This is a genomic window from Dongia sp. (genome assembly GCF_041918875.1).
Lineage (GTDB): Bacteria > Pseudomonadota > Alphaproteobacteria > Dongiales > Dongiaceae > Dongia.
In genome coordinates this window covers 343,009-400,679 of sequence record NZ_JAYRUV010000001.1, presented here as the reverse complement: position 1 = coordinate 400,679, position 57,671 = coordinate 343,009, and the positions used below count along the sequence as shown (strand labels likewise).

The window sequence follows — 57,671 nt, the reverse complement described above, 5'->3', positions numbered from 1 at the left end:
CCAAGCGGTGCGCCAGGGCCGCCACGTGATCAATATCTGCCCAATTCGGATAGCTGATCGGCAAGAGTTCCAGATACTCAACCCAGCTCAGTGCCAATTGACCATCCCATTCATGGTGATGGAATTTGGGAAAATGCGGACTCCGCGCCTCTACCGCCAGCGCCACGAACTGGCTGTAAGGTCCGGCATTCTGCGCTAGGCGCAGGGCCTGGCCCCGGTCCGCATCGGCAAACACCACCGCATCATCACCAAGGGCAATCGCCTCCCATCCCGCCGCCTCCAGCAAAGCGAGAATGGCATTGCCGCGACTGTCGTCGAGCAAACGCTCGGGATAGCGACGACTCTCCGGGCGTCGCAAGCCGAGGAACCGCTGCCGCATAGATGGATCCGCGCCGATACAGTCTTCATGCCCGACCATGCGCCGCATATCCCCGAGCAATGGGGGCGCCTTACTGGAACTCGGTAGCGGCTGCTGTAGCGGGCGACGCTCCTCAAGCAATGTCTTGGTGCCACCTATCATTCTTTAGCACCCTCCACTCCAGTACGACTCTTCGTGCCGGAGATCGCCTGGACCGTCCTCTCCAATCGCAAAGGCCGTGGTAGCGACTTGTCAACCGCCACCCCGTAGCGTGCCCCGGACAAGGTCTTGCACTCATCGCAGGTGCCGCAGGTCTGCCAGGTCAAGAGACCTGTGGACGATTCCTTGACAGCCTTAGGATCGCGACAACTGGCCGTCATGGCGACCAAGTCAGGCGGGAGAAAGTCGATTTCCTCCTGCTTGCTGGGCGGCGGTGCCCAGAGGAAGGCATCCGGCACCTCCTCCGATTGCCAGACGAGCTTCAGAGTCTGCAACGTGATCATGCGTAAGAACCAATACTTCTCCGAATCCGGGTTCCATTCCCTGTCTTCGTCCCGGTTCATCGACAGCAGAATCCTGTCCTGCGGTCCGAAGCCGTAGCGCCGCGTCACCAACCCCGCAAAAAACATGGAGGTCGCCGTGTCGCGCGCGAACTTGGGAAAAGCGGTGATATCGACATTGCTTTCCGAATATGTGAACCCACGATATCGCGCCCTGATCCAGGGGGTCATGCGCCCGATCGCCTCGGCCTCGTAGGGCAAGGTCAACGCGGCCTTCCTCCCGGAATCATGACGTGCCTGACGGTGGATATGATGTGCATAGACATCGTCATCCGTGGTTGTCAGCAGGCGCATCAGACCATAGGTCGAATCAAGACCACCCGACCACATCACCAAGGACTTACGGCGCTCAAGTGCAACTTGTTCCACCTTCTTGGTGGACCCCGGAGCCGTTTTGTTGGAGGAGCGCATCTTTTTGCGGCGCTGCGGCGCCGTTTCCGGTCGTTCATTCATTTACTTACTGGCTCGCATATCCATCTTATTCTCTGGCGGCTAGGCTGTTTCAGATCATGTCTCCAAGACGGGCCAGTCTCCGATTGGCCCGTGTCCGTGATATCGCCTGGGGCCAAACACCTGGCACGACGCGGAAGATATCGTGGCGTGCCGTGCCTCAACGGCGTTCAGAAAACCATTTGCACCAGCCTGCCTTAAGCCGCTTGACCGGAATGCCAGCTAGCGGCCAGCACGGGCGCCAAGGCTTGCTTCACGGTCGGATCGAGGTTGATCTGTCCTGCGGTCGGCGCAGTGAAGGTCGCCATCGCCTGCCGGAGTTGCTCAACATCACTGTCGTCGAGGTAAGAGCCATCCCCAAGCTCGATCCGGTCAACCTGGTTGGCCGTGCTGGCATACCAGCCCTGCACCGTCACCCGGTCGCCGTTCCCGAGGATGTCGATGAGAAGATCGTTGCCAGACTTGGACAACCAGAGCTGATCGGTAGCGATATCCGCTCCGAGCACCAGTTTGTCGGCACTGCCATCGGTGTCCGCGGCATCGACGATGTCTTGGCCGGAACCACGCCCGAAGCGGAAGGTGTCGACACCCTCGCCGCCTACAAGCAGATCCGAGCCAGCACCGCCGTCGAGATCATCATTGCCAGTATCGCCCGTAAGTGTGTTGTTGCCGACGTTGCCGATCAATTTGTTGTCGACGCTATTGCCCGTGCCGTTGATGTTGGCGGTCCCCGTCAATGTCAGGTTTTCGAGGTTGGTACCAAGGGTGTAGGTGAGGCTGGCCTCTACCGTATCGATCCCTTCATTGACAACCTCTGTCACAATGTCTCCGGCACTATTGACCCCATAGACATCATTGCCCTTGCCGCCAACCAGCGTGTCGTTGCCAAGACCGCCATCAAGACGGTTGGCCAAGTCGTTGCCCGTCAAGGCATCATTGCCCGCCCCGCCCGTCAAGTTCTCGATGCCGATCAACGTATCGATATCGGCGGCACCTGCATTGCCTAGATTGGTGAGAAGGCTCGCTGTCACGGTAACGCTGAGGTAGCCATAAGATGCCGTATCAACTCCCAGACCGCCGTTCAGCGTGTCATTGCCTAAATCACCGGACAGGATGTTATTGGCATCGTTGCCCGTGATGATGTTGATGAGCGCATTGCCCGTACCATTGATGACTGTGGTTCCTGTCAGAGTCAGATTTTCGAGATTGCTGCCGAGCTGATAGCTGATCGAGGAATTGACGCTGTCCGTGCCTTCGCTGGCGTTCTCCTGCACGACATCGGCGATATCGTCGACACCATAGATATCGTCACCGACGCCGCCCGTCATGGTATCGGCACCTATTCCGCCGATGAGGGTATCGTTCCCAGCAGCACCGCTGAGCGTATTGGCAAGAGCATTGCCCGTGATGACGTTGTCGAGGCCGTTGCCCGTACCGATATTGGCAGCGCCAACAAGAATGAGATTCTCCAGATTGGCACCAAGCGTATAGCCGCCGACCAGGGTGGTTTCGACGGTGTCGACACCTTCCGACGCGTTCTCGGTGATGCTATCGCCGATCTCACCTACGACATAAGTATCGTCACCCTTGCCGCCGACCAGCGTATCGGTCCCCGACCCACCGTCGAGGCGGTTATCCGCATCGTTTCCGGTCAGAATATTGTTGAGGCCGTTGCCGATGACGAAGCTGGCGTCCGTTCCAGTCAGGGTCAAATTCTCCACATTGTCGGCGTTTCCAGCCATGACATAGGAGGCGGAACTCAAGATTGAGTCGGTGCCTTCACTCGCCAGCTCGACAATCTTGTCGCTGATATGATCGACGATATAGGTATCGTTGCCAGCGCCGCCCGTCATACGATCAGCCCCGGCCCCGCCATCGATCCAGTTATCAGCGCTATTCCCCGTGAGGACATCGTTGAAGCTGGAGCCGATCAGGTTTTCGATCTGATCGTAGGTATCACCTAAGGCTTCGCCCGCATTGTTCGCCGCATTGGCGAGGTCCGCGGTTACTGCTTCTTTTGCATTAATGTAGGACGCAGCATCGATCCCGGAATTACCCTTGAGCAGATCCGCTCCCAATCCACCGATCAGGATGTCATTGCCAGTACCGCCATCCAACGTGTTGGCGCCATCATTGCCCGTGATCGTGTTGTCGAGCGCATTGCCTGTCCCAGCAATGTTGGCCGTCCCGGTCAGGGTCAGATTTTCGACATCGGCATAGAGCGTATGCGCAACGGACGCTTCAACCGTATCGATGCCGTTGCCGCCATAGGTAAGATCGGCCGCGTTGTCGACCACCATCGTGTCATTGCCATCGCCACCGGAGAGCGTGTCAGCGCCCACCCCACCGTCGAGGCGATTGTCGTAAGCATCGCCAGTCAAGGTATCGTTGTAGTTCGACCCCTCCAGACGGTCCATAAACTTCAGAATATCGCCCGCCGCATCGCCGCCGGAAACAGCCCCCGTGGCGAGGTTGACGTTCACCGCGGCACCGGAGTTCTTATAGCTCGCCGTGTCATCGCCGTAGCCGCCATCCAGCGTATCCGCCCCGGCACCGCCCTCCAGGATATCGTCGCCGATATCTCCCTTGAGGATATTGGCCGCGGAATTACCGATGATGATGTTATCGAGGCTGTTCCCCGTGCCATTGAGGGCGGTGGCGCCCGCTAAGGTAAGATTCTCGACATTGTCGCCCAGGGCATAGGTGACAGAGCTCTGCACGGTGTCGGCGCCGGAATCCCACTCTTCGACCAGCACATCGCCGACATTGTCGACGACATAGGTGTCATTTCCAATGCCGCCGATCAGAATATCCGCACCAGCGCCACCATCGAGTTTGTTGTTGCCCGCATTGCCGACCAGCGTGTTGGCAATGGCGTTCCCGCTGCCGTCGATATTGCCGGACCCGGTCAGTATCAGTTCTTCGACGTTGGCGCCGATGGTGTGGCTGACGTTGGCATAGGCCACGTCATAGCCTTCACTCAGCGCTTCCGTCTCGATGTCGCCCGCATTATCGATCCAATAGATATCGGAACCTTGGCCACCCACCAGCGTGTCGGCACCTTGGCCACCATCCAGCGTGTCGTCGCCAAGGCCGCCGTTTAAGGTGTTGGCCGCAACATTGCCGACGATTCTGTTGTTCCCGCTGTTACCCGTGCCATTGATGGCGTTGGTTCCGCTGAGAGTCAGATCCTCGACATTGGCGCCGATGGTGTAAGTGACATTGGCCTCAACCTTGTCATATCCCTCACCTGCGTTCTCGACGATGGTCTCGGTACCGCTGGAGATGACATAGACATCGTCGCCGATGCCACCCTTCAACGTATCGGCACCACCACCGCCAATGAGGCGATCGTTGCCTGCCTGGCCATCGAGGGTGTTGACGGCCGAGTTACCCACGATCTCGTTGGCCGCCACGTTGCCCGTACCATTGACCGTGTTGCTACCTGTCAGCGTAAGATTTTCGAGATTGTCACCGAGGGTGTAGGTCAGGGCGGATTCCACCCGATCGGTACCTTCATCGGCAAGCTCTGTCACCTGATCCCCAACGTTGTCGACGACATAGGTGTCGTTGCCCACACCGCCTTTCAGTATGTCGGCGCCCAGGCCGCCATCCAGGCGATTGTTGCCGCTATTGCCGATGAGCTCGTTGCCAAGTGCGTTGCCCGTACCGTCGAGATTGTCGCCCCCGGTGAGGGTTAGATTCTCGATTTCGGCTGCCAAGGTGAGCGAGACCGATGCCAGAACCCGGTCAGTCCCTTCATTTGCGGCTTCGCTGGTCGCGTCGGCAGCATTGTCGACGATATAAGTGTCGTCACCGCTGCCACCCTGCAGGATGTCAGCCCCTACGCCGCCATCGAGGTAATCGTTACCCGCAGCACCAGAGAGCGTATTGACGCTCGCATTGCCGACGATGCGGTTATCGAGCCCGTTGCCCGTGCCCGTCGCAGCCGTCCCGGTGAGGGTCAGGTTTTCAAGGTTGGCGCCCAGAGTCCAGTTGAGCGCCGCTTCGACCGTATCGACGCCCTCATTGGCCAGCTCCGTCACGACATCGTCGGTGCTGTCAACCACGGCTGTATCATTGCCCGTGCCGCCGACCAGCGTATCTGTTCCACCTTTGCCGTCCAGGCGGTCATTGCCATCGAGGCCAGAGAGAACATTGCTGCCAATCGTGCCGAGGATGACGTTATCCAAGGCATTGCCCGTCCCGTTCGCGGCCGATCCAGACAGTGTCAGATTTTCGACGAAAGTGCTCAGGGTATAGCTTACCGACGCCACCACCGTGTCGATGCCACCCGCGTCGATATGCTGTCCCCCCTCATCGACGCCTGCTGTTGCCGGATCGTCCAGGGTGAGCGTCTCCGCGCCACTCGCATCGTAGGTGTACTCACTGACCTGATCGCCCGATTGATCGACCAAGTAGGTGTCATGGCCCTTGCCACCATGGAGGATGTCGGCGCCCGTGCCGCCATCCAAGATGTTATTGCCGTCATTGCCGACAAGCAAATTGGCCGAGGCATTGCCTGTGGCATTGATATTGAACTTGCCCGTGAGAGTTATGTTTTCGAGATTGGCCTGAGCGGCAATCGAATAGGTCAGGGACGTTTCGACGGTGTCATTGCCAGCGCTGGCGTTTTCCGTGATCGCGTCGCTCGCCTGATCGACGACATAAATGTCGTCGCCAAGGCCGCCCGTCATCTGGTCGGCGCCAATGCCACCGTCGAGGCGGTTGGCGTTACCATCGCCCGTCAGCGTGTCGTTGAACTTGGTTCCGGTCAGGCCTTCGATCGAGTTGTAGCTATCACCCGCTGCTTCGCCCGTATTGGCTGCCGCATTGGCAAGATTGGCTACAACGGCAGCATCCGCGTTGACATAGGATGCCATATCGGCCCCCGTGCCACCCAGCAACGTATCGCCGCCTTTCCCGCCGATCAGTGTGTCATCACCATCCAAGCCGGAAAGGGTATTCGCTGCGTCGTTGCCCGTGACGATATTGCCAAGAGCGTTGCCTGTGCCATTCAGGGCCGCAACGCCTGTCAGCGTAAGGTTCTCGGTGTTCGCACCTAGTGTGTAGGTCATCGACGCCTTGACGAGATCGGCCCCCTCATCGGCGCCTTCGACCACTTGGTCGCCCGCATCGTCGACGATGTAGGTATCGTCACCCTTGCCGCCCTGTAGGGTATCGGCACCAGCCTTGCCATCCAGGGTATTGGCGGCTTCATTGCCGATGAGGATATTGACGCCCGCATTGCCGGAGCCATCGATCTTGGCCGTTCCGGTCAGCGTCAGATTTTCAACCTGATCGCTCAAAGTGTAACTGATACTGGCCTCAACCGTATCCGTGCCTGCGCCAGCTGCTTCCAGGACACTGTCACCGACATTGTCGACCACGTAGACGTCATTGCCCAGGCCACCTGCCAGAATGTCGTTCCCGCGACCGCCATCGAGACGATTGGCGGTATCATCACCTGTGAGGTTATCTGCAAAGACCGTGCCTGTCAGATTCTCAACACCGGAGAAGCTGTCACCTGCGGCATCACCGTCAGCAGCCACACCGGATTTTAGGCTCACGGCGACCCCGGCAGACGAAGTCGCATAGGACGCGGTATCAGTACCACTGCCACCGATGAGCTGATCGGCACCAGCACCGCCGATCAGGATATCGTCACCCGTGCCGCCATCGAGCTTGTTGTTGCCGACATTGCCGATGAGTTCGTTGCCAAGCCCGTTACCCGTACCGTCGACATTGGCAGTTCCGGTCAAGGTCAGATTCTCGACATTGGCAGCCAAGGTATAGCTGACGGATGCCTCGACCCGGTCGACGCCCTCATCGACCGCTTCGCTCACCGCATCGCCGATATTGTCGACGACATAAACATCGTTGCCTTTGCCACCTGTCAGGGTGTCCGCACTCGCCCCGCCATCAAGTCGATTGTCCTTGTCGTCACCCGTCAGATTGTCGGCCTGCATTGATCCGGTGAGGTTCTCGATTGAACCAAGGGTGTCGCCTGCGGCATCGCCGCCGGAGGCTGTCCCTGCGGCCAGACTGACCGTGACCCCGACGGCCGAGCCCGCATAGGACGCGGTATCGATACCGTCGCCGCCATCAACTGTGTCGGCTCCCGCATTACCCTGCAGCGTATCGTCACCGGATCCGCCGGAAAGCTTGTTGCCGCCCGTATTGCCGATAATGACGTTGTTGAGACCGTTGCCCGTGCCATCGATTGCAGCGGTGCCCGTCAGAGTGAGGTTTTCGAGATTTGCGCCGAGCGTATAGCCGATCGACGCCTCAACCGTGTCGGTGCCGTGATCGGCCAACTCGCCAACAACGTCGGCGATATCGTCCACCACATAGGTATCGTTGCCGAAACCGCCCGCCATCTGGTCGGCGCCCGTGCCGCCATCGATCCGGTTATTGCCGTCGCCGCCGATGAGGATGTTCTCCAACGTATTGCCGACAAGATTGACATCGGCTTTCGTCTTCACCAGCAGGTTTTCGACATTGGCACCCAGCGTATAGCTGGCGCCGATAAAGCCCTCGATCAATTCGACCGTGTCACGGCCCGCATCGGCAGCCTCCGAGATCGCATCCCCGGCGTTGTCGACGACATAGGTATCTGAACCGAGTCCCCCCGCCATCGTATCGACACCCTTGCCACCGTCGATCCGGTTCTCGGCGTCCGATCCGGTGAGATTGTCCGCCTGGTCTGAGCCGATCAGATTCTCAATAGAGACAAAGGTATCGCTTGCGGCATCGCCGCCCGATGCGGTTCCGAGTTTGAGATTGACCGTGACGGCTGCGGCCGATCCAGCATAGCTTGCCGTATCGACGCCTTCGCCGCCATCCAGCGTGTCTGCGCCAGCACCACCCTTCAGGGTGTCGTCGCCCGAAAGCCCATAGAGCTTGTTATTGGCCGTATTGCCGATGAGGATGTTGTCGGATGCGTTGCCTGTGCCATCGACCGCCGTGGCCCCGGTCAGCGTGAGGTTTTCGAGCTCGGTCCCCAGCTTATAGGTAAGAGCCGTTTCAACCGTGTCGATACCGCCCCCACCATATTCGGTGATCGTATCGCCAACGCTGTCGACCACATAAATGTCGTTTCCGGCCCCGCCAGCCATCACGTCGTTGCCAGCACCGCCATCCAGACGGTTGGCGCCAAAGTTACCCCAAAGCCTGTTATCGAGCGTATTGCCCGTGGCGTTGATATCAGCCGTCCCCGTGAGACGCACGTCTTCGATGTTGGCACCGACTGTATAAGACACCGAGGCTTCGACACGGTCCAGGCCTTCATTGGCGTTCTCGGTAACGACATCGCCTGCATTGTCGACCACGTAGAGGTCGTTGCCAGCGCCGCCCACCTGCGTGTCCGTACCTTTGCCGCCATCCAGGCGGTTGTCGCTCTGATTGCCCGTCAGGCTATCGGCGAAGTCGGAACCAATGAGGTGTTCGACCTCGAAGACAGCATCGCCCTCGGCATCGCCACCAGCAGTTTGCGCCGTTGTGAGATTGACGGTCACTCCGGCGCTGGAACCCTCGTAACTGGCCGTATCCTCGCCAGCACCGCCGACGATATTGTCGGCACCTTTGCCGCCACGGATGAGATCATCACCGTCGAAGCCGCGAAGGTCGTTGGCACCGTCATTGCCGAGGATCGTGTTGTCGAGCTTGTTGCCGAAGCCTGCTGCTGCAGCACTCCCGGTAAGCGTCAGATCCTCGATATTGTCGCCAAGAGTAAAGCCGACCGAGCTCTCCACGCGGTCATGGCCCCAATATTCATCGGCGGCATCGGCTTCCGTGACTGTATCGCCCAGGCTGTCGACCCTATAGACATCGTCGCCCTTGCCGCCTGCGAGCTGGTCGTTGCCAGCGCCGCCAACGAGCGCATTGTCGCCGTCATTGCCTGTGATCTTGTTGTCCAGGGCATTGCCAGCGCCATCTATATCGGCCGATCCCGTGAGGGTAAGATTTTCCAGATTGGCGCCGAGTGTATAGGTGACAGCGCTTTCCACGCTGTCGGTGCCTTCGCTCACACCCTCCGTGACAACATCGCCAGTCGCATCGACCACATAGGTGTCGTTGCCGCTCCCGCCCGTCAGTGTGTCATTTCCCTTGCCGCCGTCGAGGTGGTTGTCGCTGATATTGCCAATGAGTGTGTCGTCGAACTTGGACCCGGTCAGGTTTTCGACATTGCCAAGCGTGTCACCTTCGGCCTCGCCACCTGTACCAATCCCCGTGGTGAGACTGACACTGACGCCCGCAGTCGAGGCCGCGTAGGACGCAAGATCAGTACCGTCGCCGCCATCCAGCGCGTCGGCGCCAAGACCGCCCACCAGCGTATCGTTGCCGCTTGCCCCCGCGAGTTGGTTATTGGCCTCATTGCCTTGGATCGTGTTGTCGAGCGCATTGCCCGTGCCATCAATGGCACTCAAACCTGTCAGAACCAGGTGTTCGACATTGGCACTCAGCGCAACGCTCACGGACGCCTGCACAAGGTCAATACCCTCATCGACAGCCTCAGCAACTTGGTCACTTACGTCGTCAACAATGTAGAGATCGTTCCCCTTGCCGCCGACCAATAGGTCAGCACCAGCACCGCCATCGAGCTTGTCATTGCCGTCAAGGCCTTCGAGTTTGTTGCTGGCAGCGTTCCCGGTAAGAACATTGTCGAGCCCGTTGCCCTTGCCGTTGACTGTGGCCGAGCCCGTAAGCTGCAGATCCTCGATGCGGTCACCCAAGGTCCAGTCAACCGAACTCTCGACCTTATCGACGCCATACTCCCCGTCTTCGATCGTCTGATCGCCAACATTGTCGACCACATAAGTGTCGTCGCCAAACCCGCCGACCAGTGTGTCGGAACCGAGACCGCCGTCGAGACGGTCATTGCCAGCCCCGCCTTCCAGGCGGTTGGCGGCGCCATTGCCGAGGAGATCGTCGTTCCAGATGCCGCCGATGACGTTCTCCACGTTCGACAGCGTGTCTTCGGCCGAACCACCGGAGACCACGCCTGTCACCAGATTAGCCTTTACGCCCGCCAGCGCTCCGCCATAGGAGACCGTGTCGACGCCGTCGCCGCCATCGATCGTGTCATTGCCCGTGCCGCCATCCAGCCAATCGTCACCTGCCCCGCCGGACAAGGTGTCCAGGCCTTCGCCGCCAATCAGTCTGTTGGCGTTGGCGTCGCCTGTGAGAACATCGTTGAACGCTGTCCCGACCAGGTTCTCTATCTCGGCTATCGTGTCGGCAAAGGTTTCGGTCGACACGGTAGAGATCAGACTACCATCGACAGCACTGACGATCTCAACCGTCGTGGTGAGGGTCGCCGTGCCTGCAACGAGGTTCGCACTAACGCCAGATTGCGTGATCTTGTATTTTTGACCCGCAGGCAAAGTCACCAACGAGGCGAGCAGCACTGTCTGCGCTGCGGCGTAACTTGCCGTATCGTTGCCAGCGCCGCCCGTCAGCGCGTCAGACCCACGGCCGCCATCCAGCACATTGTCCTGCGTGTCGCCTGTCAATTGATCGTTGAAGGCAGAGCCAATTAGGTTTTCAATTCCGGACAGAACATCGCCTGAGGCATCGGTGCCTGCGTTGAGGGCATTATTGGCCAGATTCACCGTGACCGCGGTTGCTGCCTTGCTATAGCTCGCCGTATCGGTTCCCTCGCCGCCGATGAGATTGTCGGCGCCAGCCCCGCCTTCCAGAACGTCGTTGCCCTTGCCACCCTCAAGCTTGTTGGCGGCGGCATCGCCAGTCAGGCTGTCGGCGAAGTCCGAGCCAAGGACGTTTTCGATGCCACTGAAGCTGTCGCCTTCAGCCTCGGCACCTTTGCCCGTATTGCTTCCGAGATCGACCGTGACACCACCTGCTGCATGCTCATAGACAGCCGTGTCATTTCCAAGGCCGCCCACAAGCGCATCCTTACCCGCACCGCCTTCCAGGCGATTGTCGGCAGCGTTTCCAGTGAGGCTGTCATCAAAGGTCGATCCGACGACATTCTCGATATTGGTGAGGGTGTCGCCTTGGGCAAAACCACCTTTGTTATCGGCGTTGTTCGCCAGATCCACGGTCACGCCAAAGATAGAGTTCGCGTAAGAAGTCGTGTCATTGCCAGCGCCGCCATCGATCTGGTCGGCGCCGTCGCCACCCCAGATCCGATTGTCATTGATGTCGCCCGTAATCTTGTCATTGCCGCGGCTGCCCACGATATCCTCGATGCCGAAGAGCTGATCGCCCTCGGCATCGCCGCCTATATTGTTCGCGTTGTTCGTGAGGTCCACCGTAACGGCGGAGGTGGAGTCCGAGTAATCCGCCCGATCGCGCCCGACGCCACCATAAATCCGGTCGGTGCCTTCACCGCCGGAGAGAATGTCGTCGCCCGTTCCGCCGATCAGGACATCCTTGCCGCCAATGCCGAGGATCACATCATTGCCAGCAGCGCCTGCCAGCCAATTGGTGCCGTCATCTCCAGTGACAATCTCGTCGCCGCTTTCGCCCGTATAGGCGGACAGCATCTGGGAAACGTCGACCATCGACCCGTCGGCGAAGGCGAAGGTCTCGACCCGGTTATTGGTCGACGACCAGTTCTCGATCCGCATCCGGTCGGCTTCCGCCCAGAAGCTTCTGTCATCCAGAATCTTGGCGGCATCCACCGTATCGCGACTCCGGAGGGCGATCAGGAGATCGTCACCCATGACTTTGATCGCAACGTCTTCCACGCTGACCCCGGCGCCGAAGATCAGGGTATCGGACCCGCCATCGGCATCCTTCCACTGTGACGTGATGACGTTACGCGTGCCACTCTGCGTCACCGTGAAATTGCCCGCTTGGGTAATGGTGTGTGATGTCGTCGTTGTGTTCTGACCGCCACCTGACGTCGTTGTGTAAGTCACCGTACGCGACAAATATGTCTCAAAGAGGTTATAGATATCTTGCGTTGTGGTGGTCGTTTCGAGATAGCGGTTCTCGTCCTTCACCACGTCCCATCCCGCCCCGCGGGCGAAAGCATAAGTGTCGTTTCCAGCGCCACCTTCCAGGCGGTCATCGCCCGCCTTGCCGTCGATGGTATCATTTCCATCTCCACCAATAATCTTGTCGGAGATGGAGAGGCCATTCAGATTATCGTTACCTGTAGTTCCCGCTACTGGATTCTGCGCCGCAAGGGCAATTGAGTTGGCGCCCAATTGCGCAATCACAAGATCAGCGATGAGCAGGGTCGTGCCATCCGCTAGCTTGACGTTCTCGATACGATCCTTTGGATCTTGCCAGTTGGCTAGCCTGATGGAGTCTGCGAGGGCGTTGGCGGGCGCGTTGGGATTGCTGGAGTCCTTTAGCCCGAGATAGAGGTCGTTGCCACGGAGTTCAAACACAAGATCAGCAGCGACAATACCGGAGCCCAACTCCAGGACGTCGGCGCCAGCGTCGAGATGGATGTCTTCCGGTGTCGTAACAATGTCATAGTCGCGGATCGTAGCGTACATCGCCTGTTCGTAGTGCGCGCCGCCTTGGCCGGAATTGGGGTAGTTAGGCCAATAGATGACTTGGTAAATAGAGCGATGAGTTTCGTTGGCGTCAGTTACCTGAACTGAAAATGCATCTCGATCCAAGATTTCGTCGTGGCCATCACCCCGAGTAAATTGATAGGTATCTGCTCCGGCACCACCAGCGGCCATATCGTCATTTTTGCCGCCATCGAAGACATCACCGCCCCGAGATCCAAAAAGACAATCATCGCCATCATTTCCCGAGAGTATTACTGCATGGGACTCAGAAGTAGTGAACTTATCGTCGCCTCCGGTACCCGCAACAATCTCCACATCCATCTCAGCTAGATTTCGAGAAACTCCTATCGCGCCGGAATATGTGACCGCATCTATTCCACCGCCACCGTTTACGATATCGTAGGAATCCGCTTCAATATAGTCATCGCCATTTCCCGAAAATACTCTGTCAATACCCGCGCCACCTATGAGGTAATCTGCTCCTGCTGAGCCAATCAGGATGTCATTGCCCGCCCCCCCATCTATATTAACTCCCAGACCGTCAGCGGCTACGACATTGCCGCCACCGTCGAGCACGTCATTTCCATACCACCCCCGTACCGCCTCAACGTAGCTAGCAGCGAGATTGATAGTTACTCCGACATTGCTTGTTACCACCACCAGGTCCGAGCCGTCCCCGCCGTCGATAACACTATCGTCAGCATCCACGAAGAGTACGTCATCCCCAGCACCACCAGATAACCTGTCCTCTCCGTCGCCCCCATCTATAAAGTCATCACCATCGCCACCGCTAAGAATGTCGTCACCAGCATTGCCAACAAGTGTTACTGTTTGAACTAACTCTGCATTCGTAATTCCACTTGGTCCGCTTACAGCTCTATAAGAGGACGCATCAAAGTCATCTGCAGCGCCTGAACCAAACGCCGCAACTGCACCTGCCGCCTTGAGATCCAACTGGACCGGGAGCCCCTCCTGACTAAGGAAAATGACGCTCGTTGTTTCACCTTCGATATCAATGCGCGTTCCGTTTGGCGTTTGGGTGACTTTGTATCCTCGTGTAGACGCATCAAAAGCAACGTCAGCAACCTCACCTGTTGTTCCGTCCAAGCGAACATAGGACGCTCTACCAAATATCTTGTTGCCTGCGACCTCATCTTCTTGCTGATCTGAGATCAACGAAACTCTGCTGATTCCAACATCACTGGGTCCAACGAGCTCTCCCTCATCGACAACTGCATTGCTGTTCTTGTCTCGCCAAACCTTTACTTTTCCCCAATCTGTATCATTGGCATCCAGCCAGCCATCCATGTTACTGTCATACAGCGTGCGCAGTGCCTCTAAATCTGTATCGTCTGCTGAGGTTGTCGAGGCAAAGGCGAGCTCTTCGCTTTTGTCGATCTTTCCATCGCCATCTACATCAACAACTAGAAAGCCGTCGTCTCTTGCTGCCCAACCAGCCGTCTCCAAATAGCCATCGTTGTCGAGATCGAAACTCACTCCATTCGCGCGATTTAGCAACTCGACACCATCAGCATCAAGGTCGAGCACTACGGGAGGAACGGATTTATTGTGAACTCGATACCCGCCCGCAATATATCTGTGGGTCGGCTCAACCGAGATATTGTATGTTGTATATTTGCGCGCCTTCAACTGGGGCCGCACCGGAAGGCATTTGGTAGTACCGTCGGCTGCAACACCAGCTTCGCCACTGCGAACTGCTTCCCAGAGCGGCAAGACACCTTTGCTTGTTATAAAGGGATGAGTAGCAGTAACTCCGAATGCGCCAAAATCAACTACATCACAGTCTTCGTGCTTATGAAGCGCGGATACGACGCCTACAGCAAGATGGCCGTCTTTGCTGAAGGATTGGACATGGTCTCCCTCGCGTAAGAGAGAGATATCCTTCTCCGATTGATCGGCCATTAATACCGTAGTGCCCGAGGTAAAGCAGGCATCTCGCTGATGATCGTAATCTGTTCTAGGATCTCTGCCAGTTCGATCGAGCGTCCGATCCCAGCTTCTCTCCAACGAAGCGCGCTGGAAATCGCGGTTAAAATTCGGCGAGTCCCTCAGTTCTTTGGGATACTCAGCTCGGATTGTGGAACCCTCGTCACGGAGCGCAACGTTGAGGTCGGCTATCTCTGCGACTGAAAGATCTGTGGGATCAATTGTACCGTTCTTAAGCCCTTTCTTAATGCCTTCGGCAATAGACTCTAGGAAATGCTGGAACTTGGTTGGATTCTCGCGGAAATACTTCTGCTTCTCGATGAAATCTAGCACGTTGTGCAATGCAGGGGGATGCGCAAAGGCATTAGCGGAGAACTGCTTCAACGCTTGAGCAAGCCCCCCTGACATATTTGACCATTGTCCAAGCGCCACGGCGGCGGACAAATCAAGTGAAATTCCCCAGCGCTGTGCCGATGCTGCTGCTACCAGTTCCGCCCAAGCAGCACCTTCAGCAAGGTGCTTGGCATCCATCTCATCGACTTTGGCAATGCCATACGCACCGGAGAGAATTTCGTTGATCTTAGAAACGAGATCGTCAATAGGATTTGTAGCCCCCGGAGCATTCTTCCTGTTGGCTGCGACAATATCAGCCTCCTCCTGAGTCATTGTTCCATCTTCGACCGCCTTATCTAAGATGTCCTTTAAAACACCCCAAGCCCCATTGTTCTTTCTTATATCGCCTTGACTGAATCCGAACGCGTACCCGCTATTGCCAGCAACGGCATTTCCAAGACTGTACCCACCACCCTCATTGGCCTTTATGCCTTCTTTGACTGCCTCGCCAAATCCGGGCTTTACACCACCACTTACGCCATCCATGACTTTGGCTCTTTCTGTTTGGACAAATGTGAGGCTGAGTCTACTCGGTCAGTTCGCAAGGAGATTGCTCTTTCAACTCGACGAAGATGGTGGACGCTGTGGCGTCAGCGCCCTCTTGTTCCAGGGGCTGGTCCCTTTGTTGTCTTACCTCATATTCTTCGAGGTATCCTTCAGCAATACGCGCAGAATCAGCGGCGCGAATGACTTGCAGATAGACTGCATCTCCCCTGCCCACTATTGCTATTTTTTTTGCGCCGTAGATTTCGCAATCCTCTTGCGGAAGCCCCATTGAGGTCCGACTATCTGAACTTGAAAGGGTAAATATTTTTACGCATGACAGAGAGCCTGCGATGCTGCCGTAGATTACTAGGCCCGGCTGATCGGCCTTAGTCGGCGCCAATATTCCTGCTTCGTCCAGCGTAGCCAACACCGCGATTGAGTCTGGAGCGATACCGCTGGCGTCTAGCCCCATGAGCTCAAGTTGATTCTGCATCCGAGCATCGGCACCTCTCCACATCTTCGCTAAATCAGCGTCGGACGCTGGGACTAGATGACAGTATTCTTTTTCGCCGAACTTAGCGGCGGTTGAGCTACAATCTCCCACAACGGTTGCTTTGGCTGCTGCCAAGCAATCTTGGACAGCGATCGCTGGATGGATGCTAAGAATAACACCAGCTACCAGTCCACCAAACAACGCCCGCACTGCGACGCCTGGAAGAAGATGCATATTGCGGCGACTATTCATGGTTCTCTCAATCACTTGCTATCTTTCCTATCTTTCCTATCCTGCCTCATCACCCATCTTGAAGATTGGCGACAATACAAACTCCATGACCCGCGCACACCAGTCTTGACCTCTACTGTTGCCGCCATACCCGGCGACAAGCGCACATCCTTACCATCGATGTTCATCATGTCCTTTTCGAGGCGGATGCGGGCTGCATATCCAAACGTCGGCGCCTCCCCGTTCTGGCCTGGCTGCTCAACCGCATCATCCGAAACGGTAATGACTCTCCCAGCGATGAGCCCGTATTTCGTGAACGGAAGCACTTCCAGCTTGACGGCGGCTTTCTGTCCCCCGCGAACAAAGCCAATATCCTTGTTCTCGATTGTCGCCTCGATCTCGATGTCCGAGGCGTCCGGTACGATCGCCATCAACTGCCGGGCCAGGCTGACGACACCGCCGACGGCGTGAAGCTGCATTTGCCGAACTGAGCCCAATACGAGGCCCAAAAGCTGCTGTTGGGGTTGTCGCTGCTCCGCCTTCTTCGGATATTCAGTCGATTGTGCAATATCGGATTCGGCAGCGTTCAAGTCTGTGAGACGATAGCGCTCGAACTCCTCGCGATCGATCGCGCCTTGATGCCCATGCGCTAGGTTGTCGATGGTAGCATTCACTTCATCGGGGTCAGGCAATACGATTTTTGAAAGAATGATGCATTTACCATCACTGTTTTTCGCAATCGCTGGAGCAAACGCCGTTGTTAACCATTTCCATTGGGCACCCGCTGATCGAGACTTAGATCCTGCATTCCGCGCCACTCGCAAAAGGTCGGAATCCGATAGTTCAGTGGGATCTTGCGCCGGGGAATGTGCCACCGCAGCGGAATCCAATGATCCGCCATGGAATCGAGGCGCTAAAATTAGAATTTTTAATTCCGTATCAACGCCTTGCTTGCTACGCACCTCTCCGACTGACGCTGACAAAAGATGCAGAGCCTTGCCCATAACCAACCCCTGCCAATGCTCGTACGAGCTATATTTCTATGTATTTCTAGCAAAGGTTATGAAACCGCTACGATTCAATCAAGGAATTATTCCTGCAGGATGCATATAAATGAGTTAACTGTCCCGCCTTCATCTTTGCGCGCTTCCAACAACGTATGGTTTAGTTGTTTGTCAAACGGAGTTGAATTCGGGGCTCCGACGCAATTCTGATGGAGCCAACAGCCTATGCAGCGCATCCATCATTTTAGTATCCAAACTGCCAAGAAGGCCTTCTTCAGCACCCACCATGGTTTTTTGATTGCGAGAGACAATCTACGCGCCCGCGATGCGGCACTCCTCGGGCTCACTGCCGTCCTGATCCTGGCACTTGAAATCGAAGGCACCTCCTTCCGCAGGGTTTATCTCTGCCGCAGATCCCAGCCTATCGATCCACTTCGGTTTCTGACCCAGACTTGGCGCAACGTCAGGGGCTTTGGCGGTATCCCCGACATACTCAAGGTTCATCCGGAGGTGGATGTGACGTTTCCCACATTGGCCAATGCCATATGCGCATTGGGCGCCATCTACTGCGTGCCGAGCAGCAAGGATCGCATATTCCGGTCCCGACTACGCTACGCTCAAGAAGAGGCATATAAGCGGACTACAGAGTTCATAGCGCAGACTTTGCGTATCCACCGTGAGGCCGAGTTCAACGACTTCCTCGCGCAGCTTGATGGAGGCGCATCTGTCTTCGCAGACACCACCCTTCCCGACGCCAGTGGAGCGCCATCAGAGACATCCGATCTTCGAGTGCTATCGGTGGCCTTGGAAGTTGGGGCCGAGGTCCATGACCTTGATGCCGCAACAATCCCTCAGAGCTTCGAGTTGGGCCAAAGCACTATCCCACCACAAGCCATGAAGACACTCTACCTCGTGGAAAGTGACGGCCTCCCCCTCCTCCTCGACTATCTTCCAGTCGGCCGCAAGGAGCTGCATCGGTTCAATGCCAAGAGTGCACCCGCCCAACAAGAAAGACAGACGGCCAAAGCCCAAGGCAAGGCAGATCCGCACGCCACACCCGCCACTGATGAAGAGAGCATCGATGATCCACCTTCCGATGGCGACGACGAGGATGACAGCGCTGGCGACCAACTTTACCGGACGATCGAAGCAGCCCGGTTCATCGTCACCTGCTGGCCCACGCCGCCTGGCACACTCGCAAGATCAGTCAGCCTCTCGGCGCAGGCATTGAGTTGGTTTCTGGCGCGCCAAATCAGCCTTGATGCCAATATACGCAATCGCGTGTGGGGCGCCCTTGACTTGGTTGAGGATGTTCGGCCGATGTCACCGGGGCCCGCGATCTATATTGCCCGCAAGCGCCGTGACGCGCAGGCGCTGTATGAAGAAGCCAGTAGCGGCGGCGACCTCCGCTTCGCCCACGAGGTTCTGCCGGATAGCGGATTTGCCGATCCTTCGTGGCGCTATCTGTTGTTCTGCCGTTACGGTTATCCGGAACCCATCGCCATGCTGTTTCACCGTGGCAGTCCGGCAGCCGACTTGCTCGACCATGGCAGACAATCCTTGATCAATCTTGGCGCAGCGATATCGCTACCGCGCAATCTCTATCGGAAGATCCTCCGCATCAGCACATCCCTCGACTGGTCGCGGCCCGATGCAGCTCGGGCTGCCCTCCGGCGTTTCTGGAAGGAGGAGCGCAGCATTCTGAATCTGCTTGACCAGCATTGACGCGCGTTTCGCTGTTGATTGCGGTGGCGCATGGGCCGAGCGAGAGACCCGACCCATAGTGCCGACGAGGCCGGGTGACATATCTGGCCACCCCGCCAACGCCTCACGTCCTGCCCCCTAAATATCAATCATTGTAAAATATGATCAGGGATTTCATCGGATCGTCCGAGCAAACATCGACGCAGGCGCCCCTATACTCCCCCGCCAGCGCCGCCACCATGGCGTCCGCGGTCTCACAACGGCTGTGGCCAAGATTCAGGTGGCGCCGCGCTGAAATCGCGACCCTCCTGAAGCGAGGCTCATCCGGCGCGTCGCGTATGTCGGGATCATTATCAGTTTCGCCATGAGCAATCCGCACCAGAACCTCAAAGACTTTGATCTTGATCAGTTCCCCCATCATGCCACCTCATTCATTTGCAGAGCGCGCATCCTGGGCTTGAGCGTGCGGTCATGCGGCGCAATCCAGACAGGACGGCGCAGCAGGCGGCCCTTGCCATAGGGCTGAAGACGCCGATGGCCACAGACTGGCGTTGGCGGCTGTGGCGGCGCCTCGCCAGCGATCAGGGAAACGGCTGGGCGGGAGCCAGGCGAGGCCATCGATGGCCGCATTTCCTCCCCCAAGGCGTCATGCAACACAGCGCCCGTCTTACCCAACACGCGAACCTTGAAGAGAGAGTATTTCTTGGCGTTCTGTGGCCCCTTACGTCCTTGCCGTCGAGGATCGTCCGACGCCAGATAAGGCAGATACTCCGGCTGGAAGAGCTCAACCGATAGAGCATAGACCATCGCAAGAGCGGTAAACGACCCGACTGTCGTCATCACATCCGTCGTGGTCAGGTCTTCTTTAACAAGGCCCTCGGCCAGGTTGCAGCAAGGTGTCACCTCACCGACATAGGGCACCTGGCTATCGTGGCTGTACCAAGTGAGGCGCATATGCTGATTGCTGCCGGGCTTTGAGAGAACCGCCACATAGCGGAGATCACCTTTGCGGGCAACAGATGCAAAGAGGAAAACCGCCCGCACTTGAAGCTCGGCTCCGAGCATGAAGACGCCATGCGGTAGGTCGAAATAGCTCACTCGTCGCCGCAATCCCTCCTGCAACGCCAGTTTACGGATCTCCGGTGTCGCGAACATCGGCCGCAGGGCAGCGACGACATCGGGATGTAATGCAAACAATGACGGTCGGAGCGGCGCGCCATCTGCACCCGCCCGCGCCTGCGCCTCCTCTTCGGTCAGAAAGAAGCTGTGCAGTGACGCCGAAAACATGGCTGGCTCAACCGCCGCTGCATCTGGTGTCTCCAACAGCACCCGTGCCGCGGCAACCGCGATCTCACGCATGGCGGTGCTGTCATCAATCACCAGCGTCAGCTTCGGCCTGTATGGGCCATGTAACTCGGCGAGTTCTTCGGCAGCGCCGTAGCTCGCCCAATCTAAGAATGTCTGCATTCAGATCTCCATTTGTGTGACAGCCAGCAACGGCTGCGGCACAACGGATCTCCTATTTAGCGCGTTCCTGGAAGAGCCCGGAAGTTGTGCAGACTCTCGCCAAAAAGCTCACAAAATATAGGATTTTACTAAGCAATTTGGTCCGGACCAAACAAAGAGCAAGGAAAATGGAAACTCATTTCCTTGGCCCGCCAAACAGAGTTTTGAGATGTGCTTGACGACTTTTAAGAGTTATTCACCGAGAGGCCCCTGATGGTTGAATGCAAAAACAAATTTGGCTTGACGCATTTTTCTGGGCCGAGACAGCTTATAGTTCTGGTTCAACTCTCATCGGCGCCATCCGCCAGAGAACATGTCACCAAGGATTGCCCCATCAAGAACGCCCCTATCTGGCGTCGCGTCATGCGGAAGTTCGGCCAGGATCGCTTGAGATGGAACCGTGCGCAGTGCGATCGGCAACAAACCCCTGATCTCACTGGTATCCTGCTCAGCGTCACACGGCCCGAGCTGAGCTAAGAGGGGCACCAGGAGACCCTATCCGTGGTCCAGCGTGGGGGCAGACTCATTTCCTTGGCAGCGGTGAGCTGCTCAAGCATGTTTGTATTCCCTGTGTCCTTGCCGCTCGCCAGTCGGCAGAACTCATACAATCTTGGTGAATCTGTCAGCCGATTGCTCAAAGCGAATTCCATTGCAAGGCTGCTATGCCCGCTGGAATGACATTATCATCACCATATAAGGCGTTGAAAATGTCATTCGGTCGGATCGCCGCGCACCGTTTCCACTCAACTTATTCGCCGATTGAGCGAAAGAAGTGCTGGTCGCGTCCAGGTGACCTTGTCATCCGCCACCACTTCGCCTCCCCGATCATCCCAACCGCCGTCCTGCCATGCCCGGTCAACTGCCTCTTCCGCCAGGCCATGGAGACCAGCCATTTGGCTAGCATCAATGTCGATATCTCCAGCATCGAAAGCTGGCTCGACCGTCAGATGATCCGGCTCATACCCAGGCTACCAGTGCGTCGCCCCTTCCCGGCCATCGACATCTACGTGGATGGTCGCCCGGAAAGGCCCTCCCGACGGCGGCGTCTCGTCGTGCAAGTGCTCAGAGAAGTACTGGCCTTAAATGTGGGCAGCGGTGACGGATATGACGGCCATGACCGGGCCTTCTTGGCTGCCGCGCCACTGGCCTGGGCAACCACATTGGCGATGAGTAAGTCATCATCCATCAGCCAGCTATCGCGACTATCGGCGCAAAGGTCATCTCGCGAGCATTGACCAGATCGGTCTCCTCGGTGGTCGAGCCCATCGCCGCCGCGACTTCACGACGCGTGGTAAAGCCCGCCGCAACAGCCGCCTTGTGGGCTTCAACATCCTGGACCGGATGAATATAGCCGCGAGCCGGGGGCGCCATGTAACGCGCATATAGTCGCGACGCTTAACGCCCTTCGGCGGCGTCCATTTGCCGCTGGCAATGGCGAGATCGACGAAGCGGCGCCAGATCGCGCGACACATCGTGAATACGACCATGTGATACTGCCACATGGTCACAAGGCGGGTGAACCCCAACACGTCCGCACGATAAATCCTGTCATTCGTGCCGCGACGGTCTCCGGTCAGGGCCTCATATGACATGCCGACCGACACCGCGGCAGCCGAGAGCTGCTGACGCTGGAAGGCCTCATACGACCCGCCGACTTCAGCGGGGTTCATGAACTCAATGTTATAGCCGGGTGGCAGGACCGACATACCGCTAGGCGACATCTTGGAGATGACCACCTCTTCGGGCTGGTCAGCACCCATGATCCCAGCGACGACTTCACCATCGTCCGCGGCGCCAGGCGTCGTGATGACGCCGGAGTTCAGCGCAGCCGACTGCCTTCTCTGCATTTCGGCGTCGTCATAGATGTCGCAATCATGGAGCTTGATGAGGCCACGAGCCAGCCACGGCTCACCGCGGGCGACACCTATGGTCGTTGGCAGCACCCATCTTGCGGAGAGCCGCCAATTCGGCATTGAGGTCAGTCATGGCTTGGGGTCTCCGGGTCAGTGTCCTCAATGTCGTTATCAGCGGGATCGATGCCGGGATGAATGTCGCCGAAGGGGTCGGTGATGGCCGCCCACTGCGGCTCTGCCCTGTGGCCTGCTTTGCCCTGCAGGTGTTCGTTGCCAGGCAATGGATAGAGCCGGGCGGCTTCAGCCCCATCCAGTACACCGCCCACAAATGCCGCAAGATATTTCCGTGGCATACCTGAGGGCGGCGTCGGTACTTCCACCCGGCCACCGAGTTCACACTCCCAGCCTTGGGCGTAACCGATATTGCGGCACGCATCGGCCGTCTCCATCTCATCTAGCGCAATGGCAGGCTTCAGCGCCCCGGTGATGCGTGTGTATGCACAGGGATTTGGCGCGATGCTGCCCTGGCACACCCCGACGATATAAGTAATGTCGCACAGGTCTTTTGGCGCCGACCGAAAGCGGGATTGCCTAGTCATGTGTCAGGCCTCCTCGCGCTGGACGGCACGAAGGCGGACCACACGTTGTCGGAAGGCCTCACGCATCGCCACGCTGCGCGCCTCTTCGTGATCGAAGGCCTCCTCCACAGTCCCGGCGACTTCCACCGCGCTGGCGTGCTGTTGCCTGAGCTGGCGGCCGAGGTGGACCGCAAGTGCCAACTCATCGCGACAAAGTCCTGTTGATGTCATCATTTCATTCTCCCTGTTCTCGATGCCAGCCATGGTGCTGACATGTATGAGCTAGGCCGCTCACAAGGAGATTTCAAACCGTCGACATGCAAGGAACTACGCGCCGACCAACCAATTCGTGGACGTCGCAAGCGGACTTCGGCGAATTCCTTGGCAACAAATATTTTTTGCTTGCCACTCTTTGCCGCCGACAATTGGCCATCGCGCCGACGATGTGCATTTCACAAAGTCACCGAGGTTATTCAATTTCTTTAGAGCATGTGGTCGGGCTGACCGTGCTATGTGCTCAGGCTTCCATATGCGTACTCATGATGCTGAGTACGGGCGTCGCGGACTGATCAGGGAGATATGGGGAGACCGATCATTCACGATCATTGCCCTCCCCGATCAGCCTTGATCGCCGCCAGCATCGCCCTCTCGATCGCCGTTGCGGTAGCTTCGGCCGCCATAGGCTTCACCTTGGGCTTCATCATCAAGCTCAAGCGGTGCCGGATTTCAGATTCGCGGAAGCCCCGATCAACCAGCATAGAGTAGGTCTGCTCCAGCAGAGCCATTATAGCCGCTCGTGCCTCCGGGGTGCCGCCCGATAGCGTCCGGCCACGTTCCGACAAGGCGTTCGCCAGCGCACGGTTAATGTCAGTCTGCGTGGGCGCCCGGCGCATGCGAAGCTTCTCGGCATACCGCTTCTGCGATGCACGATTCACCCGCCTGACGTTGTCTCGATTCCTTGCCATGGCCCTGCCTTTCGTAATCAGCTCATCACCAGATTCATTGTGGGGCCGGAGGTTGCAAGAAACGGCGGCGCCGATAAGAAATCATGGCGCCGAGTACGGGAAACGAGGACTGCCCAATGTTGACAATTTGGGCGTGAGGTCGGTTCACCCTTCCCGAAGCAGCTTCGGAATCCCAGTACTCAACCGCCTCTTCATTTCCCATTGGGCGGGCCTCGGCGCCCGAAAGCCCGTGGCAGCATTGCGGAAGATCGCTTCGGCCTGACCGTGGCGGTCGCCCTCTCTAAGCATGATTGCCAGGGCATCGAGGATAGATGTCGCCATGCTCTCGGCAGTGAATCCGACTTCGCCGTTGCCAGCATCGATGGCAGCGCGCAGCCTTTGATCACGTTTGCGCTCTGCAGCAGTGCGGCGACGGCGTTCGATGATCTCTGTCATGACCGTACCTTCTGCTTGCGGTTCATCAGTCGCGCCTCAATGGCCAGCCGTGCCACAGCGGGGATGGGGAATCGGTGGCTGGCAAGCTCCACGACCGTGGCCAGGGGTTCATTGCTGTTGGCGGAGCGCATGAGATGGGCCATGGCATCGAGGAGAGCGCGGTCGATGGTGTTGGCATTGACCAGGAGCTTGCCTGTCGGGGTCCGAGCCTGCGCCTTGGCGCGTTGTTCACGCTTGCGGTCTGCCCAGGTTTTTGTTGGCCGAGGGCTCAATGCCGCGTGAGTGAGCATGGCGAGTTCGAGATTGTTGAGTGAGGACATGGCGATTTCCCTGTTTCGCGGACCGAGACATTTCGGACGGTAGGGAAATGTTGAAATGTTGGCTTGCAAAGAACGAAATGATTTTGGACATGTCCAATTTGAAATTCGCTATTCCCTGACGAGATAGGCCTTTCGATAATCATTCTCGATGTTGGCGACTTCGAAAACGGCCACTCTCAGATTGGCTTTGCCGTGATCATCTCCATCCGGAATCACAGCACTGATGAACCTGTCCAGCTCAGACGGGATAGAGACCAAGATAGCATGTGCCTCACGAGCCTTGCGGAGAGCCGCCTTGGCACGCTTGAGTGATGCGGTGGAGTTCTTGCCGTACCCGGCATGAATAGCGCTGGAGAGCTTTCCGATGAGAGTTTCCGGCGCGGACACATCACGGCCATACAAGCGATTGGAGGTTTCGGCCGCAACAGTGCTGGGGTTGGCAGCGTGTGACCGAAGCTTCCGAGCGCACTCCAGCATTACAGTCTCTCGATGGCTGAAGCAGATTGTATTCCAGATATGAGCATCAAGGGATTTCGGCCGATCCGATGTGTCATATTCCCAAGCAGGATCAATGTTGGGCTTCAAGGTCTTGGCGACCGTGTCTTCCAAGTGGGCTGGCATATGCTTCTTCTGCCGAAGGGCGTTGAGTGATGCACGGATGTTGGAAGGGATGTTCATGATCGGGTTCCGTTTCTAATTTGATATCTGTTCTAAGTATCTCTTTTTTACTATAGACCTAATCGTACTCTGACGCCGACCTCACAGGCCCGCGACAGCTTCGTTCCAGAGACGATAGACCGTGTCCTTCGACAACCCGCAGTCTCGTGCTACGCGAGCTTTGCTGACATCGCTTCCAGCCTTCTTCATGTAGAAGACCATTATCGCAAGGGTCCTTGCACGTTTCTTCGTCGCCGTGTGGTGCGCACCGAGGCTCTGCCGCGTGCGCAGGGAGCGGACGCCCTGCAACTCATCCTTCATGCAGCCTGGGTTGTCGCGCAGGGAACCGATCCGGGCTGGATTGAAGTCGACGGCCAAATACGCACATACCTTGTAAAGGATGGCCATCGCCTGTTGGGGTTTGAGACCATGGGACATCGAATGCCGGGCCTCAGATCCAAGTTCAACCATGAGATTTGCCATGAGTTTCTCACGATTGGACAAGTCCAATTTCACATCGCGTGTTCTGTGCCAATGCCGGAGAAGGTTGGTAGTCGCCGCCCGGAAAGTCGTGAATGCGGAATTCGACTGGCACTCCGTCATGCCCTCCCGGTCGCCGACGACCACGGCATGATCACGCTGTAGACGAGCGTTTGTCACCCTTAGGTCAAGGCGCTTTCCAAGCTCAGCCAGGGTCAGGGGCAGGTCTTCATTGAGAATGACCGTCGTCCAATGGGGTGACAGAGGATTCTTCACGCGAAGTGGGTTGGACATTCCTCCCGGATCGCTATTCATGGAAAGCGTGGCATGACATAGCGCACGAGAGACGGCATCAAGCAGCGCGATCGGCCGCCAGTTTGCCTTCTCATCGGTGCGGACCCCATTGCCTACCGGGAGTAGCGTGATCAGGTGAGGCTTGTGAATTCGCCCATCAGCCGACTGCTCACCGACAGCCAGGTGAGGAAGCGGAATTCCGCGAGGGTCGAGTACCTTGTGGAGTTGTCGCTTCAGGTCCTCGGGAGAGTCGTAGATGCCATCATTGTCAGTACGGATGAAGCCGACAACTTCCTTATTGCCTTCGATATATCGGTAGTCGAGAAAATGGACCTTTGAATCGCCCAAATTGTCGACGAATTCTTTAGTCTGCCCAGCCTTCAATTTACCCAGGCGCGGAAGGGTACGGACAAATGCCTGGAGATGCGGGTGGTCGCGGGACTTCAGGGGTTTGTAGACGAAGCCATCCTGCAACTTGCCTCCAATAGGAGTTGCACCATCATGGACGTAGCCAAATTCGTAGCGGTGTTTTAGGCGCTCGGTACGAGACAGCTTCTCTTTTGCCCTGTGCGCCAAGATTGAGCGTGTCGTCTCTATCCGCTCAGCATGCTCAGCGGTGAAGTTGTCGTTCGCAGTTGGCGCAGCTACATTGCGTAGCAGTCGCTTCTTGCGTTCCTGATCACGACGTTCGTCGATGGTCGCAATCTCTTTGAGGCGCGTATGAGCGCCATCCTCGATGACACGATGCATTAGCTCTTCGGCGACCGGATTTGGGTCCGCCAGAATGATGGTTCGAAAGCCTTCCATAGTGGTCTCCGCGGTATCGGCTCATCGCGGAAACCTTGTCTCTTGCTTGTGAGAGACCCAGACTTGCATCTGGCGGCGCGCTCTGATCCTGCTCATCAGACAATCGATCAAAGGCTGCAAACATTTGATCGACGCCGCCGCCCACCAACGGGCGACACACCAAGGGTCACCCCACCTCCTGCAAGCCACAAACGATTCAAAACCCTGCGCTTTCCTCAGATACGCCAAATCTGTGGACACGCCTTTGCGCTTCAGCGACTTATGTTCCCGAACTTTATTTTTCGCCGGGCACCTTGACGAAAGTCCAGGATCCCCCTAACTCTCGCCGCATGCACACCTCGGCCGCACTCCACATATCGTAATCGCGCTTTTCCCCTCGCTCGGCACCCAGCCTGGCGACCGCTATTACGCATATGTTGGAGATACCCCGATGGCCGCCGAAGCCGACAATCTGAGTCTTTTCTTCGAAATCCTCGACGGCCGTGCCGACCAATTTGTGTACGCGCGCAAGGTCCGCAAAGCCATTGAGGCTGATAAGACGCTGCGGAAAGATGGCAGGTTGGCGCAGAGCATGGCCGCATTCGAAGCCAGCATGGCGCGCGGGCATGGCGAACATGTCGTAGGACTTTTGCTGAAGTCGGTGCCTCGGCACCACGGCTTGATCGTGGCGACCCGTCTCCTGATGGCGCGGTATTGTGGTGACCCTGAAGCAGAGCTGCATTGTGGACAGCTCCTGCTCAACACTTATTTTTTGAACGATGGTCTGGCGCCTGAAGTCAGGACAAAGCGCCTGATGTTGGCACTCGGCTTCTTTGCCAGTGCCAGTGGCGCCAGCGCCATGCAGCATTCCCGGCTGGCGGTCGGCGCCGATGACCAACATGCTTTGCATGGATACCGATTGGCAGCGGATGTCAAAGGCGCCCGCCTGTCCGACGACATTTTCGACAAGCTTGTCGATCATGATGGCTTCGACAATCTCGTTATGCCCGGCGACCGCCTCTACGACGGCTGGAGCGGCAATGCCTTGTGCCCCCACTCTCAGCTTCCCGCACGACTCTGCGGAACCAACGCCGACGAATTGTATCTCGGTGGCCATGCCAATACTGCGATTGCTGCCGGAGCGCTCGCCACCAAGATCAAAGCACGGTTGCCTTTCTTCGCTCAGCTTGCCGACAATATCATCAATGATCCCAAGGATGTCTCGCATGTCTGGACCTTGGTTAAAACGATGCGGGGGCAGACCGAGTTTGATGTCGGCGAAGAGGTAGAAGCCCTGCTGTTCGCCGCAGCGCAAGGTGGCGACCGTAAAGCCATGTACCAGTCCGCTGGCTACGCTCTTCGCCGGGGTTATCACGATGCCAACAAGACTTTCCTGGTGGCCTCCCTGGGCATGCTTGCTGTGGCAAGCGGCGCTCGCCTCATCGAAGACCACGATGAGTACGGCAATGTTGTGGACACGGCCATCGGACATGCAGGCAAATATTTGTTTGAGGCGCTGGTCGCACATTCCGAGGAAGAGTCGAAGACACGACATGCCACGGCGCTCGACAGTTTCATGGATGCAGAGCGCCAGATCGGCGCTGAGCGGCGTGCCGATGCCAAGGCCGAAACAGAAGTCGAATCCGATGCCGACCGGGTGATCGAGGATGGCGATCCGCTGCCGACAAACCCGCATGCGCACCTCCTCGACGGCAATGACTGGAAGAACGGAACACCGAGATCCAAAGGCCCGCTCTCGTCGCTCAAAGCCCGAGCACTCGCGAAGTTCCAGCCGGAATCCGTTGTCGTCATCAAAAATATTGGCAACGGAGATGTCGCCAGCACCGACATGAAGATGGCACTGAAAGCTATTGAGTCGTTTACTCGGCCGACGCCGCTGGCCCCAATGCCCGCCGACCTGTCCGCTTGGCGCCAGTCTCTGCTCGCCGAATTTCCGCACTGCTCGGCCGCCATCGATGCCGTTCATGGTGACCTCCAGACCCGCGCGATGAATGGCAAAAAGTCGTTCGAGTTTCGACCCACTTTGCTTGTCGGTTCTCCCGGCACGGGCAAATCCAGGCTGGCCCGGCGGATCGCTGAAGCCTCAAAAATTGGTTACAAGGTGTTTCCCTGTGGGGGTGTTTCGGATGCCCATTTTGGCGGCGTATCCCGAGGCTGGCATTCATCGCACCCGTCGGCGGCCCTCGATTTAATTCGAAGTTCGACATATCCGAATCCCATCATGATTTTGGATGAGATCGAAAAGGCGGCAACGAGCCGACACAGCGGCAATCTGATGGATGTCATCCTAGCAATGCTGGAACCCGAGACAGGGCGGAGCTGGGTCGATCCCTTCATTCAGGGGCCGATTGATGTCAGCCACGTGAATTGGATTTTCACCGCAAACAGTGTGCAGGGTCTCTCCCCGCCTCTTCTCGATCGTCTCCGCATCATCCATGTCGACCAGCCCGGGCTCGATCATCTCCCCGCCCTGTCGGCCACGATTCTCAAAGAGCTGTCCACATCCCAGGGCCACACGCACTGGCACCAACCCCTGGACCAAGTGGAACTCAATGCCATCGCCAAAGCCTGGCAGCGCCAGCCTTCCATCAGGTATCTGCGTCGGCTGATCGAGGGGGCGCTCAGAGCAAGGGAAATGTCGGCGGCGAGGCACTGAGGCGCTTGTACGAGCGATGACCAGCTAGCGGTCACTTAACTGGCCTTAGGAGATGTCGAGATGGACGAATTTGTTGACAAAGCATTGCTGACACAGATCGATCGCATCGCAGCGTCGAGCGGGAAATCGAGGCAAGAGATCGTCGATTTCATCATCAGGGCATGGCTGAAATCAAGAGACGGCCAGGACACGATGGCGATCGTACAGGGCTTGGAAGAGGTTGCGGCTGGGAATGTCCACGACATGGACGATGTCATCGCCGAGCTGGAGGCCATCGTGCGCGGGGATGACGACGGATGACCTGAGGCCAGTACGAGCGATGAACAGCTATCGATGCTTAACTGGTCTTAGGAGATGTCGGCATGATCAAAATTGATGACACAGGTAGCTGGCGCGCGGATGTCGCGAAGGAGATTCGGCGGCTGGAAAAGCTGCTCTACGACATGAATTCGCTGTACTCGGCGGGTGGGTATCCGAGCCATGGGGAGCTTTCGGTTGCGGCAGTGCTTGTCAATCCGGAGCTTGATGTCCAGCAAGTAGCCTGTTTGCGCGCGATGAGAATCGGGGGACCGGACGGTGGGGTGAGTGTTGTGAAAACTTCGAAAATCGAAGTGATTTCGGAGAGCGGCTGGGTGCGGACGAAGAACACGCTCTATCGGATGGAGCGGCACCAGTGAGGAGCGGGAGCAGATAGGCCTGAGTCATCGGCGGCGGTTCCGCCGATGACTCTTTTCGAGGTCAGCAGTGCTGAAAGTGCGCCGCACGAGCAAGCTGCTCCGCCTTGGTCGGCCGACCACGCTTACGCTTGGCAGGCTGCATGGCGGCTTGTGGAGCCGGAGCAGACATTACAGGCCGATGGTCGTTCGCAGGCATGCGTTGCCTGGAAATCCAGGCCTTTAAATCGTCCGGCGTGAAAAAGGTCCGGCTGCCAATTTTGACAATCGCCGGACCACGATTTTTATAGACGAGGTCAGACAACGCCTGCCGCGTCATCGAGAGGGCGGCGGCGGCAGACGGGTAATCCAAGAGAAGAAGGGGCTGGTCGGAAGGAATAGACATAGGCGGACATCCCGGCCCTCCCCACGTATGGGCCACAAAACATTGAGTGCCCGTCACCGCGTGTGCGGCCGGGCCCCTATTTCGTGATTGCCCGTATCTTCTTCCTGCGAGGCTTAGGTCGATGCCGAAGCCTTCAAACTTATGGAACAGACACTGCCACACCAGGACGATTATGTCAATAATCTTGTCGTGTTGTATCGCCGCATAGCGCCCTGTGTCAGATTGTGCCAACGACTATCGCCATATATCGCTTGATGTCGTATGGTGCCGCAGAAATGCCCGGTTTCACTGGACTTCTGAACGTTCTATGTGGCACAAGTTTTGGCACAATTTTGGCACATTGCCGACCGATAACCAGCGATGCACAGCGATACGTAGTGACATTAAATGATTGAAAATACTGGATTCGCGAATGATATTAAGACGACGCCTTGCCCTCCGAAGGCAAAGGTCGTACGTTCGAATCGTATCGGGTGCGCCAAATTCCGCCGATCGCCCTCTACACTACGCTATAACCGCCGAATGTACTCCTTTGTATCGGGTAGTGGGCAGCCTGTGTACAAAAAGCGTAGAAACGGCGGCGTTTGGCGGTAAAAAAGTTCGAGTCGTCTCCGGTCAATTGGGATTTTGCCCTACAAAGCCTCACGTTTGGAGCTTTGTAGGGCAGCTACGCGCCTTCATATCTGTAGCTGAGCAATCGTCCGCTAGGCCCGAAGAAGCCATTCGGCTGACGCAGCTACCTGCCCATAATGGTATCGCTCCGCTATTTAAGGGCGTTTAACTTACTCCAATTCCTATTTAAGCCAATAGCCAATTGCTTAAATAACGCTACGCCCTCATAATTGGGCATGTCCGAATCAGCATCTAATCTCCGGCTAGGCCGCTTGGTAGAGACCCCTATTGCAGGCGAAATCGTGCGCGCTTTCGTGCCGCCCCCATTGCCGCCTGAACCGTCGATCGACGTGCTGGCCTTGCTGGAAAGGCTGAGCCTGGCCGAGCGGGCCTTGGGGCGTCTGGACGGCATCACCATGCTGCTGCCGCGCCAGGAGCTGTTCCTCTATATGTATGTGAGGAAGGAGGCAGTGCTTTCGTCCCAGATCGAAGGCACGCAATCGACCCTTTCGGACCTGCTCCGCTTCGAGACCGAGGCGCAGGCCGGCCAGCCGATCGACGACATCCGCGAAGTCTCGAACTACGTCGATGCCATGATGTACGGGCTGGAGCGGCTGGAAAACCTGCCGCTGTCGCTGCGTCTGATCCGCGAGATGCACCAACGACTCTTACAGAGCGGGCGTGGCGGCACGAAAAATCCCGGCGAGTTTCGGCGATCCCAGAACTGGATCGGCGGCTCACGCCCAGGCAACGCGCTGTTCGTGCCGCCGCCGCCGACAGAGATGGAACAATGTCTCGATGCGCTGGAGCGGTTCATGCACGAGGACGCCTCGCGTCTGCCCGCCCTCATCAAGGCCGGGCTGCTGCACGTTCAGTTCGAGACCATCCACCCGTTCCTTGATGGCAATGGAAGAATCGGCCGTTTACTGGTGACGCTGTACCTGTGCGTCAACGGCGTTCTGCGCAAGCCGCTCCTCTATTTGAGTCTGTACCTGAAAACCCACCGCGCCGACTATTATCGCCTGCTTCAGGAGGTGCGCGAGCACGGGGCATGGGAAGCCTGGCTTGATTTCTTCCTCACTGGCGTTGCGGATACGGCCAATCAGGCGTTCGAGGCCACTACCCGGATCGTCGATCTGTTCAAGGAAGATCGCGAACGGATCACGACAGAGAGCGACCGGGCAGGGTCCGCGCTGCGTATCCACGATCTGTTTCAGCAAAACCCGTTCCTGACGGCCAACCAACTCGTCCAACAAACAGGGCTTTCGGCTCCCACGGTCAACGCGGCGCTCGCTGATCTGGAGAAATTTGGCATCGTCGAGGAAATCACCGGGCGCAAACGGGGGCGCGTGTTCAGTTACCGGCGATATCTCGCCATCTTGAGCGAGGGAACCGACCCGCTCCCCACGATGGCTTAAAAGGGGGAGCCTATGCCAACAAAAACTTTCGTCTGCATCGCATTCGGTAATGAACTTGCTCGCTGAGACAAGACCAAACATGCTCGATCGGCGGCAGTTGGTGCGTATTGGTGGTTTTGCCGACCGCAATGAGGCGCAAGATCATCAACGCTGGCAAACTTGTTGCGTGCAGTCTGACCAAGCCCGCTGCCACGAAAGCTTGAACGTGGTCGAGTGTGACCTAACCGAGCTAATGTTCTGGCGCGGGGTTAATCTCCATCCTCGGCTAATGAGTAGGGAGGCGCATCGATGCCTCGCACGGTGATCGGCACAAGTGGTGCCGGCACGACCTTTGAAACTCGGGCTGTGGCGTGTCTGTTGGCGGCGCTGCTCGGCGAAGCCGCCGCGCTCGGCGATGGTCCCGGGCTGGTGATTGAGAATATCGAACTGCAACGCCCGGGCGCGGCGGCGGGATTCGACGATGCCATCGTCCGCCACCGCCTGCCGGCCGGCGGCACCCGCACTACCGTCATCCAGATCAAGCACACCTTGACCGGCGAACGCAGCGATCCGGCATTCAAGCGTCCGATCGCAGAAGCGGCACGCCACATTCGAGCTAATCCAGGCGACGCGCATCGGTTCAGGATCGTGACCGGACAGAGTGGATTCGGCCCGCGCGACGCCGAACGCACCACGCTTGCAGCCCGACTGTCGCTCAGCGCAGGAGATTTCTGGCAGCGCTGGGCCGATCCTGATGCGCCAGCTTGCCGACACGCTCACCAGCTTCGAGCTCCAGCCACATCCGGAGATCCTCGCCGGCACTGCCTATCCCGAAGTCGATACCGCTACACGGGCAGCGCTTGCGCAGCGCCACCAGGTGCCACGCTGGCCCGCTTGGCCTGCCTTCATGTCCTGGTCGGTCGCGCGCTGGCCGAGCTGGCCGCAAACCCTCGCTCCCATATTGAGCCGACTTACCCTCTTCTGGCTGCGACGGCCGATCCACCAATGGCAGATTAGCCGTCGTGCCGTCGAGCAGGTCGGTGTCTGGCTCGCCGCCACCGATTCAGCCGAAGCATTAAACTGGGACCAGCGTGAGGAACGCGACCGTCGCCTCGCGGAGCTGGGGCTCGATGACGATGATCGCGATCCGGCGGCGGTTCTGCGCCTCGTCGTGACACGCGGCTCAGATGCGGCGCCCGATATGGCGCGCACATATCTCGAACGTTTACTGTCCAACACCGGCATTCGCCATATCGAGTCCGTCGTCGTCTCGCCGGGCATCCTGCCGCGCCTCGAGCCGGGTTTGTTCGCCGATCTCGTCGCCCGGGCGATGATCTATGAGCACCGCGATGAGCCGTTCGGCACCAGCCTTGCCGTCACGCGCGGTTATGGCTTGCGCGGTCCCTCAGGGCTTTTTCCAAGTGCGCCTGGCCGGGCAGGGTTCGACACCTTGTTCGAAGCAGATGAGGATGTGGCGCTCGGGCTGCTCGGCCAATTTTGTCGTGTCGCCAGCGAGCAATGGTGCTTACAGCAGCGGCAGCGCGGGCTCACGCCGCGACCGGTCCGGCTTGAATTGCCGGATGGGCCGATCGAACTCTGGGGCGACCAGCACGTCTTCAAATGGTCGCGCGGGGTTCTTGGCCCGCATATCTTGACCTCGTTGCTGCTCGCGGCCGATCAATGGCTCGCCGCCCAAGTTGCAGCAGGTCGCCCGCTCGCCGAACTGGTTGCCAAGACTCTCCGCGCGGGGTCGCTGGTGGCCGTAGCCGGGCCCGTGATTGCCGCCGGTATAGACCGCAATCAGGTGCAGGCAGACCTTGCCGTAATGCTGCCTCTGATGTGCTCACCGCGGCTCTGGTTCTACGATCTCGCGCGCTGGTTGGAGGATGAACGCGCCACAGCCCATGGCATCGGCTAGAGGTCTGGGGACGAAGACAATCATGCCGATGTCATGGCGCTACTTGAGCGCCGTCGACGCCAGCGGCCGCTACTCCAGGGTCTCGTTGCGCAATTCCATGTGCTCGGAGACGAGGCGAGCAAGGCGGCGTTCGCCGCCGCAGCGGCGAACTGGCAGATTGCTGATCTCGCCGACTTCGAGGAGTCACTTGAGGATGAAAACGGCGAGTTGGCCGAACGCCTCGAAACCTATCGATCGCAGGCCGATCCCGACAACTGGCAGCTACAGGTCGCCGAGGATCGTAGCTGGTTCGCCATGCGCTATATCGTTCCCGAGCATCTGCAGGCACGCGCCGCCGAGGTCGACGAACGGCAGCAAGCGCTCAACGCCACCGGTCCTTTGCTCGACTGGTCATTCGGCCGTTCACGCGGTGTCGTATCGACGGATGGGACGCCCATCGCCGACGTCATTCCATTAGCAATAAGCCTCGATCACCCGCCGCTCTTCGACAGCATGGCTTTCGACGTCGAGCTTACTATGCGCGCGCAGGCCGTCGCAGCGATTGCCGCGTCGCTGCTCACGGGAGGCGATGATGCGCTGCTTGCCGAGCATGGAGTGTGGGCGCGTTCGGTCGTTAGGCGCGCGGCGAGGCTCGATCCCTGGTTAACAGGCATCCACTATGAAGAGACGTCCATGGCGGACGATCCGCTTGCCAATGCCGGACGGGGCCTCGCGGCGCTGGTCGGGCGCGGCATTGCAGTGCCTGGCGAGACTGAGGCATGGCTTATGCTCGTTTCCAGTCCGTTCCGGGACGTGGCCAAAGCAAGCATCGAAGGGATCGCGCCATTCGCGGCATCGCGACCCCAAGCTGCTGCCGCGGGTTTTGCCGTGCTCGCCGACAGTTTGCTGTTTAGCTGGCGCCAATGGGGCACGGACCTTGAACAATGGCTGCGAGACGACCGGGCGGCGCGCGCCGAGCGGGCGGTCGCAGCCATCGCCGATCGCTTGGCCGATAACAACGCCGCAGACATGCCGGTGCCTCCGCCAATTCCGGCGCCGTTCGTCGCGGCGAGCCAAGGCTTCTATCCTCACGGCGATGTCGACCAGCAGTTCGACACCTATCGCGCTGCGTCGATCTTTCGTCAGTTTGACCTTTCGCAATTTCTCGCGGTACCGGACCTGCGTGAGCGGTTGTGCCGCTTTGCCCATGCCGCGATCGAATGGTTGCGCTCGTTCGTCGATGGTCAAGAGCCCCCGGAAGGCCGTTGGGACAGCGGTGATCGGCGGATGGATTGGGAACATGTGCTGGGTGCTTTCATGGGCCGGATCGCCGATTCGTTGCCGTCTGAACGCGCCATCATCGACCTCGTGGGCCCGATCGCCGCGATTGAGTCCGAGGAAACCCGCATGACGATCCTCGACACTTTCCTAAACGCCCATGCTACACGGCTGGTCGACGCGAACCGGCCGGTTGATGAGGCATTTGCTGCCGTCTGGCGCGCGGCCGCGTCCATCGCCTTCGATGGCATGTCGGCGCGCTGTGAATATCGCCGGTCGGACGCACTCGCCGCCGCTGGCTTTTGTCCCAATGGCCAGCCGGTCTTCGAACCGAACTGGGCACACGCTGCGAGTTTCGCACCGCTCATCGCCGAATGGGTCGAGGCTTGTGCGGCCTTCGAAGTGGCACCGCCGGTGGTGACCGCTCTGGTAGCTCAGACGCCGGCCGCGTTCAGTCCCGATCCCGCGCTCGGCTGGCTCGAGCAAATCATGGTGGCGTATATGGCTTCAGACCTTCGCGAGCGTCTGCGGGGCGGGGCAGGACGCCGCTGCGGCCAGCTACTGGCGACGGTCTGGAGCGCGACTTCGGCATCCGATCGTCTCACTGCCATTGAGCGTTTCCGGTACCTTGCAAGCCAGCTTGCCGATTTCGGCGTCCCCGAAGCAGTGGCGCTTCTTCCGGAAATTGCCGAAGTACAGGCGCGGGGCTAAAGGAGGGCTATAGCGTAGACATAGTTCTCATCATCACCCGGCGCGGTGCGCCAAATTCCGCCGATCGCCCTGTTGTCGTGAGACATCCGATGGCGCTGGCCGTGAAGTTGGCTCGGGAACGGCTGATGCCGCTCCGCATCGGCGGCACCCGGTCGGTGTGAACCGGCTTTAGGAGCGCGACTGGCCCTTGCGATGCTGCTTCTTCGCCTTGCCGCCCGCGGCGAACTTGGGTTTGCCGGATTTGGACCCGTCGGATTTCGATCTGCCAAATTTCGGTTTGCCGTGGCTGGGCTGCTCTTCGAGTGTCGCGTGGGCGAATTTCGGATTGTTGGAGCGGCGCCCCTCGAAGGCCGGACGGTCCGACATGCGTTCTTCCTTGCTGAACGGCTTCCTGTCGTCGCGGGGTCTCGAGAAATCGTCGCCGCGCTTGGTGGCGAAGCCTTCACTGCGCCTGGCGGCAAAGAGGCGCGGCTTGTCGCGCGGGGAATCTTCACGGGTGAGGCGGTCGGCGTTCGAACGGCCGCGTTCCTTTTCGAAGGGTGTCGTCGGCTGGATCTTGACTTCCTGGTCGCCGGATTTCTCGACCGCCTCCATGAAGCGCTGGGCGACATCGGCGGCGATTTCGAACTTGGTCTCGCGGTCGAAGATCTTGATGAAGCCGATTTCGCGCTTGGTGATGTGGCCGCGACGGCAGATGAGCGGGATGAGCCATTTCGGGTCGGCGTTGTTCTCGCGCCCGACATCGAGGCGGAACCAGGAGACGGGACCGGCGTCATGGCTGTCGCTGCCGCGCGCGGTCTCGCGGCGCTTGCGATCGCCGCGCTCCTCGTAGCGCTCCTGGCGCATATCCGCCGGGCCGCTGTCGAACATATCCTCGGGCGCCGGCAGGCGCGAGCGATAAAAGCGGATGAGGGCGGCGGCGATTTCCTCGGCGGGCCTTCCGGCCAGCAATGCCTGGGCGAGGACCAGATCCTCGGGCGTCGCCGGTTCCTTGATGGCCGGGTCGTCGAGCATGCGCTCCTGATCGCGGGCGCGGATTTCCTCGGCCTTGGGCGGATCCTGCCAGATCGCCTTGATATTCGCCTCGGCCAGCAGCCGTTCGAGATGACGGCGGCGCGGGAACGGCACGATCAGCGCGCAGACGCCCTTGCGGCCGGCACGGCCGGTGCGGCCCGACCGGTGCAGCAGCGTGGCTTTCTCACGCGGCAGGTCGGCATGGATGACGAGGCTGAGGTCGGGAAGATCGAGCCCGCGCGCGGCAACGTCGGTCGCAACGCAGACGCGGGCCCGGCCATCGCGCAAGGCCTGCAGCGCATGCGTGCGCTCGGACTGACTGAGTTCACCCGATAGCGCCACAGCGGCAAAGCCGCGCTCAGAGAGGCTGGCATGGAGATGCCGCACGGCTTCGCGCGTGTGGCAGAAGATGATCGCCGCGCGCGCTTCATGAAAGCGCAACAGATTGACGATGGCGTGATCCGTGTCCGTGGGAGCGACGCGGACAGCGCGGTATTCGATGTCGCCGTGAGCCTGGTTCTTGACCTGGGTATCGATGCGCAGGGCATCCTGCTGATAGTCGCGCGCAAGGTTCGCAATCTCGCGGGCGATGGTGGCGGAGAATAGCAAGGTGCGGCGCGATTTCGGCGTGGCGTCGAGAATGAATTCGAGGTCTTCGCGGAAGCCGAGATCCAGCATCTCGTCGGCCTCGTCGAGGACGACGGCCCTGAGCGCCGAAATGTCGAGGCGGCCGCGTTCGAGATGGTCGCGCAGGCGCCCCGGCGTGCCGACGACGATGTGGCAGCCCTGGCCGAGCAGGCGCTGCTCGGCGCGGGCATCCATGCCGCCGACGCAGGAAACGACACGGGCGCCGGCATCGGCATAGAGCCAGGAGAGTTCCGTATGCACCTGCATGGCGAGTTCGCGCGTCGGCGCGATGATGAGGGCCAGGGGCTCGCCCGCGCGTTCGAAACGCTCAGAGTCGCCCAGCAAGGTCGCGGCCATGGCGAGGCCGAAGGCCACCGTCTTGCCGGAGCCGGTCTGGGCGGAGACGAGAAGGTCGCGCCCGACCGCTTCGTCGGCGAGGACCGCCGATTGCACGGCGGTGGGTTCGTTATAGGCGCGCGTGGCCAAAGCTCGTTCGAGCGCCGGATTCGTCTTGGGGAAAGGCATGTCTGTCCGATCTGGGAAATGAGGGCGCCAGCCTTGCGCATGGCGCGAGATTGGTTGAGGTGCCGGGTTCATACATGACGGGGCACCTTCTCAACCGGTCCATCCGACGATCCCCTGCCCCTTTGGCCCCTGCCCCTTTGGCCCCGGCCCCTTTGGCCCCGGCCCCTTTGGTTGGCATGATCGATTTAGTGGATGTCTGACCCGTTCGGCGGCGCGCCTATCGGTTAAGCGCGCTTGATACAGGGTCGGGCGCGAAAGCGCCATGATTGTTATCGGGAGGCGGCGCGGCAAATCACGCATGGCTGGCGTGGCCACACAAAAGTCTTTGAAAACAGCGTCCTACGCGCTAGGTCATGGATGTCCCCGCAAGTAACACAGTCACTTCATGACCGAAAGCCCGCGCCAAAGTGAAATCTTCGTCGATGCCGATGCCTGCCCAGTGAAGGCGGAAATCCAGCGCGTCGCCGAACGCCATGCCGTGGTGACGCACATTGTCAGCAATAGCGGCTTCCGTCCCAGCGGTAATCCGCTGATCCGCAACGTGGTGGTGAGCGACAAGTTCGATGCCGCCGACGATTGGATCGTCGAGCGCATCCAGCCCGGCGACATCGTGGTGACGGCGGATATCCAGTTGGCGGACCGCTGCCTCAAGGCCGGTGCGCAAGTGTTGGGGCCGACGGGGAAACCCTTCACCGAGAACAGCATCGGCACGGCGCTGGCGATGCGCGAGCTTTCCAGCCAGCTCCGCGACATGGGCGAGATCAAGGGCGGCGGTCCGGCCTTCAGCACCGCCGACCGCTCGCGATTCCTGAATGCGCTGGAAGTGGCCGTGCAGAAGGCGAAACGGAGGTAGCACCCGTCACTGGAGGCCCCCCTCCCGGCCTCCCCCCTGAAGGTGGGAGGGGTTCCAACCGAGTTCGCTCCGACACCTCGCTCTCAACTCCTCCCACCTTCAGGGGGGAGGTTGGGAGGGGGGCTAGCCGCCGCCCAGTCCGCCATTGGCGTCGGCCGGAAGCCGTGCGGCGTTCAGCGTGACGGGCTGGCCATGCGGGGTATTCTCGTAGGCCTCGATCCATTGCAGCTTGCGCGCGTGCAGTTCGGCAGCGGAAGTGAGTTCCGCCTCCTTGACAAGAGCCTCGAAGGTAGCGAGGACGCATCGGTAATAGGTGGCCGTCGTGTCGGGCGCGCCATCGGCCAAGGCGCGGCGGATTTCCGCGCCGAGCGATTCCGACCAGCGCGCCGCGGTGAAGCGGCCCTTCTCGATCATGGCGGTTGCCATGGCGACGATCTGCGCCTGCCAAGGTTCGGCAAAGAGCGGCTCACCATCACGGCCAAGGAGGGGGCCGGGCGTGGCAGCGGCCATTAGTATGTCATCTCCGCTCAAGATAGCCCTCCCACAAATCGGCGAAGATGCGGTCGTTCTTGCCCTGCCCTTCCGGCCACAGATCGGCGCTGGCGAAGGAGACAGTGTAGAGATGCTGCGCCTCGTGGCCGCCCTTGGCGCCGGAATCCGGAAACAGGTGATTGCCGCGATGGGCGTGGACCGTGCCCGCCTTGCCCATGAGATAAGCGGGCAGCCTTGTGTGGGCGCCGCCGGTAAAGGTCCTGGCCAGCACCTTGTCGCCAGCCTTGAAGGCCGGCGGCAGCCTGGTGTCGCGGCGGAAGTCGCGGGCGATGCGGGAGATCCTGGCGACGTCGGCTGCCGCCATGGGTTCGCGCAGGACGGGCCTGGCGCCGGAACCGTGGCCGCCGGCAATCTCGGCCACGCTGGCGATGCCGGAATCGACCATCATGGCGGCATAGACCTGCATCCACTGGTCGAAATAGGGCCGGGTCAGGTAATCGTCCGGCCGGATGAGTTCGCGCACATAGCGCCACCAGTCGAGCGTCCAGCCGTCCGGCCCTTCCAGCGCCTCGTTGATGCCCCACATGCGGGCTTCCCAATCGGCATGGAAGGGCTGTTCGTCGGCATCCATGACGATGCGGCCCTGACCCGGCATGCCGCCCATATCGTGCACGCGCGGCATGCTCAGCATCCCCCCTTGAGATCGCGGTCGGTGCCGATCATCGAATTGCGCGTCACCAGGGCAGCCAGCGCTTCCTCATCGAGGCCGTCCGTGCCGGCAGGGCGTTCCGGCACGACCAGATAGCGCAGCTCCGCCGTCGAATCCCAGACGCGGATTTCGACATCGCCGCCGAGCGCCACGCCGAATTCCCGGAGCACGCCGCGCGGATCGCGCACGGCGCGGGCGCGATATTCCTGCGACTTGTACCAGCCCGGCGACATGCCGAGCAGCGAGAAGGGATAGCAGGAGCAGAGCGTGCAGACGACGAGGTTATGGACGGAAGGCGTGTTCTCGACCGCCACCAGATGCCCGGTCGCATGGCCCTGATAGCCGAACTCGGAAATCGCCGCCGTGCCGTCGGCCAGCAGCCGCGCCTTGAAGGCCGGATCGATCCAGGATTTCGCCACCACGCGGGCGCCGCGCTTGGGGCCGATCTCCTCGGCATAGAGGTCGATCCAGGCATCTATCGCGGCACTGTCGACCATGCCCTTCTCGACCAGCAGGCTTTCCAGTGCCTTTACACGCAAGGCGGGATCGCTCGGCAATTCGCTGTGGAGATGTTGGTGGATGTCGGTGATCTTCTTCGAATCGTAGCTGGTCATGATGGCCCGTCCCTGGATGTCACCGGCATTATCGGCGGGCGGCCGCCGGTTCGTCCAGCGCCGAGACGAGGAGCGCCGGCGGCGCCTCAGTTGATTGGTGACCTCAGTTGATGGGTGTTTGACCGTAGCGGCGCTGAATGGCCGCGAAGGTGCCGTCGGCGCGCATGCCGGCGATGGCTTCGTCGATGCGCGGCATCATGGCGGCGGTGTCCGGCACTTTCTTGCTGAGGCAGATGAAATAGGGCGAGGCGCGCAATTCGGTATAGTCGATCTCCCGGCCCGTCTCGTGCCGCGCGATGAAGTCGATGGGGGCGCGGAAGGAATAGAGGTGCTGGAAGCGGTGCTTGAGCAGCATGTCATAGGCCTGCTGGTCGCCGCTGACGGTCATATGCGGAATCTTCGCTTCGGCCAGTTCGGCTTCCAGATTGTAGCCCTTGACGACGCCGACCGTGCCGATCAGCGGGTCCGCCAGGTCGGCCAGCCGGGCAATCGGCTGCATTTCGGCGCTGCCGGTATGCAGATGAAAGACGCCGATCGAGGTTTCGCCGATCGCCTCGGAAAAATGGAACAGGGCGGCACGGTCCTCGCGGTAGGAACAGCTGCACAAGCCGTCGACGACGCCCCCGGATGCCTCGGCATAGCCGCGCTTCCAGGGCATGAAACGGGATTCGAGCTTCAGCCCGGAGCGGCGGGCGATTTCGGCGATGGCATCGACATCCATGCCGCGCAGACCGTCGGCTCCAGGTCGTTCGATCTTGAGCGGCGGAAAATCGTTGCAGGCGAGAATGACGCGCCGCTCGTCGGCCGGCGCAGGCCGCGCTTGCCCGCCCGCGAGCGCGGCGATGGCAAGGAGCCCTATCCATGGCAGCAGCCGGAGTTGCATGTTCTCTGTCCCGGTTGGGCGGCGCGCCGATCGGGACCGCGCCGCCCTTCAGTGCTACCTCATCGGGAATTAAGGAACAAATAACTTGCCGCCGCAATAGGTTGCAGCCGATGGCTGCAAGCGGCAAGAACGGTCAACCAAGAGTCTTATGGAGGAAATCGACCGAGCGCCGCCAGGCGAGGTCGGCGGCCTCCTTGTCGTAGCGGGCCGCGTTGGTGTCGTTGTTGAAGGCGTGGTTGACGCCGTCATACATATAAAGCTCGTAAGCCTTGCCTTCCGCCTTGAGCGCTGCTTCGTAGGCGGCGATGCCGGCATTGATGCGCTCGTCGAGCCCGGCATATTGGAGCAGCAGCGGCGCCTTGATCTTGGAGACGTCGGCCGCATCGGCCTGCATGCCGTAATAGGCGACCGCGGCATCGAGCGTCGGATCTGTCACGGCAAGCCGGTTGACCAGCCCACCGCCCCAGCAGAAGCCGATCGCACCGACCTTGCCGTTGCCGTCCTCGCGCTTTCTGAGATCGGCGATGACGGCGCGGGCGCCGGCTTCCGTCGCCGCCTTGTCGAGAGCGCCGATCATGTCGCGCGCCTTGTCCTCATCGGCCGGCGTGCCGCCGGCGGGCGAGAGGAAATCGACACCGGCGGCAAGGAACCCCTCGGCGGCGATGCGGCGAGTGACGTCCTTGATATGCGGGTTGAGACCGCGATTCTCGTGGATGACGAGCACGGTGGGCAGCTTTCCGCCGCTGCTGGGGCTGGCGATATAGACCTTATAGTCGCTAAGGGTGAGCGCCTCGGTCTTGATGCGCGGGTCGCCTTCGGGCAGCAGCTCGGCATTGGCGTAATTGTTCTCGAGCGCCGGCAGCAAGGCCAGGGCGGCGGCCGACGAACCGGCCAGCAATGTCAGCTTTTCCAGGAATTTGCGGCGATCCATCTCGCCATGGGTGTAACGATCGAAAAGGTCGATGGCACGCTGGTTCGGTCTGCGATCAGTCATGAGCCTCTCCCCGGCTTGGATGGACGGTCCTGGGGATATAGGCCGGCGGGGCGCGATATCCAGGCCGCCCGCTTTGCCTGCCCCACTTTTTCAGCGAGCGGCGGGCGGCCCGGGAGAGTGTTATTTGGTCAGGATAAGGCGGTGGTTGCGGGTGATGCGCAGGCGATAGGCGGCACCGTCGAAATCGATGATCGCCTCGCGGGCGCCTTTCAGGATCGCCTGCAGGGGAATGGTCTGCACCGCCTGGCGCGCCGGAACCGCGGCACGAGGAAAGCCATGCTGCGCATCGCGCAGGTGCAGGCGTTCCCGCACATCATGGCGGTCATTGCTGTGCTCGGTCGCCATGCCGGCTGAAATCGGGCGAAAATCGACGATCTCTCTTTCCATGTTCCACTCCATTCGACCCGTTTGGGCGACCTAGCGGTCTCCAGTTGCGAACCATTCGCAACAAGGAAAGAGATAACAAAGCCGCAAACGGTTCGCAAGTGATAATTATTCGCATTTGCACGGCACCGGCGGATATTCACGGCGTCATGATATTGACAATCATTCTCATAAGCCTAAATATGTGAGTGGTGGGTCACTTGCCCAGTTGGCCAGAACGGGTTCCAGCGACGATGTATGTTTGCATCTGCAACGGCTATCGCGACAGCGAGATTGCGCGGACGGCGCAGGCCAGCGGCCTGACCTGCCCGCGCAAGGTCTATGAATTGCTGGGCAGCGGTCCGTGCTGCGGCACCTGCCTGCCGACCGCGCAGGAAATCATCGACGGCACGCACGAGAAACGCGCCGCAGCACCCCTCCCCCTCGCGGCGGAATGAAGCCTTAGGAGCTTTCGCCGGGTTCGTATTGGGACTGGATATAGTTCTGCAGGCCCATCTTCTCGATCAATTCCAGGTTGGTTTCGAGGAAGTCGATATGTTCTTCCTCCGATTCGAGAATCTCGGTGAGCAGTTCACGGGTGACGTAATCCGTCACCTGCTCGCATAGCGCGATGCCGGTTTTGAGATCCGGGTAATTCATCATTTCAAGCTTAAGATCGCAGGTGAGAATTTCCTTCACATTCTCGCCGACCATCAGCTTGCCGAGATCCTGGAGGTTCGGCAGGCCGTCGAGGAATAGAATGCGCTCGATCAGCTTGTCCGCATGCTTCATCTCGTCGATCGACTCATGATACGTCACGTCGCCGAGTTTCTTCATGCCCCAGTTCTTCAGCATGCGGGCATGCAGGAAATACTGGTTGATGGCGGTCAGTTCGTTCTTCAGCACCTTGTTGAGGATCTGAATGACTTTCTTATCGCCCTTCATGGCCGCGCCCTCTCTGCAGAATGATTCTAGAGAGCAAGATAACGCGGTAAGCCCCGGCGCCAAAGCAATAAAATTGCGCAAATGCGAAGCATATGCAGCGGCTGGGCATCGAAGCGCACGAAAAGGACGCTATGCCCAGCGGAAGATCACGAATCCGTAGGCCAGCGCCAGGATGAGCGGAATCCAGAGCGGCGTGCCGAAGAAGGCGAGCCAGGCGAGGAAGATGTAGGCGCTGCCCAGCAGCGTGATGAAGAGCCGGTCGCCGCGCGTCGTGTCGAGCCCCAGGATGCCGTGGCGCGGCGCGCCGCCGGGAGCCTTGAATTCCCACACCGTCATGCCGATGAGGCAGGCGACGATGAAGGCGAAGAAGGCCGCGGTCTGCCAGGTCCAGGCCATCCAGGAAATGAGCGAAGTCCCTTCCATTGCGGTTGTCCCTTGCTTAGACGCGTCCCAAGGCGAAACCCTTGGCGATGTAGTTGCGCACGAAATAGATGACGAAGGCGCCGGGCACGATGGTGAGCGTGCCGGCCGCCGCGAGCAGGCCGAGCTCATAGCCCGAGGTGCTGGCGGTGCGTGTCATGGTGGCCACGATCGGCTTGGCCGCGACCGAGGTCAGGGTCTTGGCCAGCAGCATCTCGACCCAGGAGAACATGAAGCAGAAGAAGCAGGCGACGCCGATGCCGGCCGCGATCGTCGGAATGAAGATCTTGATGAAGAAACGGGGGAAAGAATAACCGTCGACATAGGCGGTCTCGTCGAGCTCCTTCGGCACGCCGGACATGAAGCCTTCGAGAATCCACACTGCCAGCGGCACGTTGAAGAGCGTATGCGCCAGCGCCACGGCGATATGCGTGTCGAAGAGGCCGACCGCGGAATAAAGCTGCAGGAACGGGAGCGCGAAGACGGCCGCCGGTGCCATGCGGTTGGTCAGCAGCCAGAAGAACAGATGCTTGTCGCCGAGGAACCGGTAGCGCGAGAAGGCATAGGCCGCCGGCAGTGCCACCGCGACCGACAGGACCGTGTTGGCAACCACATAGATGATCGAGTTGATATAGCCGGAATACCAGGTCGAATCGGTGAAGATCTTGGCGTAATTCTCCAGCGTGAAGTCCTGCGGGAAGAGCGAGAACCCGCCGAGGATTTCGTTCGTCGTCTTGAACGACATCGTCACCAGCCAATAGATCGGCAGCATCAGGAAGAGGATGTAGACGATCGGCAGAAGGGAGCGCTTGCGCATCATTGTGCCTCGTTCCGCATCATGAGGGTATAGAACAGCCAGCTTAAGAGCAGGATGATCAGGAAGTAGATGAGCGACATCGCGCCTGCCGGCCCTAGGTCGAACTGGCCCAGCGCGATCTTGTCGAGATCGATCGAGAGGAAGGTGGTGGCATTGCCCGGCCCGCCGCCGGTCAGCACCTTGACCTCGGTATAGATCATGAAGCTGTCCATGAAGCGCAGCAGGATGGCGATGGTGAGTACGCGCTTCAGCTTGGGCAGCTGGATGTAGCGGAAGACCGCCCAGGCGCTGGCGCCGTCGATCTTGGCGGCACGGTAGTAATCGTCCGGAATCGAGACGAGACCCGCATAGCAGAGCAGCACGACGAGCGACGTCCAGTGCCAGACATCCATCAGCACGGTGGTGAACCAGGCGGTGACCGGCTGGCGCGTGTAATTGTAGTCGAAACCGAGGGAGTTAAGTCCCTTGCCGAGCAGACCGATTTCCGGCAGCGCGAAGATGTTCCACATGGCACCAACGACATTCCAGGGAATGAGCAGCGGCAACGCCATCAGGACGAGGCAGACCGAAACCCAGAAGCCCCTCCTGGGCATCGCCAGGGCGATGATGAGGCCCAGCGGAATTTCGATGGCGAGGATGATGGCGGTGAAGAGGAGCTGGCGCAGCAGCGCATCGTGGAAGCGCGGCGAATTGAGGACCTGCTCGAACCATTGCACGCCGGCCCAGGTGAAGACGTTGTCGCCGAAGGTTTCCTGGACCGAATAATTGACCACCGTCATCAGCGGAATGACGGCATTGAAGGCCACCAGCACCACCACCGGCAGGACCAGGAACCAGGCTTTCTGATTGACTTGCTTATACATGGTTCCTCACTTCACCAGCCAGCCGTCGCTGTAGAGATGCGTATGCCTGGCATCGAAGGCGAGATAGGCACTGCCCGACGGCACGCCGTCTCCTTCCGGAACCAGGACGCGGATCAATTGGCCCTTGTGCCGCGTCTCGACGATGCGGAAGCGGCCGGCATCGGCCACCTTGCCGATATCGACCGGGATGCCGGCCGGCGCGAAGGTCACGAATTCCGGACGCACGCCGATTTCGAGGCGGCCGCCATTGGCCGCCACGGCGCGCGCGTCCTCGATGACATCCAGTTTTTCGCCGAAGAAGGAAATGCCACCATTCTCGCGCGTCGCCGGCAGGACGTTCATGCCGGGTGAGCCGATGAAATGGCCGACGAAAGTGTGTTCGGGCCGCTCGAACAATTCGATCGGCGTTCCCACCTGCACCACTTCGCCATTGTTCATGACGACGACGCGGTCGGCGAAGGTCAGCGCTTCGGTCTGGTCGTGCGTCACATAGATCATGGTACGCTTGACCCGGTGGTGCAGTTCCTTGAGCTTCGAGCGCAGCACCCATTTCAGGTGCGGGTCGATGACGGTGAGCGGTTCGTCGAACATGATGACGTTGACGTCGGAGCGCACCAGGCCGCGGCCCAGCGAAATCTTCTGCTTGCCGTCGGCGGTAAGGCCCGAGGCACGGTTGTTCAGCGACTGGCCAAGATCCAGCATCGCGGCGATGTCGCGGACCCGCCTGTCGATCTCGTCCGCCGGCACATGGCGGTTGCGCAAGGGGAAGGCCAGATTGTCGTAGACGGTCATCGTGTCGTAGATGACCGGGAACTGGAACACCTGGGCGATGTTGCGATCCTCGGGCGTCGCCTGGCTCACATCCTTGGCGTCGAACAGGATGCGGCCCAGCGTCGGCTTCAGCAGGCCGGAGATGAGATTGAGCAAGGTCGTCTTGCCGCAGCCCGACGGCCCCAGCAGGGCGTAGGCACCGCCATCCTGCCAGTCGAGGTTGACTTCCTTGAGCGCCCAGTCTTCCGGCCGCTTCGGTTCGGGCACATAGGAGTGCTTCAGCGCTTCGAGCGTAATGCGCGCCATTATTCGGCACCTCCGACCAGCCGGCCGTCCTCGGCGAAGAGGAAGCTGCGTTCGACATCGATATAGAGACGCGCCGTGACCCCGACGTCGAAGGGATAGACGCCGTGCGATTGCGAAATCCAGGTCGTGCCATTGACATCGAAATGGATGACGGAATCGGAGCCGGTGAGTTCCGCCAGCAGCACCTTGCCCTCGATGGTGGCCGGGTGTGCCGCCTGCTGGAACGGCGTGATGTGATGGGCGCGGATCGACCAGGTGTAGCGACCGTCCGGCAGCCTCGCGAAAGCCGGGCCGATCTGCCAGCCGATGCCGTTGCTGAGTTCGATGCGGCCGCCGGTCTTGGTCACCAGCGCCGTATTGAGCGGCGGATCGGAGAAGACCTCGGCACTGAGATGATCCCTCGGCTGCCGGTAGATGGCGCCGGTCGGGCCGAACTGGGTGACGCGCCCTTCGGACAGGGTCGCGGTGTTGCCGCCAAAAAGCAGCGCCTCGGTCGGTTCGGTGGTGGCGTAGACGACGATGCAGCGGCGGCCGGCGAAAAGGCGCGGCAGCTCGTCGCGCAATTCCTCACGCAGCTTGTAGTCGAGATTGGCGAGCGGCTCGTCGAGCAGCACCAGGTCGCTGTCCTTGACCAGCGCGCGGGCGATGGCGGTGCGCTGCTGCTGGCCGCCGGAGAGTTCGGCGGGGCGGCGCTGCAGCATCGGCGAAAGGCGCAGGAGTTCGCTGACCGCGCCGACGCGCCGCTCGATCTCGGCCCGGTCCATGTTTGCAACCTTGAGCGGCGAGGCGATGTTTTCGTAAACGGAAAGATGGGGGTAGTTGATGAACTGCTGGTAGACCATCGAGACATTGCGCTTCTGGACGGCGACCCCGGTGACATTCGTGCCGCGGAACCAGATCTCGCCCGCACTCGGCCGGTCGAGCCCCGCCATCAGCTGCAGGAGCGTGGTCTTGCCGGCCAGCGTCGTACCGAGCAGCACGTTGAAACTGCCTTCCTCGAGCACCAGGCTGGTCTCGTGGATATGGGTCTCGGCACCCACAACCTTCGTCACATGTCTCAGTTCAAGGGTCATTCAGCTCACTTCGTACTTGGATAACCGACGACCATCGGGGGCAAGGACCGCCCCCGATGGCGCCGTCGATCGTGTCGCCGATCAACTACTGGGATCAGTTACTGGTTTTCCGTCCAGCGCTTGATCAGTTCGTCATAGGCGATGGTTTCGCCTTTCGGCTTCTCGTTGTCGAGCTTGGCATGGGGACCGTTGTCCTTGCCGAGCCATTCCGCCGGGTCCTTCTCCTCGTTGAGGCGCGGACCGCAGCCGCCATAGGTCTTGTTGGCTTCGTCGGCCTGCTGCATGCGGGCCATCACCTGGTCCATCTCGCCGGCGAGACGGTCCATGGCTTCCTGCGGCGTGAACGCACCCGAGTTCACGTCGCCGATATTCTGCCACCAGAGCTGCGCCAGCTTGGGATAGTCAGGCACGTTGACGCCGGTCGGCGACCAGTTGACGCGGTCGGGCGAACGATAGAATTCGACCAGGCCGCCCAGCTTGGGCGCGCGCTCGGTGAAGCTCTCGTGACGCACGGTGCTGTCGCGGATGAAGGTGAGGCCGACATGGCTCTTCTTCACGTCGACCGTCTTCGAGGTGACGAACTGGGCATAGAGCCAGGCCGCCTTCTGGTTCTCGAGCGCGGTCGATTTGAACAGCGTCCAGGAACCGGTATCCTGGTAGCCGAGCTTCTGACCTTCCTTCCAATAGGGCCCGTGCGGCGAGGGCGCCATCCGCCACAGCGGATTGCCGTCGGCATCGACCGTATTGTTGCCCTGATCCTTGGGCGCCACCATCGAAGCGGTGAAGGCGGTATACCAGAAGATCTGCTGGGCGACATTGCCTTGGCTGAGCGCCGGCAGCGACTGATAGAAGTCGTAGTCGGCAGCGCCCGGAGGCGCGTAGTTGCGCAGCCACTCGTCCCATTTGGCGATGGCATAGACCGCCGCCGGGCCGTTGGTTTCGCCACCGCGGCTGACCGAGGCGCCGGCCGGGTTGCACGAACCCTCTTCCATCCGGATACCCCATTCGTCGATGGGACGGCCGTTCGGCAGACCCTTCGAGCCGGCGCCGGCCATGGAGAGCCAGGCGTCCGTCATGCGCCAGCCGAGATCGGGCGCGCGCTTGCCGTAGTCCATGTGGCCGTAGATCTGGACGCCGTCGATTTCCTTCACATCCTTGGTGAAGAATTCGGCGATGTCCTCATAGGCCGACCAGTTGACCGGCACGCCGAGATCATAGCCGTACTTGGCCTTGAACTTTGCCTGCAGGTCCTTGTTGTCGAACCAGTCCTTGCGGAACCAATAGAGGTTCGCGAACTGCTGGTCCGGGAGCTGCCACAGCTTCCCGTCCGGACCCGTCGTGAACGACTTGCCCATGAAATCGTCGATATCGAGGGTCGGGCTGGTGACGTCCTTGCCGTCGCCGGCCATGAAGTCGGTGAGGTTGACGGCCGATTGCAGACGCGAATGCGTGCCGATGAGATCGGAATCATTCACATAGCCGTCATAGAGGCTGCGGTTGGTCTGCATCTGGGTCTGCACCGCCTGCACGACCTCGCCTTCGCCGAGGAGCTGGTGGTTGACCTTGATGCCCGTGATTTCCTCGAAGGCCTTGGTCAGGGTCTTCGATTCATATTCATGCGTCGGAATGGTTTCCGACAGGACGTTGATTTCCATGCCTTTGAAGGGTTCAGCAGCCTTGATGAACCACTCCATTTCCTTCAGCTGCTCGTCCTTGGAGAGCGCCGAAGGCTGGAACTCCGAATCAATCCATTTCTTGGCCGCATCCATATCTGCGAACGCCGGGACACTTCCCATTGCCAGCATCATCGCGGCCAACGACACGGTACGACGGATCGCCATGATCGTTTTCCTCCTCACGTGCGCTTTGAGATCTGCCACCCGGCCAGTGCGCACTTCTCCAGCCGGACGATCCTTGAACGACTTTGCCCCTTCAATGCACCGCGCGATCACGCATGGCTGGCTACAGCCGGTTGCGGATTGCGGGAACGCAGCGATGAGACGAACTCGTCGAGGGCCGATTGCTCGGCCGGTGTCATGTGCAGACCAAGTTTGGACCGGCGCCAGACGATGTCTTCGGCGCTGCGGGCCCATTCCTGATCCATCAGATATTTTACTTCCGCCTCGGTCAAGCTGGGACCGAAGCGGCGGCCGAGATCGGCGGCACTCCTGGCATCGCCCAGGATGCGCTCGGCCCGCGTGCCGTAGGCGCGCACCAGGCGGCGCGCTTCCCTGAGTTCGAGGAACGGGTAGCGCTGCGCCAGGGCGCCCACTTGCGCGGCAAAGGCGTTAACGGGGAAATCGCCGCCGGGCAGGGTCGATCGCGCGGTCCAGGGCGCCCGCATGGCCGGGAAGAAGGGCTGCAGCTTCTCAAGCGCCGCCTCGGCCAGGCGCCGGTAGGTGGTGATCTTGCCGCCGAAGACGGAAAGCAGCGGTGCCTCGGCATCCTTGCGGTCGAGCTTCAGCACATAGTCGCGCGTGGCATCCTGCGCCTTGCTGGCACCGTCATCGTAGAGCGGGCGGATGCCGGCATAGGTCCAACGGATGTTGGCGCGCGTCACCGCGGCCTGGAAATATTCATTGGCGGCGGAGAGCAGATAGTCGGTCTCGGCCTCGGAAATGGCCACTTTGCCGGGTTCGCCCTGATAATCCGCATCGGTCGTGCCGATCAGGGTGAAATCCTGTTCGTAGGGAATGGCAAAGCAGATGCGCCCGTCGGCATTCTGGAAGATATAGGCGCGGTCATGGTCGAACAGCTTCTCGACCACGATATGGCTGCCCTTCACCGTGCGGATCTTGTCCGGCGCGTTCATGCCGACCGCGCCGCCCAGAAAACTGGAAACCCAGGGGCCGGCGGCATTCACCAGAGCGCGCGCCCTGGCCTCGGTAACCTGGCCGTTCTGGTCTTCGAAGCGCAGTTGCCACAGACCGCCTTCGCGCCGCGCGGAAGTGCAGCGGGTCCGCACGTGGATCTCGGCCCCGCGCTCGGCGGCGTCGCGGGCGTTCAAGGCCACCAGCCGCGCATCCTCGACCCAGCAATCGGAATATTCGAAGGCGTGCGTGAAGCCGGGCTTCAATGGCGCCCCGGCATTGTCGTGCCTGAGGTCGATGCTGCGCGTGCCGGGCAGGATCTTGCGGCCGCCCAGATTGTCGTAAAGAAAGAGGCCCAGCCGCACGAACCAGCGCGGCCGCAGACCCTTATGATGCGGCAGGATGAACCGGAGCGGCCAGATGATATGGGGGGCCGCCTTGAGCAGCACCTCGCGCTCGATCAGCGCCTCGCGCACCAGGCGGAACTCGTAATGTTCGAGGTAGCGGAGGCCCCCATGAATGAGCTTGGTCGAGGCGGAGGATGTGCCGCTGGCCAGATCGTTCTGCTCAGCCAGCAGCACCTTGAGGCCGCGGCCGACCGCGTCGCGCGCGATCCCGCAGCCATTGATGCCGCCGCCGATGACAGCCATGTCGAAAATGTCGGCCGTATTGGCCATGACCCGCCATTCCTCCGCTTCCGCTCATGGCCGACCCCCTCCGTCGAGAGGGGCCTTGGCTCACCAGATCCGCCCTTCGGGCGACCCGGCGGCGTCGTCGCGCATGTCCGGTTTCGTTACTTTCGCGATGGATGCTTAAACGAAACCAAACGAAAGACAAGAGAAAATTAACGCGTGATTGCGGTTCGAATCCACATGAATTCGCTGGATAAACGCATGAAACGAACTATTATACTTGCGTTTTTCGCAGATGCGAAAGGCAGCTAAACCGTTAGGCGGGTTCGGATTCTTCCACCGGCTCGTCCACTGGCTCGTCCATCGGGGCGCCTGGCGCCACGGCAACCGTCGTGCCGCTGTGGCGGCAGATTTCGGCGATGGATTCCGGCGGGTTGCGATCTGTGACGAAGATGTTGATCTCGGAAAGATGGCCGATGCGGACCGGCGCCGTGCGGGTGAACTTCATCGAATCGGCCACCAGGATGACGTTGCGCGCATTGGCGATGATTGCCTGCGCCACGCGCACCTCGCGATAATCGAAATCGAGCAGCGAGCCGTCATCGTCGATGGCGGAAACGCCGATCACGGCATAATCGACCTTGAACTGCGACATGAAATCGACCGCCTGCTCGCCGACGATGCCGCCATCGGCGCGGCGCAGCATGCCGCCCGCCACGATCACGTCGATGCGCTGCGAGGGCAGCAGGATGCCGGCCACGTGGATGTTGTTGGTGATGACCAGCAGCCCTTCATGGGCGCGAAGTGCGCGCGCCACCTCTTCCGTCGTCGTGCCGATATTGATGAAGAGCGAGGAGCCGTTGGAGATGAGGCTGGCGGCATGCTCGCCGATGCGGCGCTTCTCGTCGTCCGCGAGATGCCGGCGGGCCTCGTAGGCCACGTTCTCGACGCCCGAGGCCAGGATGGCGCCGCCATGGGTGCGGGTCAGCAGGCGCTGGCCGCACAGATCATTGAGATCCTTGCGGATGGTCTGCGGCGTCACGTCGAACTTGGCGGCCAGCTCCTCGACATTGACCCGACCGTTGAGGCGGGCGAGGCCAAGGATTTCGTTCTGGCGGGGTGTCGGCGTGAACATGGGCGGGTCCGGTTGAACTGGCTGTTGCGGCAGCTTAGTCACTGGCAAGGCCGCCTGCCAATCCAGTTTCGACCGGGATCAGCGTTTGCGCCGCAGATTGCGCAGCTCCGCCACGCTCACGACCCGGAACAGGAGGGAGAGACCCGCAAAGACCAGGGCGGCGAGGGCGATGATGGCGACCAGGGCGACGATCTGCGCCTGGGTCGTGGCCGACTGGCCCGGCCAGAGCCAGAAAATTGCGGCCCAAGTGGCGAAGCCCAAACAGATGCAGCAGAGAGAGAGGCGCGGCAGGGTGCGCTTCGAGCGCTGATCGAGCCGCAGGAATCCACGGCGATAGAGGATCGCCCCCAGCAGGATCGCATTGACCCAGGCCGAGACCATGGCGCCGATGGCGACACCGATATAGCCGTAGGGCAAGGTCAGCGCGAAGCTGATGGCGATGTTGACGGCGACCGAGATCACCGCCTGGCGGAACGGCGTCGTCGTATCCTCGCGCGCGAGGAACGCCGCGGTCAGCGCCTTGTTGGCGACATAGGCGGGAAGGCCCGCCGACATGATCATGAGGGCGATGGAGACGGATAAGGCATCCGCCTGGGTGAAGGCGCCGCGCTGGTAGACGGTGGTGACGATGGGAAGTGCCGCCACGATCAGCCCCACCATCGAGGGCAGCGAGAGCACGAGGCCGAGTTCCAGTGCGCGGTTCTGCATATGCATCGCGGCCTGCGGATCGCCACTGCGGAGCGAGCGCGTGAGCGCCGGCAACAGCACCACGCCGATGGCCGAGCCGATGAGCGCCAGCGGCAATTGGTAGAGGCGGTCGGCATAATAGATGTAGGAGACCGAACCGGGGTGCAATGAGGCGAGGATGGTGGAAACGGCGAGGTTGATCTGCACCACGCTGGCGCCAAAGAGCCCCGGCACCATCAGCTTGAAGAACTGCACGGCATCGGGCGTCAGCCTGGGGAGCGGCAGGCGCAGGCCGAGACCCGCACGGCGGCATGCATTGGCGAGCCACAGGAACTGTATCAGGCCGGCAAGCGTCACCGACCAGGCCAAGGCCTCGCCGACGAAGAGCGCATCACCCTCGATGAACCACATGGTGGCGATGAGGATCGCGTTGAGAATGACCGGGGCTACCGCATTCTCGGCGAATTTATGAAGGCCGTTGAGCATGCCGCCCTGCAGGGCGCAGAGCGACATGAAGACGATGTAGGGAAAAGTGATGCTGGTGAAGAGTACCGCCGCCCGAAACTTCATCGGATCGGCATCGAAGCCTGGGGCGAAGACGTGGATGAGCCAGGGCATCGCCAGCTCCGCGGCCACCAGCACGGCGAGCAAGGCGATAAGAAGCGGCGAGAGTACCTGCTCGGCAAAGCTCCGCGCCCCCGACATGCCGCGTTCGGTGAGGTGCCGCGTGAAGACCGGGACGAAGGCGGCACTGAACGCCCCCTCGGCGAAGATCTGCCGGAGCAGGTTCGGCAGGCGCATGGCGACGATGAAGGCGTCGGCAATCGGCCCCGTGCCGAAAATCTGCGCAATCAGCACCTCGCGCACGAAACCGAGAATGCGGCTCATCAAAGTCATGCCGCCGACGGTGGCGAAGGAACGCAGGGAAAACATCTGGGACGGATACTCTCGGCAGGGTTGGGGCGTCACGAACGGCGGCGTCACGAACGGAGGCGACACGGAATCGCCAAGCAATCAGAGGTGTTTAGCATAGAGCCAATCGATCGCGGGGCGGATTTCGACCCTGCCCCGACATTCCGGCGGCCATAAGAAAAACTTGTGGCCTTTTCAAGCGGAGCTAATTTGTCTACTATATCTATCGAGATTTAGTATTTTCTCTGGCCGGGTTGATCGGAAACCGGTGCATAAGACGCGCCATTGGAGGCTAAGATGTTGATTTCGAGACGTTCTCTTTCGATTGCCGTGGCGCTGGCCACCATCGCCACGACTGTCTTGCCGTTCGTGGCGCGGGCGGAAACCAGCCTGCTCAACGTATCCTACGACCCGACGCGCGAGCTTTATAAGGCGTTCAACGAGGCCTTCGCGGCGCATTGGAAGAAGGAGACCGGCGAGGATCTCAGCATCGAGGCCTCCCATGGCGGGTCGGGCAAACAGGCCCGCGCCGTGATCGACGGACTGGAGGCCGATGTGGTTACCCTGGCTCTCGCCTACGATATCGACGAGATCGCCGCCAAGGGCGGCTTGCTGCCGGCGGATTGGCAGACCCGGCTGCCGCATAATTCATCGCCCTACACCTCGACCATCGTTTTCCTGGTTCGGAAAGGAAATCCGAAGGGCATCCAGGATTGGGGCGATCTGGTGAAGGACGGCGTCGAAGTGATCACACCGAACCCGAAGACCTCGGGCGGTGCGCGCTGGAACTATCTGGCGGCCTGGGGCTGGGCGCTGAAGCAGCCAGGCGGGTCGCCCGAGACGGCCAAGACCTTCGTGCGGGAACTCTTCAAGCATGTGCCGGTGCTGGATTCGGGTGCCCGCGGTGCGACCACGACCTTCGTCCAGCGCGGTATCGGCGACGTGCTGCTGGCCTGGGAGAACGAGGCCTTCCTCGCCGTGAAGGAGCTGGGCCCGGACCAGTTCGACATCGTCGTGCCCAGTATCAGCATTCTCGCCGAACCGCCGGTGGCCATGGTCGACAAGATCGTCGACAAGCACGGCACGCGCAAGGCGGCGGAAGCCTATCTCGACTATCTCTATTCGCCAGAGGGTCAGGAGATCGCCGCCAGGAATTTCTATCGCCCGACCGATCCAACCGTAGCGGCCATCCATGAGAAGGATTTCCCGAAAGTGAACCTCATCACGATCGACGAGGTCTTTGGCGGCTGGAAGAAAGCCCAGCCGGAGCATTTCGGCGATGGCGGAACCTTCGACCAGATCTACCAGCCGGCCAACTGAGCCGAAAGCGGCCGCAATCGGCACAAGACGGGGCCCGGAAGGGCCCCGTTTCGTTTGCGAAGAGTAGAGAAAGCCGGAGACGCCCTAGACGTACGCCACTTCCGTCATCATGCCGGTCGCCATGTGCAGGAGATTGTGGCAGTGCAAGGGCCAGCGGCCGCGATTGTCGGCATCGAAGGCGATGCTCACCGAACCGCCGATGGGCACCAGGACGGTATCGCGCATGGCGCCCTGAAAGGCGCTACCGTCAATACCCACGACCTGGAAATGATGGCCGTGCAGATGCATCGGATGCGCCATCATGCTCTGGTTGACCATCTCGACGATGACGCGCTGGCCCTCGCTCACTTCCAACGGATGATGCTGGCCGAAAATTTCCGAATTGATCGACCAGACATAGGGCGACATGGTGCCGTTGAGGGTGATGCGAAGCCTTGCCGCCGCATCCTTGGCAGCCAGCGGCTGCACCGCTGAAAGCTGGCGTTCGAAATCGACCGAGATCGGGCCGGCCGCCTTCTCTCCCTTCTCCCCGATCTTGGCGATGGGCGCATCCTTCGTCGCCAGGATGAGGCCGGCACGTTCGACGGCACCTTCGCGTTCGGCGAGGATCGGGAAGGCGCCGCCGTCTTTCGGAAGATCGATGACGATGTCCAGGCGCTGTCCCATGGTCATCGGGAAGCGCCGTCCGCTCGAAGGCCGGACGGGGTTACCATCGACCGCGACGACGGTGCCGACGAGACTCCCCAGATCGATGTGAAACGCCGTCGAGGTTGCACCATTGATGAGGCGCAGCCGAACGCGGCCCGCGCGTTCCGTGCGCACCACCAGCGGATCGGCGAGCGTCCGGTCGTTGGCGAGATAGGCGTCGTAATTCACGTCGTTGAGGTCCATGGCCATGCCGGCATCCATGCCGGTGCCATGGTCCATCCCCTCCATATCCATTCCCTCCATATCCGTGCCGCTCATATCCATGCCGGACATGTCATGCCCGGCATGAGACGTGCCGCCGGAGGCACCGAGGTCGGCCAGGATCTCGGCCGGATCGCGGAAGGTGAAGTCGTGCAGCAGGACGACGACCTCCTGCATGTCGGCCTTCAGATCGTCGGCGCCGTGGACGATGAGAGGGGCCGCCATCAGCCGCTGTTCCTGCAGGCCGTGATGCGAGTGCATCCAATGCGTGCCGGTACGGGGAACGAAATCGTAGGCGGCGGTGGCACCCGGCTTGACGAGCGGACGTTCCTTGTCGGCAACACCGTCCTGCAGATATGGCGGCGTCA

The 57,671-nt window shown here is 60.0% G+C and carries 46 protein-coding genes and 1 tRNA gene (2 of these 47 only partly in view); 12 read left to right on the top strand and 35 right to left on the bottom strand.

The window, feature by feature from the left end:
* From ACE3TY_RS01695 to ACE3TY_RS01675, 5 genes are all read right to left on the bottom strand, one after another.
* On the bottom strand, positions 1-418 hold the 5' portion of the coding sequence (locus ACE3TY_RS01695; protein ID WP_374650302.1) for a hypothetical protein. It extends 185 nt beyond the left edge of the window; the window shows 418 of its 603 coding nt (coding positions 1-418); the start codon lies at positions 416-418; its stop codon lies off the left edge, out of view.
* A gap of 98 nt (positions 419-516) precedes the next feature.
* On the bottom strand, positions 517-1,371 hold the full coding sequence (locus tag ACE3TY_RS01690) for a hypothetical protein (protein ID WP_374650300.1): 855 nt from the start codon (positions 1,369-1,371) through the stop codon (positions 517-519).
* A 194-nt stretch (positions 1,372-1,565) separates the two neighbouring features.
* Complete coding sequence (locus ACE3TY_RS01685; RefSeq protein WP_374650298.1) at positions 1,566-15,692, bottom strand: calcium-binding protein; 14,127 nt, start codon at positions 15,690-15,692, stop codon at positions 1,566-1,568.
* A gap of 40 nt (positions 15,693-15,732) precedes the next feature.
* The gene (locus ACE3TY_RS01680; protein WP_374650296.1) at positions 15,733-16,437 is read right to left on the bottom strand and encodes a hypothetical protein; all 705 of its coding nucleotides are present in this window, start codon (positions 16,435-16,437) and stop codon (positions 15,733-15,735) included.
* A gap of 11 nt (positions 16,438-16,448) precedes the next feature.
* Positions 16,449-17,420: an HlyD family efflux transporter periplasmic adaptor subunit gene (locus ACE3TY_RS01675; RefSeq protein WP_374650294.1), complete on the bottom strand. Its 972-nt coding sequence runs from the start codon at positions 17,418-17,420 to the stop codon at positions 16,449-16,451.
* Between the two features lie 225 nt (positions 17,421-17,645).
* Here ACE3TY_RS01675 and ACE3TY_RS01670 point away from each other — a divergent pair, with 225 nt between their 5' ends.
* Positions 17,646-19,145, top strand: a complete 1,500-nt coding sequence (locus tag ACE3TY_RS01670; RefSeq protein WP_374650292.1) for a hypothetical protein — start codon at positions 17,646-17,648, stop codon at positions 19,143-19,145.
* 124 nt (positions 19,146-19,269) lie between these two features.
* Here the strand turns inward: ACE3TY_RS01670 and ACE3TY_RS01665 are convergent, their stop codons facing one another.
* Together ACE3TY_RS01665 and ACE3TY_RS01660 are read right to left on the bottom strand one after the other, a co-directional pair.
* On the bottom strand, positions 19,270-19,545 hold the full coding sequence (locus ACE3TY_RS01665; protein ID WP_374650290.1) for a hypothetical protein: 276 nt from the start codon (positions 19,543-19,545) through the stop codon (positions 19,270-19,272).
* Complete coding sequence (locus ACE3TY_RS01660) at positions 19,542-20,591, bottom strand: hypothetical protein (RefSeq protein ID WP_374650288.1); 1,050 nt, start codon at positions 20,589-20,591, stop codon at positions 19,542-19,544. Before ACE3TY_RS01660 ends, ACE3TY_RS01665 begins: the two co-directional genes overlap by 4 nt.
* A 746-nt stretch (positions 20,592-21,337) precedes the next feature.
* Between ACE3TY_RS01660 and ACE3TY_RS01655 the strand changes: the two genes are divergently transcribed.
* The gene (locus ACE3TY_RS01655; RefSeq protein ID WP_374650286.1) at positions 21,338-21,865 is read left to right on the top strand and encodes a hypothetical protein; all 528 of its coding nucleotides are present in this window, start codon (positions 21,338-21,340) and stop codon (positions 21,863-21,865) included.
* Here the strand turns inward: ACE3TY_RS01655 and ACE3TY_RS01650 are convergent.
* The 8 genes from ACE3TY_RS01650 to ACE3TY_RS01615 all read right to left on the bottom strand — a co-directional run bounded on the left by ACE3TY_RS01650 (position 21,848) and on the right by ACE3TY_RS01615 (position 27,019).
* Positions 21,848-22,603 carry a phage portal protein gene (locus tag ACE3TY_RS01650; RefSeq protein ID WP_374650284.1) on the bottom strand — a complete coding sequence of 252 codons (756 nt, stop codon included), beginning with the start codon at positions 22,601-22,603 and terminating at the stop codon, positions 21,848-21,850. The two genes, ACE3TY_RS01655 and ACE3TY_RS01650, sit on opposite strands and share 18 nt — an antisense overlap.
* Before the next feature lie 5 nt (positions 22,604-22,608).
* Positions 22,609-23,082 (bottom strand): hypothetical protein, encoded by a 474-nt coding sequence (locus ACE3TY_RS01645; RefSeq protein ID WP_374650282.1) that lies wholly within the window; start codon positions 23,080-23,082, stop codon positions 22,609-22,611.
* Positions 23,083-23,085: 3 nt separating this feature from the next.
* A complete protein-coding gene (locus ACE3TY_RS01640; protein ID WP_374650280.1) occupies positions 23,086-23,325 on the bottom strand; it encodes a hypothetical protein in 240 nt (79 codons plus the stop codon).
* Positions 23,326-23,663: 338 nt separating this feature from the next.
* Positions 23,664-23,846, bottom strand: a complete 183-nt coding sequence (locus ACE3TY_RS01635; protein ID WP_374650278.1) for a hypothetical protein — start codon at positions 23,844-23,846, stop codon at positions 23,664-23,666.
* A gap of 324 nt (positions 23,847-24,170) precedes the next feature.
* Positions 24,171-24,461 carry a hypothetical protein gene (locus tag ACE3TY_RS01630; RefSeq protein ID WP_374650276.1) on the bottom strand — a complete coding sequence of 97 codons (291 nt, stop codon included), beginning with the start codon at positions 24,459-24,461 and terminating at the stop codon, positions 24,171-24,173.
* Entirely contained in the window at positions 24,458-24,781 is a 324-nt protein-coding gene (locus ACE3TY_RS01625) for a hypothetical protein (RefSeq protein ID WP_374650274.1), read from the bottom strand. Before ACE3TY_RS01625 ends, ACE3TY_RS01630 begins: the two co-directional genes overlap by 4 nt.
* A gap of 108 nt (positions 24,782-24,889) precedes the next feature.
* Positions 24,890-25,459: a hypothetical protein gene (locus ACE3TY_RS01620; RefSeq protein ID WP_374650272.1), complete on the bottom strand. Its 570-nt coding sequence runs from the start codon at positions 25,457-25,459 to the stop codon at positions 24,890-24,892.
* A gap of 81 nt (positions 25,460-25,540) precedes the next feature.
* Positions 25,541-27,019, bottom strand: coding sequence for a hypothetical protein (locus ACE3TY_RS01615; protein WP_374650270.1), 1,479 nt, complete (start codon positions 27,017-27,019; stop codon positions 25,541-25,543).
* A gap of 430 nt (positions 27,020-27,449) precedes the next feature.
* Between ACE3TY_RS01615 and ACE3TY_RS01610 the strand changes: the two genes are divergently transcribed.
* The 3 genes from ACE3TY_RS01610 to ACE3TY_RS01600 all read left to right on the top strand — a co-directional run bounded on the left by ACE3TY_RS01610 (position 27,450) and on the right by ACE3TY_RS01600 (position 30,352).
* A complete protein-coding gene (locus ACE3TY_RS01610) occupies positions 27,450-29,675 on the top strand; it encodes an AAA family ATPase (protein ID WP_374650268.1) in 2,226 nt (741 codons plus the stop codon).
* Positions 29,676-29,735: 60 nt separating this feature from the next.
* Entirely contained in the window at positions 29,736-29,975 is a 240-nt protein-coding gene (locus tag ACE3TY_RS01605) for a hypothetical protein (RefSeq protein ID WP_374650266.1), read from the top strand.
* A gap of 62 nt (positions 29,976-30,037) precedes the next feature.
* Positions 30,038-30,352, top strand: a complete 315-nt coding sequence (locus ACE3TY_RS01600; RefSeq protein WP_374650265.1) for a hypothetical protein — start codon at positions 30,038-30,040, stop codon at positions 30,350-30,352.
* A gap of 61 nt (positions 30,353-30,413) precedes the next feature.
* On the opposite strand, the gene ACE3TY_RS01595 is transcribed toward ACE3TY_RS01600, so the two are convergent.
* Positions 30,414-30,734 carry a helix-turn-helix transcriptional regulator gene (locus ACE3TY_RS01595; protein WP_374650263.1) on the bottom strand — a complete coding sequence of 107 codons (321 nt, stop codon included), beginning with the start codon at positions 30,732-30,734 and terminating at the stop codon, positions 30,414-30,416.
* Between the two features lie 362 nt (positions 30,735-31,096).
* On the opposite strand from ACE3TY_RS01595, the gene ACE3TY_RS01590 reads away from it, so the two are divergent.
* Positions 31,097-31,215: transfer RNA gene (locus ACE3TY_RS01590), tRNA-Arg, on the top strand.
* Between the two features lie 433 nt (positions 31,216-31,648).
* The gene (locus ACE3TY_RS01585; protein WP_374650261.1) at positions 31,649-32,764 is read left to right on the top strand and encodes a Fic family protein; all 1,116 of its coding nucleotides are present in this window, start codon (positions 31,649-31,651) and stop codon (positions 32,762-32,764) included.
* A gap of 144 nt (positions 32,765-32,908) precedes the next feature.
* On the opposite strand, the gene ACE3TY_RS01580 is transcribed toward ACE3TY_RS01585, so the two are convergent.
* Positions 32,909-33,523, bottom strand: a complete 615-nt coding sequence (locus tag ACE3TY_RS01580) for a hypothetical protein (RefSeq protein ID WP_374650259.1) — start codon at positions 33,521-33,523, stop codon at positions 32,909-32,911.
* On the opposite strand from ACE3TY_RS01580, the gene ACE3TY_RS01575 reads away from it, so the two are divergent.
* Both ACE3TY_RS01575 and ACE3TY_RS01570 read left to right on the top strand, forming a co-directional pair.
* Complete coding sequence (locus tag ACE3TY_RS01575; RefSeq protein ID WP_374650257.1) at positions 33,498-34,661, top strand: hypothetical protein; 1,164 nt, start codon at positions 33,498-33,500, stop codon at positions 34,659-34,661. The genes ACE3TY_RS01580 and ACE3TY_RS01575 overlap by 26 nt on opposite strands.
* 33 nt (positions 34,662-34,694) lie before the next feature.
* On the top strand, positions 34,695-36,629 hold the full coding sequence (locus ACE3TY_RS01570; protein WP_374650255.1) for a hypothetical protein: 1,935 nt from the start codon (positions 34,695-34,697) through the stop codon (positions 36,627-36,629).
* A gap of 168 nt (positions 36,630-36,797) precedes the next feature.
* Here the strand turns inward: ACE3TY_RS01570 and ACE3TY_RS01565 are convergent, their stop codons facing one another.
* Positions 36,798-38,795, bottom strand: a complete 1,998-nt coding sequence (locus ACE3TY_RS01565; protein WP_374650253.1) for a DEAD/DEAH box helicase — start codon at positions 38,793-38,795, stop codon at positions 36,798-36,800.
* A 385-nt stretch (positions 38,796-39,180) separates the two neighbouring features.
* On the opposite strand from ACE3TY_RS01565, the gene ACE3TY_RS01560 reads away from it, so the two are divergent.
* A complete protein-coding gene (locus ACE3TY_RS01560; RefSeq protein ID WP_374650251.1) occupies positions 39,181-39,648 on the top strand; it encodes a YaiI/YqxD family protein in 468 nt (155 codons plus the stop codon).
* A gap of 123 nt (positions 39,649-39,771) precedes the next feature.
* On the opposite strand, the gene ACE3TY_RS01555 is transcribed toward ACE3TY_RS01560, so the two are convergent.
* From ACE3TY_RS01555 to hemP, 6 genes are all read right to left on the bottom strand, one after another.
* Positions 39,772-40,158: a nitrile hydratase accessory protein gene (locus ACE3TY_RS01555; protein WP_374650249.1), complete on the bottom strand. Its 387-nt coding sequence runs from the start codon at positions 40,156-40,158 to the stop codon at positions 39,772-39,774.
* 7 nt (positions 40,159-40,165) lie between these two features.
* Positions 40,166-40,822 (bottom strand): nitrile hydratase subunit beta, encoded by a 657-nt coding sequence (gene nthB, locus ACE3TY_RS01550; protein WP_374650247.1) that lies wholly within the window; start codon positions 40,820-40,822, stop codon positions 40,166-40,168.
* Positions 40,823-40,824: 2 nt separating this feature from the next.
* Positions 40,825-41,463 carry a nitrile hydratase subunit alpha gene (nthA, locus tag ACE3TY_RS01545; protein WP_374650245.1) on the bottom strand — a complete coding sequence of 213 codons (639 nt, stop codon included), beginning with the start codon at positions 41,461-41,463 and terminating at the stop codon, positions 40,825-40,827.
* 103 nt (positions 41,464-41,566) lie between these two features.
* Complete coding sequence (locus tag ACE3TY_RS01540; protein WP_374650243.1) at positions 41,567-42,346, bottom strand: substrate-binding periplasmic protein; 780 nt, start codon at positions 42,344-42,346, stop codon at positions 41,567-41,569.
* 133 nt (positions 42,347-42,479) lie between these two features.
* Positions 42,480-43,340, bottom strand: a complete 861-nt coding sequence (locus ACE3TY_RS01535; RefSeq protein WP_374650241.1) for a dienelactone hydrolase family protein — start codon at positions 43,338-43,340, stop codon at positions 42,480-42,482.
* A 120-nt stretch (positions 43,341-43,460) separates the two neighbouring features.
* Entirely contained in the window at positions 43,461-43,727 is a 267-nt protein-coding gene (hemP, locus tag ACE3TY_RS01530) for a hemin uptake protein HemP (protein ID WP_374650239.1), read from the bottom strand.
* Between the two features lie 230 nt (positions 43,728-43,957).
* Between hemP and ACE3TY_RS01525 the strand changes: the two genes are divergently transcribed.
* Positions 43,958-44,161, top strand: coding sequence for a bacterioferritin-associated ferredoxin (locus ACE3TY_RS01525; protein ID WP_374650238.1), 204 nt, complete (start codon positions 43,958-43,960; stop codon positions 44,159-44,161).
* A 4-nt stretch (positions 44,162-44,165) separates the two neighbouring features.
* Here the strand turns inward: ACE3TY_RS01525 and bfr are convergent, their stop codons facing one another.
* The 10 genes from bfr to murJ all read right to left on the bottom strand — a co-directional run bounded on the left by bfr (position 44,166) and on the right by murJ (position 55,095).
* Entirely contained in the window at positions 44,166-44,648 is a 483-nt protein-coding gene (gene bfr / locus ACE3TY_RS01520; protein WP_374650236.1) for a bacterioferritin, read from the bottom strand.
* A 129-nt stretch (positions 44,649-44,777) separates the two neighbouring features.
* Positions 44,778-45,071, bottom strand: a complete 294-nt coding sequence (locus ACE3TY_RS01515; protein ID WP_374650234.1) for a DUF2160 domain-containing protein — start codon at positions 45,069-45,071, stop codon at positions 44,778-44,780.
* A 16-nt stretch (positions 45,072-45,087) separates the two neighbouring features.
* Positions 45,088-45,885 carry a carbohydrate ABC transporter permease gene (locus ACE3TY_RS01510; RefSeq protein ID WP_374650368.1) on the bottom strand — a complete coding sequence of 266 codons (798 nt, stop codon included), beginning with the start codon at positions 45,883-45,885 and terminating at the stop codon, positions 45,088-45,090.
* Positions 45,885-46,748 (bottom strand): carbohydrate ABC transporter permease, encoded by an 864-nt coding sequence (locus ACE3TY_RS01505; RefSeq protein WP_374650232.1) that lies wholly within the window; start codon positions 46,746-46,748, stop codon positions 45,885-45,887. Before ACE3TY_RS01505 ends, ACE3TY_RS01510 begins: the two co-directional genes overlap by 1 nt.
* A gap of 6 nt (positions 46,749-46,754) precedes the next feature.
* The gene (locus ACE3TY_RS01500) at positions 46,755-47,825 is read right to left on the bottom strand and encodes an ABC transporter ATP-binding protein (protein ID WP_374650230.1); all 1,071 of its coding nucleotides are present in this window, start codon (positions 47,823-47,825) and stop codon (positions 46,755-46,757) included.
* Complete coding sequence (locus ACE3TY_RS01495) at positions 47,825-48,898, bottom strand: ABC transporter ATP-binding protein (RefSeq protein WP_374650228.1); 1,074 nt, start codon at positions 48,896-48,898, stop codon at positions 47,825-47,827. The genes ACE3TY_RS01500 and ACE3TY_RS01495 overlap by 1 nt, the downstream gene beginning before the upstream one ends.
* Before the next feature lie 98 nt (positions 48,899-48,996).
* Positions 48,997-50,739, bottom strand: coding sequence for an ABC transporter substrate-binding protein (locus tag ACE3TY_RS01490; protein WP_374650226.1), 1,743 nt, complete (start codon positions 50,737-50,739; stop codon positions 48,997-48,999).
* A 107-nt stretch (positions 50,740-50,846) separates the two neighbouring features.
* Positions 50,847-52,385, bottom strand: a complete 1,539-nt coding sequence (glpD, locus tag ACE3TY_RS01485) for a glycerol-3-phosphate dehydrogenase (RefSeq protein WP_374650224.1) — start codon at positions 52,383-52,385, stop codon at positions 50,847-50,849.
* 271 nt (positions 52,386-52,656) lie between these two features.
* Positions 52,657-53,475 carry a DeoR/GlpR family DNA-binding transcription regulator gene (locus ACE3TY_RS01480; RefSeq protein ID WP_374650222.1) on the bottom strand — a complete coding sequence of 273 codons (819 nt, stop codon included), beginning with the start codon at positions 53,473-53,475 and terminating at the stop codon, positions 52,657-52,659.
* 78 nt (positions 53,476-53,553) lie between these two features.
* A complete protein-coding gene (murJ, locus tag ACE3TY_RS01475; protein WP_374650220.1) occupies positions 53,554-55,095 on the bottom strand; it encodes a murein biosynthesis integral membrane protein MurJ in 1,542 nt (513 codons plus the stop codon).
* Between the two features lie 276 nt (positions 55,096-55,371).
* On the opposite strand from murJ, the gene ACE3TY_RS01470 reads away from it, so the two are divergent.
* On the top strand, positions 55,372-56,394 hold the full coding sequence (locus tag ACE3TY_RS01470; RefSeq protein ID WP_374650219.1) for a sulfate ABC transporter substrate-binding protein: 1,023 nt from the start codon (positions 55,372-55,374) through the stop codon (positions 56,392-56,394).
* A gap of 84 nt (positions 56,395-56,478) precedes the next feature.
* On the opposite strand, the gene ACE3TY_RS01465 is transcribed toward ACE3TY_RS01470, so the two are convergent.
* On the bottom strand, positions 56,479-57,671 hold the 3' portion of the coding sequence (locus ACE3TY_RS01465) for a multicopper oxidase family protein (RefSeq protein ID WP_374650217.1). The gene runs 268 nt beyond the window's last position; the window shows 1,193 of its 1,461 coding nt (coding positions 269-1,461); the start codon falls outside the window, past its right edge — the gene reads right to left on this strand; it ends in the stop codon at positions 56,479-56,481.

Coding starts and splice junctions, on each gene's coding strand:
- ACE3TY_RS01690 (WP_374650300.1), bottom strand. CDS start 1,371: ATGAATGAACGACCGGAAACGGCGCCGCAGCGCCGCAAAAAGATGCGC.
- ACE3TY_RS01685 (WP_374650298.1), bottom strand. CDS start 15,692: ATGGATGGCGTAAGTGGTGGTGTAAAGCCCGGATTTGGCGAGGCAGTC.
- ACE3TY_RS01680 (WP_374650296.1), bottom strand. CDS start 16,437: ATGAATAGTCGCCGCAATATGCATCTTCTTCCAGGCGTCGCAGTGCGG.
- ACE3TY_RS01675 (WP_374650294.1), bottom strand. CDS start 17,420: ATGGGCAAGGCTCTGCATCTTTTGTCAGCGTCAGTCGGAGAGGTGCGT.
- ACE3TY_RS01670 (WP_374650292.1), top strand. CDS start 17,646: ATGCAGCGCATCCATCATTTTAGTATCCAAACTGCCAAGAAGGCCTTC.
- ACE3TY_RS01665 (WP_374650290.1), bottom strand. CDS start 19,545: ATGATGGGGGAACTGATCAAGATCAAAGTCTTTGAGGTTCTGGTGCGG.
- ACE3TY_RS01660 (WP_374650288.1), bottom strand. CDS start 20,591: ATGCAGACATTCTTAGATTGGGCGAGCTACGGCGCTGCCGAAGAACTC.
- ACE3TY_RS01655 (WP_374650286.1), top strand. CDS start 21,338: ATGTCATTCGGTCGGATCGCCGCGCACCGTTTCCACTCAACTTATTCG.
- ACE3TY_RS01650 (WP_374650284.1), bottom strand. CDS start 22,603: ATGCCGAATTGGCGGCTCTCCGCAAGATGGGTGCTGCCAACGACCATA.
- ACE3TY_RS01645 (WP_374650282.1), bottom strand. CDS start 23,082: ATGACTAGGCAATCCCGCTTTCGGTCGGCGCCAAAAGACCTGTGCGAC.
- ACE3TY_RS01640 (WP_374650280.1), bottom strand. CDS start 23,325: ATGGCTGGCATCGAGAACAGGGAGAATGAAATGATGACATCAACAGGA.
- ACE3TY_RS01635 (WP_374650278.1), bottom strand. CDS start 23,846: ATGGCTCTGCTGGAGCAGACCTACTCTATGCTGGTTGATCGGGGCTTC.
- ACE3TY_RS01630 (WP_374650276.1), bottom strand. CDS start 24,461: ATGACAGAGATCATCGAACGCCGTCGCCGCACTGCTGCAGAGCGCAAA.
- ACE3TY_RS01625 (WP_374650274.1), bottom strand. CDS start 24,781: ATGTCCTCACTCAACAATCTCGAACTCGCCATGCTCACTCACGCGGCA.
- ACE3TY_RS01620 (WP_374650272.1), bottom strand. CDS start 25,459: ATGAACATCCCTTCCAACATCCGTGCATCACTCAACGCCCTTCGGCAG.
- ACE3TY_RS01615 (WP_374650270.1), bottom strand. CDS start 27,019: ATGGAAGGCTTTCGAACCATCATTCTGGCGGACCCAAATCCGGTCGCC.
- ACE3TY_RS01610 (WP_374650268.1), top strand. CDS start 27,450: ATGGCCGCCGAAGCCGACAATCTGAGTCTTTTCTTCGAAATCCTCGAC.
- ACE3TY_RS01605 (WP_374650266.1), top strand. CDS start 29,736: ATGGACGAATTTGTTGACAAAGCATTGCTGACACAGATCGATCGCATC.
- ACE3TY_RS01600 (WP_374650265.1), top strand. CDS start 30,038: ATGATCAAAATTGATGACACAGGTAGCTGGCGCGCGGATGTCGCGAAG.
- ACE3TY_RS01595 (WP_374650263.1), bottom strand. CDS start 30,734: ATGTCTATTCCTTCCGACCAGCCCCTTCTTCTCTTGGATTACCCGTCT.
- ACE3TY_RS01575 (WP_374650257.1), top strand. CDS start 33,498: ATGCGCCAGCTTGCCGACACGCTCACCAGCTTCGAGCTCCAGCCACAT.
- ACE3TY_RS01570 (WP_374650255.1), top strand. CDS start 34,695: ATGGCGCTACTTGAGCGCCGTCGACGCCAGCGGCCGCTACTCCAGGGT.
- ACE3TY_RS01565 (WP_374650253.1), bottom strand. CDS start 38,795: ATGCCTTTCCCCAAGACGAATCCGGCGCTCGAACGAGCTTTGGCCACG.
- ACE3TY_RS01560 (WP_374650251.1), top strand. CDS start 39,181: ATGACCGAAAGCCCGCGCCAAAGTGAAATCTTCGTCGATGCCGATGCC.
- ACE3TY_RS01555 (WP_374650249.1), bottom strand. CDS start 40,158: ATGGCCGCTGCCACGCCCGGCCCCCTCCTTGGCCGTGATGGTGAGCCG.
- nthB (WP_374650247.1), bottom strand. CDS start 40,822: ATGCCGCGCGTGCACGATATGGGCGGCATGCCGGGTCAGGGCCGCATC.
- nthA (WP_374650245.1), bottom strand. CDS start 41,463: ATGACCAGCTACGATTCGAAGAAGATCACCGACATCCACCAACATCTC.
- ACE3TY_RS01540 (WP_374650243.1), bottom strand. CDS start 42,346: ATGCAACTCCGGCTGCTGCCATGGATAGGGCTCCTTGCCATCGCCGCG.
- ACE3TY_RS01535 (WP_374650241.1), bottom strand. CDS start 43,340: ATGACTGATCGCAGACCGAACCAGCGTGCCATCGACCTTTTCGATCGT.
- hemP (WP_374650239.1), bottom strand. CDS start 43,727: ATGGAAAGAGAGATCGTCGATTTTCGCCCGATTTCAGCCGGCATGGCG.
- ACE3TY_RS01525 (WP_374650238.1), top strand. CDS start 43,958: ATGTATGTTTGCATCTGCAACGGCTATCGCGACAGCGAGATTGCGCGG.
- bfr (WP_374650236.1), bottom strand. CDS start 44,648: ATGAAGGGCGATAAGAAAGTCATTCAGATCCTCAACAAGGTGCTGAAG.
- ACE3TY_RS01515 (WP_374650234.1), bottom strand. CDS start 45,071: ATGGAAGGGACTTCGCTCATTTCCTGGATGGCCTGGACCTGGCAGACC.
- ACE3TY_RS01510 (WP_374650368.1), bottom strand. CDS start 45,885: ATGCGCAAGCGCTCCCTTCTGCCGATCGTCTACATCCTCTTCCTGATG.
- ACE3TY_RS01505 (WP_374650232.1), bottom strand. CDS start 46,748: ATGTATAAGCAAGTCAATCAGAAAGCCTGGTTCCTGGTCCTGCCGGTG.
- ACE3TY_RS01500 (WP_374650230.1), bottom strand. CDS start 47,825: ATGGCGCGCATTACGCTCGAAGCGCTGAAGCACTCCTATGTGCCCGAA.
- ACE3TY_RS01495 (WP_374650228.1), bottom strand. CDS start 48,898: ATGACCCTTGAACTGAGACATGTGACGAAGGTTGTGGGTGCCGAGACC.
- ACE3TY_RS01490 (WP_374650226.1), bottom strand. CDS start 50,739: ATGGCGATCCGTCGTACCGTGTCGTTGGCCGCGATGATGCTGGCAATG.
- glpD (WP_374650224.1), bottom strand. CDS start 52,385: ATGGCCAATACGGCCGACATTTTCGACATGGCTGTCATCGGCGGCGGC.
- ACE3TY_RS01480 (WP_374650222.1), bottom strand. CDS start 53,475: ATGTTCACGCCGACACCCCGCCAGAACGAAATCCTTGGCCTCGCCCGC.
- murJ (WP_374650220.1), bottom strand. CDS start 55,095: ATGTTTTCCCTGCGTTCCTTCGCCACCGTCGGCGGCATGACTTTGATG.
- ACE3TY_RS01470 (WP_374650219.1), top strand. CDS start 55,372: ATGTTGATTTCGAGACGTTCTCTTTCGATTGCCGTGGCGCTGGCCACC.